Source organism: Pseudomonas sp. RA_35y_Pfl2_P32, from assembly GCF_963970735.1.
Lineage (GTDB): Bacteria > Pseudomonadota > Gammaproteobacteria > Pseudomonadales > Pseudomonadaceae > Aquipseudomonas.
In genome coordinates, this window is the sequence record NZ_CAXAQF010000034.1 from 1 (window position 1) to 41,403 (window position 41,403).

The 41,403-nt window shown below is 61.9% G+C and carries 41 protein-coding genes; 6 read left to right on the forward strand and 35 right to left on the reverse strand.

All coding sequences use genetic code 11. From position 1 onward, the window contains the following. Positions 1 to 160: 160 nt before the first annotated feature. The 32 genes from AACY45_RS25370 to AACY45_RS25525 form a co-directional block, all read right to left on the reverse strand. The gene (locus AACY45_RS25370; protein ID WP_339548123.1) at positions 161 to 1,429 is read right to left on the reverse strand and encodes a flagellar hook-length control protein FliK; all 1,269 of its coding nucleotides are present in this window, start codon (positions 1,427 to 1,429) and stop codon (positions 161 to 163) included. Between the two features lie 81 nt (positions 1,430 to 1,510). After that, the gene (locus tag AACY45_RS25375; protein ID WP_339548124.1) at positions 1,511 to 1,879 is read right to left on the reverse strand and encodes an Hpt domain-containing protein; all 369 of its coding nucleotides are present in this window, start codon (positions 1,877 to 1,879) and stop codon (positions 1,511 to 1,513) included. Between the two features lie 31 nt (positions 1,880 to 1,910). Beyond that, positions 1,911 to 3,617, reverse strand: coding sequence for an ATP-binding SpoIIE family protein phosphatase (locus tag AACY45_RS25380; RefSeq protein ID WP_339548173.1), 1,707 nt, complete (start codon positions 3,615 to 3,617; stop codon positions 1,911 to 1,913). Positions 3,618 to 3,622: 5 nt separating this feature from the next. After that, a complete protein-coding gene (locus tag AACY45_RS25385; protein WP_339548125.1) occupies positions 3,623 to 3,931 on the reverse strand; it encodes an STAS domain-containing protein in 309 nt (102 codons plus the stop codon). 87 nt (positions 3,932 to 4,018) lie between these two features. Further along, positions 4,019 to 4,471: a flagellar export protein FliJ gene (fliJ, locus tag AACY45_RS25390; protein ID WP_339548126.1), complete on the reverse strand. Its 453-nt coding sequence runs from the start codon at positions 4,469 to 4,471 to the stop codon at positions 4,019 to 4,021. Between the two features lie 6 nt (positions 4,472 to 4,477). Next, entirely contained in the window at positions 4,478 to 5,836 is a 1,359-nt protein-coding gene (gene fliI / locus AACY45_RS25395; RefSeq protein WP_339548128.1) for a flagellar protein export ATPase FliI, read from the reverse strand. Next, positions 5,826 to 6,608 carry a flagellar assembly protein FliH gene (fliH, locus tag AACY45_RS25400; protein ID WP_339548129.1) on the reverse strand — a complete coding sequence of 261 codons (783 nt, stop codon included), beginning with the start codon at positions 6,606 to 6,608 and terminating at the stop codon, positions 5,826 to 5,828. Before fliH ends, fliI begins: the two co-directional genes overlap by 11 nt. Before the next feature lie 4 nt (positions 6,609 to 6,612). Next, positions 6,613 to 7,632, reverse strand: a complete 1,020-nt coding sequence (gene fliG / locus AACY45_RS25405; protein ID WP_095169985.1) for a flagellar motor switch protein FliG — start codon at positions 7,630 to 7,632, stop codon at positions 6,613 to 6,615. Continuing rightward, positions 7,625 to 9,412, reverse strand: a complete 1,788-nt coding sequence (fliF, locus tag AACY45_RS25410; protein ID WP_339548130.1) for a flagellar basal-body MS-ring/collar protein FliF — start codon at positions 9,410 to 9,412, stop codon at positions 7,625 to 7,627. The genes fliG and fliF overlap by 8 nt, the downstream gene beginning before the upstream one ends. A gap of 14 nt (positions 9,413 to 9,426) precedes the next feature. Continuing rightward, positions 9,427 to 9,753, reverse strand: coding sequence for a flagellar hook-basal body complex protein FliE (gene fliE, locus AACY45_RS25415; RefSeq protein WP_095169987.1), 327 nt, complete (start codon positions 9,751 to 9,753; stop codon positions 9,427 to 9,429). A 256-nt stretch (positions 9,754 to 10,009) separates the two neighbouring features. Further along, entirely contained in the window at positions 10,010 to 11,410 is a 1,401-nt protein-coding gene (locus AACY45_RS25420; RefSeq protein WP_339548133.1) for a sigma-54-dependent transcriptional regulator, read from the reverse strand. Positions 11,411 to 11,415: 5 nt separating this feature from the next. Next, positions 11,416 to 12,615: a sensor histidine kinase gene (locus AACY45_RS25425; RefSeq protein ID WP_445261223.1), complete on the reverse strand. Its 1,200-nt coding sequence runs from the start codon at positions 12,613 to 12,615 to the stop codon at positions 11,416 to 11,418. A 110-nt stretch (positions 12,616 to 12,725) separates the two neighbouring features. After that, positions 12,726 to 14,201 (reverse strand): sigma-54 dependent transcriptional regulator, encoded by a 1,476-nt coding sequence (locus AACY45_RS25430; RefSeq protein WP_339548135.1) that lies wholly within the window; start codon positions 14,199 to 14,201, stop codon positions 12,726 to 12,728. Positions 14,202 to 14,378: 177 nt separating this feature from the next. After that, complete coding sequence (locus AACY45_RS25435; RefSeq protein WP_339548136.1) at positions 14,379 to 14,675, reverse strand: flagellar protein FliT; 297 nt, start codon at positions 14,673 to 14,675, stop codon at positions 14,379 to 14,381. Positions 14,676 to 14,699: 24 nt separating this feature from the next. Next, positions 14,700 to 15,101, reverse strand: coding sequence for a flagellar export chaperone FliS (gene fliS, locus AACY45_RS25440; protein ID WP_339548138.1), 402 nt, complete (start codon positions 15,099 to 15,101; stop codon positions 14,700 to 14,702). Between the two features lie 140 nt (positions 15,102 to 15,241). Continuing rightward, positions 15,242 to 16,606 carry a flagellar filament capping protein FliD gene (gene fliD, locus AACY45_RS25445; RefSeq protein ID WP_339548140.1) on the reverse strand — a complete coding sequence of 455 codons (1,365 nt, stop codon included), beginning with the start codon at positions 16,604 to 16,606 and terminating at the stop codon, positions 15,242 to 15,244. Positions 16,607 to 16,688: 82 nt separating this feature from the next. Then, on the reverse strand, positions 16,689 to 17,033 hold the full coding sequence (locus AACY45_RS25450) for a flagellar protein FlaG (protein ID WP_339548142.1): 345 nt from the start codon (positions 17,031 to 17,033) through the stop codon (positions 16,689 to 16,691). Between the two features lie 73 nt (positions 17,034 to 17,106). Continuing rightward, on the reverse strand, positions 17,107 to 18,825 hold the full coding sequence (locus AACY45_RS25455) for a flagellin N-terminal helical domain-containing protein (RefSeq protein ID WP_339548144.1): 1,719 nt from the start codon (positions 18,823 to 18,825) through the stop codon (positions 17,107 to 17,109). Positions 18,826 to 19,110: 285 nt separating this feature from the next. After that, positions 19,111 to 20,037 (reverse strand): ketoacyl-ACP synthase III, encoded by a 927-nt coding sequence (locus AACY45_RS25460; RefSeq protein ID WP_339548146.1) that lies wholly within the window; start codon positions 20,035 to 20,037, stop codon positions 19,111 to 19,113. Positions 20,038 to 20,401: 364 nt separating this feature from the next. Continuing rightward, positions 20,402 to 21,979: a flagellar hook-associated protein 3 gene (locus AACY45_RS25465; RefSeq protein ID WP_339548148.1), complete on the reverse strand. Its 1,578-nt coding sequence runs from the start codon at positions 21,977 to 21,979 to the stop codon at positions 20,402 to 20,404. A gap of 14 nt (positions 21,980 to 21,993) precedes the next feature. Next, positions 21,994 to 24,036, reverse strand: a complete 2,043-nt coding sequence (gene flgK / locus AACY45_RS25470) for a flagellar hook-associated protein FlgK (RefSeq protein ID WP_339548150.1) — start codon at positions 24,034 to 24,036, stop codon at positions 21,994 to 21,996. A gap of 10 nt (positions 24,037 to 24,046) precedes the next feature. Next, the gene (gene flgJ, locus AACY45_RS25475; protein WP_339548151.1) at positions 24,047 to 25,330 is read right to left on the reverse strand and encodes a flagellar assembly peptidoglycan hydrolase FlgJ; all 1,284 of its coding nucleotides are present in this window, start codon (positions 25,328 to 25,330) and stop codon (positions 24,047 to 24,049) included. Between the two features lie 10 nt (positions 25,331 to 25,340). After that, complete coding sequence (locus tag AACY45_RS25480) at positions 25,341 to 26,450, reverse strand: flagellar basal body P-ring protein FlgI (protein ID WP_339548153.1); 1,110 nt, start codon at positions 26,448 to 26,450, stop codon at positions 25,341 to 25,343. 15 nt (positions 26,451 to 26,465) lie between these two features. Further along, the gene (flgH, locus tag AACY45_RS25485) at positions 26,466 to 27,161 is read right to left on the reverse strand and encodes a flagellar basal body L-ring protein FlgH (RefSeq protein ID WP_339548154.1); all 696 of its coding nucleotides are present in this window, start codon (positions 27,159 to 27,161) and stop codon (positions 26,466 to 26,468) included. A 52-nt stretch (positions 27,162 to 27,213) separates the two neighbouring features. Next, a complete protein-coding gene (gene flgG / locus AACY45_RS25490; RefSeq protein ID WP_027620992.1) occupies positions 27,214 to 27,999 on the reverse strand; it encodes a flagellar basal-body rod protein FlgG in 786 nt (261 codons plus the stop codon). A 45-nt stretch (positions 28,000 to 28,044) separates the two neighbouring features. Further along, a complete protein-coding gene (locus AACY45_RS25495; RefSeq protein ID WP_095170002.1) occupies positions 28,045 to 28,785 on the reverse strand; it encodes a flagellar basal body rod protein FlgF in 741 nt (246 codons plus the stop codon). 204 nt (positions 28,786 to 28,989) lie between these two features. Then, positions 28,990 to 29,586, reverse strand: a complete 597-nt coding sequence (locus tag AACY45_RS25500; RefSeq protein WP_339548157.1) for a cytochrome c3 family protein — start codon at positions 29,584 to 29,586, stop codon at positions 28,990 to 28,992. Between the two features lie 9 nt (positions 29,587 to 29,595). Further along, the gene (locus AACY45_RS25505) at positions 29,596 to 30,087 is read right to left on the reverse strand and encodes a nitrate reductase cytochrome c-type subunit (RefSeq protein WP_339548158.1); all 492 of its coding nucleotides are present in this window, start codon (positions 30,085 to 30,087) and stop codon (positions 29,596 to 29,598) included. Positions 30,088 to 30,098: 11 nt separating this feature from the next. Next, a complete protein-coding gene (gene napA / locus AACY45_RS25510) occupies positions 30,099 to 32,603 on the reverse strand; it encodes a nitrate reductase catalytic subunit NapA (protein ID WP_339548159.1) in 2,505 nt (834 codons plus the stop codon). Beyond that, a complete protein-coding gene (locus AACY45_RS25515) occupies positions 32,594 to 32,860 on the reverse strand; it encodes a chaperone NapD (protein WP_159994364.1) in 267 nt (88 codons plus the stop codon). Before AACY45_RS25515 ends, napA begins: the two co-directional genes overlap by 10 nt. A 40-nt stretch (positions 32,861 to 32,900) precedes the next feature. Beyond that, positions 32,901 to 33,068: a periplasmic nitrate reductase, NapE protein gene (locus tag AACY45_RS25520; RefSeq protein ID WP_339548162.1), complete on the reverse strand. Its 168-nt coding sequence runs from the start codon at positions 33,066 to 33,068 to the stop codon at positions 32,901 to 32,903. A 168-nt stretch (positions 33,069 to 33,236) separates the two neighbouring features. Further along, positions 33,237 to 34,796, reverse strand: coding sequence for a sigma-54-dependent transcriptional regulator (locus AACY45_RS25525; protein ID WP_095170008.1), 1,560 nt, complete (start codon positions 34,794 to 34,796; stop codon positions 33,237 to 33,239). Positions 34,797 to 35,075: 279 nt separating this feature from the next. Between AACY45_RS25525 and phhA the strand changes: the two genes are divergently transcribed. The 6 genes from phhA (at position 35,076) to AACY45_RS25555 (ending at position 39,449) form a co-directional block, all read left to right on the forward strand. After that, a complete protein-coding gene (gene phhA, locus AACY45_RS25530) occupies positions 35,076 to 35,867 on the forward strand; it encodes a phenylalanine 4-monooxygenase (RefSeq protein WP_166590515.1) in 792 nt (263 codons plus the stop codon). A gap of 69 nt (positions 35,868 to 35,936) precedes the next feature. Further along, positions 35,937 to 36,293: a 4a-hydroxytetrahydrobiopterin dehydratase gene (locus AACY45_RS25535; protein WP_339548163.1), complete on the forward strand. Its 357-nt coding sequence runs from the start codon at positions 35,937 to 35,939 to the stop codon at positions 36,291 to 36,293. Beyond that, complete coding sequence (locus tag AACY45_RS25540; RefSeq protein WP_339548164.1) at positions 36,293 to 37,489, forward strand: amino acid aminotransferase; 1,197 nt, start codon at positions 36,293 to 36,295, stop codon at positions 37,487 to 37,489. Before AACY45_RS25535 ends, AACY45_RS25540 begins: the two co-directional genes overlap by 1 nt. 280 nt (positions 37,490 to 37,769) lie before the next feature. Continuing rightward, on the forward strand, positions 37,770 to 37,901 hold the full coding sequence (locus tag AACY45_RS25545) for a hypothetical protein (protein ID WP_339548166.1): 132 nt from the start codon (positions 37,770 to 37,772) through the stop codon (positions 37,899 to 37,901). Between the two features lie 73 nt (positions 37,902 to 37,974). Continuing rightward, entirely contained in the window at positions 37,975 to 38,157 is a 183-nt protein-coding gene (locus AACY45_RS25550) for a hypothetical protein (protein ID WP_339548167.1), read from the forward strand. Between the two features lie 101 nt (positions 38,158 to 38,258). Next, complete coding sequence (locus AACY45_RS25555) at positions 38,259 to 39,449, forward strand: MFS transporter (protein WP_339548169.1); 1,191 nt, start codon at positions 38,259 to 38,261, stop codon at positions 39,447 to 39,449. On the opposite strand, the gene arfB is transcribed toward AACY45_RS25555, so the two are convergent. The 3 genes from arfB to AACY45_RS25570 all read right to left on the reverse strand — a co-directional run. Beyond that, entirely contained in the window at positions 39,446 to 39,859 is a 414-nt protein-coding gene (gene arfB / locus AACY45_RS25560) for an alternative ribosome rescue aminoacyl-tRNA hydrolase ArfB (RefSeq protein WP_095170013.1), read from the reverse strand. The genes AACY45_RS25555 and arfB overlap by 4 nt on opposite strands. Positions 39,860 to 40,295: 436 nt before the next feature. Next, on the reverse strand, positions 40,296 to 40,883 hold the full coding sequence (locus AACY45_RS25565; RefSeq protein ID WP_339548170.1) for a DUF4225 domain-containing protein: 588 nt from the start codon (positions 40,881 to 40,883) through the stop codon (positions 40,296 to 40,298). Between the two features lie 86 nt (positions 40,884 to 40,969). Next, positions 40,970 to 41,403: Hcp family type VI secretion system effector (locus tag AACY45_RS25570; RefSeq protein ID WP_339548171.1), on the reverse strand; the 434-nt coding region annotated here is incomplete at its 5' end.

The following is a 41,403-nucleotide window of genomic DNA, read 5'->3' on the forward strand; positions in this document are numbered from 1 at the left end:
AAAGGAGTTTTTACCCAGGTCGATGGCGGCGATAGCTACGTTGTTCATGAGAATGGTCTCCGATGGGCCCCTTGCGAAAGCTTAGTGAGCTATCGCAAGGGGCGGTGGGGGTAACCATTTCATTAGGGAGCAGCCTGCATCCTGCTCCCACAAGCGCCCATCAGGCGTAATAGTCGACCACGCTGGAGCCCACTACGCGGGTGGCGCTGGCGGCCACTTCGACACTGGCGGCCGGCGACTCATCGATCATCGGCTCCAGTCGGCCGCCAGTGGCCACGGTGCGGGCCCCCTGCCCCTGCTGCTGCGCCTGTTCCTGGGAGCCACGGGACTGGTCGGAGACATTGACGTCGACCTGACCCATGCCCTGTTGCGCGAACATCTCGCGCAGGCGGTGCATCTGCCCGTCCAGCGCTTCACGCACGCCGACATGGGCACTCATGAAGGTGACCTGGGTCTGCTGGTCGGGAATCATGTTGACGCGGATGTCCAGGCGCCCCAGCTCAGCGGGCTGCAACTGAATGTCCGCCGCCTTGAGGTTGACGCTCGACAGGTACATGACCCGGTTGACCACCTCTTCGGTCCAGCCACTCTGGTGCATGGCGATCGGCTGGTTGACCGGCAGCGCATTGGCGGTTTTCGCCGTGGCGGCCTGGGTCAGCGCGGCCAGGCGATCGGCAAACCCTTCCACGCGGGTGTCACTGCTGGCGGCCTTGAGGTCCTTGAGGCCTTCGTCGATCAAGCCACTGAAGGCTCTTTCGCCACCCTCGCCGGCACCGTCCTGGTCCGTTTGCAGGCCGAGCATGCTGGCCATGCCTGCGGCGAAGGTCTGCGCCGCAGTCGGTTCGCCGTCAGCCGGGGCGACAGCAGGTGGTGCCTTGGCTTGAGCCTGGCTGGAAGCGGACAGATGGCCGCTTTGCTCCATCGCCAGGCGCACCGCCGGCAAGCTATCCAGCGGATCGGCCTCGGGGTCGAACGCCGGATCGCTGACTGCCTGGGTGGTGGCCCGCATCGCCGCCTCGATAGCCGGGTCCACAGCCGCTGGGGTCTCGACCACCGGTACCGGCGCCGGCTGGGTGGCGGCCTGAGCCTGCACCGGATCGACCGCGCTGCCTTCAGGCACTGCGCCAGGCTCGCTGTCGGCGGCCTCCTCGGACGCCACTTTTTCGGCAGGCAAGGTTTTGCCGCTAGCGGCAACCGCTGGGGCCGGGACGGCAGGTTTGTCCGCACGGACGGGGTGGTCCGGGGTCTTGTCACGCAGCGGTTTTACCCCCGTATCGGCCGCCGCCAAGGACTTGCCCGCGCCATGGCCGGCAAATACCCGGGCAAAGCCGGACGCCTTGTCCACAGGGGCCGCCGGGGCATTGGCCGGTCCGGACGGCGTCTTGGCCTGCGTGCCAGCCTGCAGCAGGGTGTTGGGGGAAAGGGGCATAGCGGTCTCCGCTGCACTGGAATCGTCGATACAGTTGAGCAAGAAGACTGCAAGGGTCGAGCCAGATCGCCCGGGGGAATGCTAACAGCAGCGATTGGACGAATCAGACGCCAGCGAGCGCTGCCGTTCGGCTTCATACAGGGGCCGCACCAAGGCAAACTCGCCGTCGATTTCACCCACCAGCTTGGCCAGGCCCTTCGGGGCTTTTTCCTTGGCGCGCTGTTCCAGCTCATGGCACAGCCTGGCCAGGCGCAACGCGCCCATGTTGCTGCTGCTGCCCTTGAAACTATGGGCCGCACTGATCAACTGCGCCGCATCGTGCGCCTCGCGCAGGACTTGCAGACGCTCTTCGGAATCCGCCAGGAAGGTGTCCAGCAACACTGGGTAGTCCCCTTCCATGACTTCCTGCAACGCACTGAGTACGTTGCGATCCAGATGTGTATCACTCACTTGCTCGCTCCTTGATCAAGAATGCGCGCGATTATGCCAGAGCCTCCCAGGAAAACTCCACGCGCGCCCGCCGGCCGTCGTCGGACCAACTGGCATTACGGCTCAATTGACGGATCAGGCTGACGCCTCGACCCGATAAACGACCGATGTCCAGCGGCCTGTCCATCACATGCTGCACATCAAACCCCTCACCACTGTCTTCCACCTCTATCACCAGGCAACCGCCCGAGCCTTGCGGGGCAACCTGCACATGCACCCGCAGATAGCCCGCCTCCAGTTGCTCCAGGCGGGCATTGCGCAACTGATAGTAGCGCGCAAAGCCCTGGACATCGCGCTTGAGGCTCGAATCCAGGCCCAGCACGCCATGCTCCAGGGCATTGGAGTACAGCTCGGCCAGCACACTATGCAGCGCCGCACTTTGCGCCCGCAGGCCATGCACCTCCAGCAGCAACTGCAGCAGGTAGGGCAGCGGATCGAAGCGCTTGAGGGACTCGGCGCGAAACTCGAAACTCAACGACCAGTCCAGCGGGCTGGACTGGCCACTGTCGGAATAGACCAGGGCTGGCGGAGTGAGCTGGGCCGGCTCCACCAGGCTGATTTCCAGCAGGCTCACGTCATCCCGGGCCTGGCCGCCAAAATCGCGCAGCGCTTGCTCGATCTCCTCGAACAACTGCCCGGGCTCCAGGTTGTCGGCGAACACCTGCAATAGTCGCTCGACACCAAACAGCTGCTCGGCGCTGTCACAGGTATCGATCACCCCATCTGTCAACAGCAACACCCGATCGCCCAGGGCCATCGGGAACACTTCCGTGCGGTCGTCGAACGCCTGGGCGCTCAACACGCCCAGCGGCAAGTGCCGTGACTTCAGTGGCCGGCGCTCGCCACTGGCGACGTCATGCAGGTAACCGTCAGGCATCCCACCGTTCCAGACCTCGGCTGAACGGCGCTGGAAACTCAGGGACAGCAGGGTGGCGCAGCAGAACATGTCCACCGGCAGGATGCGCTTGAGCTTGGCATTCATCTCACGCAGGATGTGCGCCAAGCCAAACCCCTTGGCCGTCATCCCGTAAAACACTTCGGCCAGGGGCATGGCCCCCACGGCCGCCGGCAACCCGTGGCCGGTGAAGTCACCGAGCAGCACATGCATGTCCCCAGCCGGGGTGAACGCCGCCAGCAGCAGATCCCCATTGAACAGCGCATAGGGCGATTGTCGGTAGCGGATGTTTGGTGCGCTCAGGCAGCCCGAGTGGGCGACCTTGTCGAACACCGCCTTGGCCACGCGCTGCTCGTTGAGCAAGTGGTGATGGTGGCGGACGATCTGGTCACGCTGCTCCAGCACCGTCGCCTGCAAACGCCGCAAGCGATCCATGGCCTTGATCTTGGCCGCCAGCACCACCTGGTTATAGGGTTTGGCCAGGAAGTCGTCACCGCCCGCCTCCAGGCAGCGAGCCAGTCCTTCGTTCTCGCTCAGGGAGGTGAGGAAGATGATCGGCACCAGGGTTTCCCCGGCCAGTTGCTTGATCTGGCGCGCCGCATCGAAGCCGTCCATCACCGGCATCAGGGCGTCCATCAACACCAGGTGCGGACGCGCCTGGCGGTACAGTTCAACTGCCTCGGCGCCGTTCGCCGCCATCAGCACCGCGTGGCCCTGACGACGGACGATGCCCGACAGTAGCAGGCGATCGGCCGCGCTGTCTTCGGCGATCAGGACCGTCAGGGGCTCGAGCGGCGGCGTCAGGTCGCTCAACTGATGTCGAACAACTTGTCGAAATTGGAGATGGCGAGGATTTTTCGCACGTCGGAACTGCTGTTGACCAGCCGCACATCGGAATCGTCGCCGCCCGCATGATCGCGTAGCAACAGCAGCATGCCCAACGCCGAACTGTCGAGGTAGGTGGCCTCCTTGAGGTCGACCACCACCGAGTTGGGCCGCTGATTGTCGAGCTGCTCGTAGGACTCACGGAATGCCTGATGCTTGGCAAAATCGAACCGGCCCTTGATCGAGATCGTCAGCTTTTGCCCATCCGCTGAGACTTGCGTATTGACTGACATGCGAGAGCTTCCTTGTCTTTGGCAATCGTGTACAAGGTTTAGCACCTGTACAGGTCGTGAGCAAGGCAGCCCATCGACCCGCGTCACTCAAGGATACGGACTCTGCCGCGGCAAGCGCTGGGACAGCTCGTCGAGCAGCTTCTGCTCGCGCTTGTCTTCCAGTTGCCGGGCCTCGTCGATGTAGCGCTGCACCAGCTTGCGCAAGCCTTCGACCCGGGCGTAGGCCTGTTGCCAGCCGTCGCGGGCCTTGTCCAGGTTGTTCTGGTGCCAGGCCAGGCTTTGCCGCTGCTGGTCGATGGCGGTGCCCAGTTGTGCGAGGAAGCCCTGGTAACCCAGCAGCCATTGCCCGGACACCCCTTCGCGGCCGCGCTCAACCCAGCGTTCCAGGTATTCGAGGCGAAATCCGTCGAGGTCGGCCAACTTGTTTTCGGCGAGCCGCACCTGGCCCTGGAAGTAGCCCAGGCGCTGGGCGGCGGTCTTCTCGGCCTTTTCCGCCATGTCGACCACTGGCGCCAGGCGCGCTGCTCGGCTCTGGGCCATGGCCGCTTAGCCTCCGGCTGCCGGAGCGAAAAGGGTTTCCAGGTGGGCGTGGCTTTCGCCCAGGCTGATGTTGTCGTTGAGGCCCTGGCGCAGGTAGCTGACCATGGTCGGCTGCAGGGCAATGGCGGTGTCGGTTTCGCGATCGCCGCCGGCCACGTAGGCGCCGACGCTGATCAGGTCGCGGCTCTGTTGATAACGGGACCAGAGCTGCTTGAAATATTGGGCGCGGCGCATGTGCTCGGGCGAAACCACCGAGGGCATGACCCGGCTGATGGACGCTTCGATGTCGATGGCCGGGTAGTGCCCCTCCTCAGCCAGGCGCCGGGACAACACGATGTGGCCGTCGAGCACGCCCCGCGCCGAGTCGGCGATCGGATCCTGCTGGTCATCGCCCTCCGACAGCACGGTGTAGAAGGCCGTGATCGACCCGCCGCCCGCCTCGGCATTGCCCGCGCGCTCCACCAGTTTCGGCAACTTGGCGAACACCGAAGGCGGATAGCCCTTGGTCGCGGGCGGCTCGCCGATGGCCAGGGCAATTTCCCGCTGGGCCTGGGCAAAACGGGTCAGCGAGTCCATCAGCAACAGGACATTCTTGCCCTTGTCGCGAAAATACTCGGCGATGCGCGTGCAGTACATCGCCGCGCGCATGCGCATCAGCGGCGCATCGTCGGCCGGCGAAGCCACCACCACCGAGCGCTTGAGGCCCTCTTCACCGAGGATGTGTTCGATGAACTCCTTCACTTCCCGGCCCCGCTCACCGATCAGCCCCACCACGATGATGTCGGCTTCGGTGAAGCGGGTCATCATGCCCAGCAGCACACTCTTGCCCACCCCGGTACCGGCGAACAGGCCCAGGCGCTGGCCGCGGCCGACCGTGAGCAAGCCATTGATCGAGCGAATGCCGACGTCCAGCGGCACGCTGATGGGATCACGGTTGAGCGGGTTGATGGTCGGGCCGTCCATCGGCACCCAGTCTTCGGCCTTCATACCGCCCTTGCCGTCCAGCGCCCGACCGGCACCGTCGAGCACCCGTCCGAGCATGCTCATGCCCATTGGCAGGCGGCCGTTGTCCGCCAGCGGTACGACCCGCGCGCCCGGGGCGATCCCGGCCACGCTACCCACCGGCATCAGGAATACTTTGTTGCCGGAAAAGCCCATGACCTCGGCCTCGACTTCGACCGGGTGATAGCTGTCGTCGTTGATCACCCGGCAGCGGCTGCCCATGGCTGCGCGCAAGCCTTCGGCCTCCAGCGTCAGGCCGACCATGCGCAACAGGCGCCCTTCGAGGACCGGCTGGCCCGGCAACTGCACCGCGGCGGCGTAGCTGCCCAGGCGCTTGGCAAAACTGGTGCGATCAAGGCGCATCGGGGCTGACCGGCGGGGCAACGGCATTCAGGTCGAGCTGCAAATCCGCGGGCGCCGGGTGCAGCGCCTGCTCGTGCAACTGGTCGAGCAACTGCGCCGTGGCCTGGGCAATGCGGGTTTCCACCGTCGCGTCGATCCGGCTGTGCTCGGTCTCGACCCGGCAACCACCGGGCAACAGCGTCTCGTCCTCGACGATGCGCCAGCTTTCCTCGTGGCGTTCGCGCAGGGCTTTGACCTGGGCAAAATCCTGGGGATTGATGTACAGGCGCACGTTCTCCACCCCCAGCGGCAGCAGCTTGAGGGCTTCGCGCATGACGTGTTCCAGCTGGCTCGAGTCGATGGCCAACTCGCGCTGGATCACCTGCCGGGTCACGTGCTGAACCAGCGCCACCAGGCCCTTTTCAATCTGTGTGTCCTGCTCGGCGATGGGCTCGAACAGATTGACCATCAGCCGTTCCAGGCTGGCCAACTTCGCGTTCAGGGCCACGTCGGCTTCCTGGCGAACCTTGAGGGTGGTGCTGTGAAAGCCTTCTTTCTCGCCGGTGGCAAACCCTTCGTTCCAGGCTTCCTGGCGAATGCTCTCGAGTTCTTCCAGGGTCAGTGGCTGGACTTCCTCCAGCGGCACTTCTTCCATCTGCGGCGGTTCCGGCTCGGGCTCAGGTTCGGGTTCCGGGACGTACGGATCAAAACTGGGCAGCGCCCAGATGTCGAGCCCGCTGACATCACGCGCACGAATCAGGTCGCTGGGCGACTCATCACTCTTGGCAGCCATAGGGTCAGATCATTTCTTCGCCGCCCTTCCCGCCGAGAACGATTTCTCCGGCTTCGGCCATACGGCGGGCAATGGTGAGGATTTCCTTTTGTGCCGTCTCGACGTCGCTGACGCGCACCGGGCCCTTGGCCTCGAGGTCGTCGCGCAGCAGTTCGGCGGCGCGCTTGGACATGTTCTTGAAGATCTTCTCCTTGACCCCTTCGTCCGAGCCCTTGAGGGCCAGCACCAGCACATCGGAGGACACTTCGCGCAGCAACGCCTGGATCCCGCGGTCGTCGACATCGGCCAGGTTGTTGAACACGAACATCAGGTCTTCGATCTGACCGGACAGGTCTTCGTCGACTTCGCGGATCGAATCCATGAGCTGGCCTTCGATCGAACTGTCGAGGAAGTTCATGATGTCGGCGGCACGCTTGATCCCGCCCAGGGTGGTGCGCGAGGCGTTGGAATTGCCGGAGAACTGCTTCTCGAGAATCTGGTTGAGTTCCTTGAGCGCCGCCGGCTGCACGGTGTTGAGCGACGACACGCGCAGGATGATGTCCAGGCGCACCTTGTGGTCGAAGTTGCCCAGCACTTCACCGGCCTGGTCGGGGTCCAGGTAAGCCACGACAATGGCCTGGATCTGCGGGTGCTCGTAGCGGATCACGTCCGCCACCGCGCGCGGCTCCATCCACTTGAGGCTGTCCAGGCCGCTGGTGTTGCCGCCCAGCAGGATGCGGTCGATCAGGCCATTGGCCTTGTCTTCGCCCAGGGCCTGGGTGAGCATTTTGCGGATGTAGCCGTCGGAGCCCACGCCCAGGCTGGTCTGGTCGCCGACGATGTCGACGAACTCGCTCATCACCTGCTCGACCTGCTCGCGGTGTACGTTGCCCATCTGCGCCATGGCCACGCCGACGCGCTGGACCTCTTTCGGGCCCATGTGGCGCAGCACTTGCGCGGCGTCGGTTTCGCCCAGGGACAGCAGCAGGATCGCGGCTTTGTCGACCCGGCTGAGTTTGGCGATCGAGGCTCGGTTATCACTCATCTGCGTTAATCCACTCTTTCACGACCTGAGCCACACGGCCCGGGTCTTCGGCCACCAGGCTCTTGATTGCGTTCAACTGGGCGTCATAGCCTTCGCTCGGGCTTGGCAGCAGGATGCTTTGCGGGCCGCCGAGGCTGACCCGGTCATTGCCCAGCTCACCCTCCAGCCCGCCCATGCCGCCGAGCTCGGCATCGCTGCCGATCCCTGCCAGTTGCCGGCCCTTGCCGCCACCGGTGATGTTGTTGAGCACCGGACGCAGCACGCCGAATACCAGCACCAGGATGAACAGCACGCCGACCACTTGCTTGACCACATCCCAGAACCAGGGCTGGGAGTAGAACGGGATCTCGGCAATCACTTCGCCGCGTTCGGTCGAGAATGGCACGTTGATCACGCTGACGCTGTCGCCACGGCTGGCGTCGAAGCCGACCGCGTCCTGCACCAGGCGGGTGAAGCGCGCCAATTCATCGGCGGTCCACGGTGCGCGGGAGGTTTCGCCGTTGGCGGGATTGACCTTGACCTGGTCATCGACCACCACCGCCACCGACAACCGGTTCAAGCGGCCTTGCTGCTGCTTGGTGTGGCTGATGGAGCGGTCGAGTTCGAAGTTCTTGGTCGATTGCTGACGCTTGTCCGCCGGGTATGGGGCGAGCATCGGCTGGCCGGTGGCCGGGTCCATGATCTGCTGGCCGTTGGCATCGAGCAGCGGCTGGCCGGGCTGCACCATGCCGCCTGCGGCGGCAGCGCCACCGGTGGCTTGCGGTGCCGAAGCCGGTGCCGGCGGCTGGTTGCTCAGGGCACCCGGTACGCCTTGCGGGCCATTGCTGGCGGTACGCTGTTCGGAGGTCGACTGCTCGCTGCGCAGGGCCGGTTGATCGGGGTTGAACTGCTCGGAGGTCGACTCGACCGCACTGAAGTCGACGTCGGCGGACACTTCGGCCTTGTAGCGGTCATTGCCCAGCACCGGCTGCAGGATGTTGTGCACGCGCTGGGTGAGCATGCTTTCCATGCGGCGGCTGTAGTCGAACTGCTTGCCGGCCATGGTCAGCGCGGAGTTCTCCGCCTGATCGGAGAGCAGGGTGCCCTTCTGGTCGACCACGGTAATTTGCGACTTGCTCAGTTCCGGGACGCTGGTTGCCACCAGATTGACGATGGCCACCACCTGGCTCGGCTCCAGCGAGCGGCCGGCGTACAGCTCCACCAGCACCGAGGCGCTGGGCTTGCGCTCGTCGCGCACGAACACCGAGCTTTTCGGAATGGCCAGGTGCACGCGGGCACCCTTGACGTTGTTCAGGCTGGCAATGGTCCGTGCCAGTTCACCTTCGAGGCCGCGACGGTAACGGGTCGCTTCCATGAACTGACTGGTGCCCAGGCCCTGGTCCTTGTCGAGGATTTCAAAACCGATGTTGCCGTCGGTGGGGGTCACCCCAGCGGCGGCCAGCTTGAGCCGCGCACGCGGCAAGTCATCGGCCTTGACCAGCAAGGCACCGGAGTTGGGTTCGACGGTGTAGGGAATGTCGGCGGTGGCCAGGGTCTCCATCACCTGTTTGGCGTCCATCCCGGCCAGGCTGCCGTACAACGGCCGGTAGTCCGGTTGCTGCGACCAGAGGACCACGGCAAAACCAATCGCCACACTCGCAGCCAGGCCCACCAGTAGGCCCACCTGCCGCAGCATGGTCATCTCGGAGAGGTTTTCCAGGAAGGACAGGCCGAACAGCGGCGATTTGCCCTCTGCCGCGGCGGCCTTGGCCGGAACGTTATTGGCGACTGCTTCTGCCATGACTCAATGTGTCCTTAAACCGGCATCTGCATGATGTCTTGGTACGCCTGAACCAGCTTGTTGCGGACCTGGGTCAGCGCCTGGAAGGAGACGCCGGCTTTTTCCTTGGCGATCATCACGTCGGTCAAGTCGACACCGCTTTTGCCGATTTCGAACGCGGTGGACAACTGGGTCGACGCCTGCTGGGTGTCGTTGACCTTGTTCACGGCCTGGCCCAGCATGTCGGCAAAGCTGCTGCCGGCTTCTTGGGGCGCGGCAACGGCCTTGGGTGCGGCCATGGCGTCCATTTGCATGGCGCGCATGTCCAGCATCAACCGGTTAAATTCAATTCCTTGGCTCATGACTGCTCTCTCTGACGACCCGCAATTTTTTGACGCTCACTCGGCGGATAGACTGGTGTTAGCAACAAGGGTGCCAGCTCCGCCGGGGCCCACGGATAAAAGCCCTTGTAGCCGCTGCCGAGCCCGCAAGGCTGCGTTCGGCCGCGAAGCGGTCGTAATTCGGTGTCAGCCTACAGATCTGGCGAGGACTGCGTCCTCGAACGCAGCCTCGCGGGCTCGACAGCGGTTACGGGGTTACGGGAATCGTCGGCTTGGCTCAGGTGGCGAACAGGTGCCCTTCCACGTCCATTCCGGCGTCGCGCATTTGCGCCAGTTTGTAACGCAGGGTGCGAGGGCTGATGCCCAGGCGTTCGGCGGCTTCCTTGCGGCGACCGCGTTCGGCGCGCAGGGTGTCGATGATCATCTGGAATTCCCGGCGACGCAGGTCGTCACCCAGGGCTCCGGCCGACTCGCCGGGCGCCGCCTCGACCTCCAGCGCGCGTGCAGACACCGCCCTTGGCGCCAGGCTCGGCAGCGGCGCGCAGGCCACCGGCCCTGACAGGCAGAAGTCCTGCGGCTCGATCACCCCGCCCTGCTGCAGGATCAGCGCACGCTGGATCGCATTGTCCAGCTCGCGCACATTGCCCGGCCACGGATACCCGACCAGACAGGCCTGGGCCTGTGGCGACAATCGCGCCGCCGCGTGGTGCATTTTATTGACGTGCTTGGCCAGCAGGCGCTCGGCCAGCGGCAGAATATCGGCAGTGCGTTCGCGCAGCGGACGCCACGCCAGGGGAAACACCGACAGGCGATAGTACAGGTCTTCGCGAAACCGCCCCGCCGCCACTTCCCCCGCTAGGTCGCGGTTGGTGGTGGCCACCACCCGGATATCCAGCACGATCGGCTTACGCGCGCCGACCCGCTCGACTTCACGCTCCTGTAGCACCCGCAGCAGCTTGGCCTGCAGCCCCAGGGGCATCTCGGAAATCTCGTCGAGCAGGATCGTGCCGCCATCCGCCTGCTCGAACTTGCCCGCCTGGGCGGCAATCGCTCCGGTGAACGCGCCCTTCTCATGGCCGAACAGCGTGGCCTCGAGCATGTTGTCCGGAATCGCCGCGCAATTGATCGCAATGAACGGCTGGTTGGCGCGCCGCGAGTGCTGATGGATGTAGCGCGCCAGCACTTCCTTGCCGGTGCCCGACTCGCCGGAAATCAGCACCGTCGAATCACTGCGGGCCACCCGTGCCGCCAACGCCAGCAACTGGGCACTGGCCGGTTCGAACGCCACTGGCCCTTCGCCTTCGCCACCGCCCAGGCACCCCAGGGCATGGCGCGCCACCAGATCCAGCAGGGCCTTGGGCTCGAACGGCTTGACCAGATAGTCGGCCGCGCCCTGGCGCATCGCATCCACCGCGCGCTCCACTGCCCCATGGGCCGTCATCAGCAACACCGGCAACTGGGGATGGCGCACCCGCAACAGACTCAACAACTGATGACCGTCCATGCCGGGCATGTTGACGTCGCTGACCACCAGGTTGAAGGGCTCGCGCGCCGCCGCCTCCAGCGCCTCTTCGGCGCTAGCGACGGCGCGGTAGTCGTGGCCGGCCAGCAGCAGCGTATCGGCCAGCGCTTCGCGCAGGGCACGGTCGTCTTCGACCAGCAGAACCTTGATTTGCATTGACCTCACTCCGTTTCCTGCGCGCTGCCAAACAACGGCAGGTCGAGCACCGCACAGGTGCCACGGCCTGGCCGCGAGCGCAGTTGCAAGTGTCCCTGATGGGCCCGTGCCACCGCCTTGACCACGGTCAGGCCCAGGCCAGTGCCGTTGGTCTTGGTGGTGAAAAAAGGTTCGCCCAGGCGCGCCAGCACCGCGGCCTCGATCCCGGCACCGCTGTCACTGACGCACAGGCGCAAGGTGTTCTGCCGGGCATACAGGTGCACTTTCAAGCGCACCGCGCCGGCACTGGCCTGGATCGCGTTTTCAATCAGGTTCAGCAGCGCCCCCACCAGAGTGTCGCGGTTGCACAGCAACTCTCCGGCGTGGGCGTCGCACTGCCAGCGGATCGGCACGTCCTGGACATGGGTCTGCGCCGCCGCTTGCAACGACTGCAGCAGCAGCTTGGGGCTGACCCGATCGGTCAGCGGCAACTCGCCACGGGCGAACACCAGCATGTCGCGCACCTGATGCTCAAGCTCGTGCAGGCGCTCCTTCAGGCGCCCGGCAAACCGCTGCTGGGTTTGCACCGGCAACGCCTGCTCCGTCAGGTGACTGGCGTAGAGCAAGGCCGCGGACAAGGGGGTGCGGATCTGATGGGCCAAGGACGCGACCATCCGCCCCAGGGACGACAGGCGTTCGTGGCGCGCCAGTTGATCCTGCAGGTGACGGGTTTCGGTCAGGTCGTTGAGCAGCACCAACTGCCCCGGCTCGGCGTCCAGCGAACGGGTGGCAATCGACAGGCGCCGACCATCCTTCAGGGAAATCTCATGACCGTCGTCTTCACGGGGCGCAAAGCAGCGACCGATGACCTGGCGCCACAGCTCACCTTGCAGTGGCAGCCCCAGCAGTTCGCACGCCGCTGGGTTGGCTTCGCTGACGATGCCCTGGGCGTCGATGACGATGACGCCGCCCGGCAACAGGTCGAGCAGGTTCTGCAGGCGATTGGCCAAGCGTTCTTTTTCTGCCAGTTCTTGCAGGCGCTGGGCACTGACCACTTCCAACTCACCCTTGAGCTCCGAGACCCGGGCTTCGAGTCGGCTATAGGAGTCAGTAAGTTGGCTCGACATCTGATTGAACAGGGCGAACGCCTGTTCAAGGCCAGGCCGGTTTGCCGGCTCTACGCCGGGCGCATCGGGGGCTGGAGACATCTGGGCGGCGTGGGGCATCGTGCACTCTCGCTTGGCTGACCGTCAGTGAAACGGAACGTTGCGAGGGATGTAGCAATACCCGTGCCTAAAAAAAACCGCCCCTTATTCAAGGGCTTGGAAAACAGGCGTCAATCGTCCGCCTGTTCGTCCCCTTCACGTCGGCTCATGCCGTACTTGCGCATCTTCTCCACCAGGGTGGTACGGCGGATGCGCAGGCGCTCAGCCGCACGGGCGACGATGCCGTTGGCATCATCCAGGGCCTGCTGGATCAAGCCCTGCTCCAGGCCACCGAGGTAGTCCTTGAGGTCCAGGCCTTCGGGCGGCAGCAAGGCATTGGCGGTGAAGTCCGGGGCATGGCCATTGATGGCCACCCGCTCTTCGAGGTCGCTGCGCAGGCTGTCGACCAGTTGCTCGTCTTCGTCGTCGACGTAGCGGAATTTCTTCGGCAACTCGACCACGCCGATCACCCCATACGGGTGCATGATCGCCATGCGCTCCACCAGGTTGGCCAGTTCACGGACGTTGCCCGGCCAGCCGTGGCGACACAGCGACATGATCGCTGCCGAGTTGAAGCGGATCGAGCCGCGCTTTTCGTGCTCCATGCGCGAAATCAGCTCGTTCATCAGCAACGGGATGTCTTCGACCCGCTCACGCAGCGGCGCCATTTCGATCGGGAAGACGTTCAAGCGGTAGTACAGGTCTTCGCGGAAGCTGCCGACCTCGATCATGCTTTCGAGGTTCTTGTGGGTCGCGGCAATGATCCGCACGTCGACGCTCTGGGTCTTGTTGCTGCCCACGCGCTCGAAGGTGCGCTCCTGCAATACCCGCAGCAGCTTGACCTGCATCGGCAGCGGCATGTCGCCGATCTCGTCGAGGAACAGGGTGCCGCCGTTGGCCAGTTCAAAACGCCCGGCACGGCTGGTGATCGCCCCGGTGAAGGCGCCCTTCTCGTGGCCGAACAGTTCGCTTTCCAGCAACTCGGCCGGGATCGCGCCACAGTTGACCGGCACGAACGGCGCGTCACGGCGCTTGGAGTGATAGTGCAGGTTGCGCGCAACCACTTCCTTGCCGGTGCCCGATTCGCCAAGGATCAGCACACTGGCGTCGGTGTCGGCCACTTGCTGCATCATCTGACGCACGTGCTGGATCGCCCGGCTGGTGCCGACGAGGCTACGGAACAGGTTGGGTTCACGATGACGACCGCGCTCGCGGGCCTGGTCGTACATCTCGCGATAGACCTGGGCACGGTGCAGCGAATCGAGCAATTTGCTGTAGCTGGGGGGCATTTCCAGGGTCGACAACACCCGGCGACGCTGGTCGTCGGGCAGATCCTGAGCACAATTATCGCCCATCAGCAAAACGGGAAGGAACTCATCCCAGGTTGCGAGTGTCTTTAACAGAGCTGACAACGAACCAGGTGCATTGACCGTCCCGATCAGGACACAGATGACTTCACGACTAGACGACAAAGAGCCGACAGCCTGCTGCCAGTCATAGCTTGCGCAGGGTAAGTTTTCTTCACCGAGAAAATTTAAAATCACCGCCAGGTCGCGGCGGCGGACGCTATCGTCATCAATTAGCAGAATTTTGGTTTCACGCCACATGCAATAGCAACTTCCCTAGTCAACTCAATGCCCGAAATAAGAAGGCAAGCTAGACGCCTGCAGGCACGTTAAGCCTAATAGACGTCTGAAATCTGCAAACAGCCACTAGTTAAGTCAAAAAACCGAGCATAGTCAAATTTATGGCGCATATGACCGGACAACTGATTAACCAAAGCGTTAACCGAACAGATGGTAAACCTTTGCCGCGCCCTTCGCTTGTCTGATCTGAGACATCTCGTCGACTATCGCCTGCCGCTCGTCCATCGCCACGTCCAGCAGCCGCTTGTAGACCACCAGCAGGCTCTGCAGGTTCTCGCGCAGCGCCTGCTCATCCACCGGCACCTCGCTGAGCACATCGTCGACACAGGTGCGGCAGGCGACGTCCAGCTCACCGATGGCCTGCCAGTTGCGCTCAGCCAGCGCCTCGACCAGGGCCTCGCGGGTTTGCTCGATGCGTTGCAGGGCTTGGCTCATGACATCATCCTCAGGCCCACAGGCCTATTGCGCTATCTCGTGTGCCGCGATCCCGTCCCAGCCGCTTTTCAGGGTGATCAGCAAGCGGGCGACTTCGTCGATGATTTGCGGGTCATTGCTGATGTTGGCCTGCAGCAGCTGGGTATTCATGTAGTCGTAGAGGCTGGCCAACTGCTGGATTGACGCCGGGTCCTCGGCCTTCTCTTCATCCAGGCCCTGGCGCAGGCCAGTAATGATGTCGATGGCCTTGGTGAGCATCAGGCACTTCTGCGGGGTATCACCACGCTCCAGAGCGCCCTTGGCCTGGGCCAGGCGATCGAGGCCACCTTCGTACAACATCTGGATCAGACGATGCGGACTGGCTTCGGAGATCTGCGCGTGGGAATTGACCTTCTGGTACGCACGCAGGGCTTTCATAGGGTTCATGTTGCTACCTCGGTACAGGCCACAGGCGAATAGGTTTTAGCTAACCAGTTTCTCGACTGCCACCAGGAAAACTTTAATCGGGCCCGCAGGCCCGGGGCATCGCGACCACCGTCACCGGGCGCTTGCGCGCCCCTGGGCTATCAGTCCGACTTCGGATTGTTCAGCGAGTTGAGGGTGGTCATGATGCTGGAGCTGCTGGCGTTGATCTGGGCGATCATGGTGTCCATGGCCGTGTACTTGGCACTGAGGGTTTTCTGCAAACTCTCCATGCGCCGATCCAGGTCCGCCTGCTGGGTGGTGAGGTCGGTCAACTTGGTGTTGAGATCGGTCACCCGGCTCGCCAGCGTCCCGGTGCTGCCCACGTAGGACTCGGTGGCCTTGGTCATGCGCGCCACCAGGCCGGTATCGCCGGTAAACATCTTGGCGATGTCCCCCGCGCCCTTGACCACGGCCTTGTCCCAGACCTTGTCATCCAGGCTCAGCAAACCGGTTTTCTGGTCAGTGGTGATGCCCATCTGCGCCAGGCTGCTCATGGAGCCCGAGCCGGAACTGTTGACCAGTTCGTTGCGCAGATTGTTGACCAGTTGCCGCATCGAGGCGTCGCCGGTCAGCGCGCCTGCGGTGGTGGTCGCCGAATCGCCGGTGGAGGTGACCTTGGTCTGGGTATTGATGCTGGTCATCAGCGCGTTGTAGGCAGTGACGAAGGACTGCACCGAGGTTTTCAGGGTGTCGGTGTTGCTCGCCACATTGACGGTGACTGGCTTGTCCTTGTCCTTGGCCAGCAGCTCCAGGGTCACACCACTGATGGCGGAAGTCACCTTGTTGCTGGTGGACTCCATCGCGATACCGTCGATGCTGTACTTGGCATTCTGCGCCGGCTGGCCCTTGTCATAGCCCTGGACCAGGTCCGAGTCGCCGCTGAGGGTGATATCGGTGTCGACGCCCGTGGTGTTCGAGCCGATCACCAGGCGCCCGCCACTGGCATCGGTCAAGACGTTGGCACTGATGCCCTGGGCCGAGAGCTGGGTGTTGATCGATTCACGCACTTCCTGCAAGGTCGCGCCGCCCGGCACCAAGACGTCGTAGCTCTTGTCACCCTGGTTGATGGTCAGGGTCTGGACTTCGTCGGTGGCGTTGGCCTTGCCTGACGCCCCGCCCTCGAACACCTTGCTGGTGACTTTCGAGGCGGTTGCCAATTGGTCGACCACCACCAGGTACTTGCCGCTGGAGGCGCCATCACCGAGGGTGACCTTGATGTTCTTGTCTTCGGACGAGGTAGCAGCGAGGCCGTTGAACGCGGCCACGTTATTCAACTTGGCGATGGCCGCCCGATAGGACTCCAGCGAGCTCTTCACCGTGCCGACCGCCGACAATTTGATGGTCGTGTCTTTTTGCTGATCGGTGATCTGGGCTTGCTTGGGCGCCTTCTCGGCCCCCACCAACGCCTTGACGATGGCCTGGGTGTCGTAGCCCGAACCCGGGCCGGAAATCGTTGAACTCGCCATTGCTATTCTCCTTGTCCTGTGGCTGCCGCTTTATTGGCGCAGATACCCCTAAGCAGCAGTCAGAAACACATTTCGTGCCAGCTCACACCTGGGTCTGGAACAGCAGGCTGCCGGCATCGCTCAAATTCTGCGCCAGCTTCAGCGCGGTTTCCGATGGAATCTGTCGAATCACCTCACCACTGTCGGTGGCGATCACCTTGACCACTACCTGGCCGGTAGAGTCGTCGATGGAAAAATTCAGGTTACGTTGGGTTGCCTGTACAAACTCGCGGATATCCGTGACGGCCTTTTCCAGCGCCACGCGCTGCGGTTCCTCGCTGGGCTCCGGGCTAGCCGCTAGCGCAGGTGCGGCCTGCTGGGCAGGCACTCCGCCGGCCTGGGCGAGGCCATTGGGATAAGACGTGTTCAGCTTGATGCTCATGTCCATGTCATCACCTCAAAACTGAAAAAACGGAAGGGCACGTGGACGCGCCCTTCCGTTGATCAACCGCTAGCCGAAATTACTGAAGCAGCTTCAGTACAGCGGATGGCAGCTGGTTGGCCTGGGACAGGATCGCAGTGGAAGCCTGTTGCAGGGTTTGTTGCTTGGTCAGCTCGGCGGCTTCGGAAGCGAAGTCAGCGTCTTCTACACGGCCTTTGGAGGCAGTGGAGTTCTGCGAAATGCTTTGCAGGTTGGCCACGGTGCTGGCGAAACGGTTTTGCACCGCACCCAGCTGCGAACGCTGGCTGTCGATCTGCTGCAAGGCACCGTCCAGGGCCTGAACGGCTTGCTGCGAGGTTGCTGCGGACAGGATGGTCAGGTCGGAAACGGTGGTTTCCATGGTCACTGCAGCCTTGGTACCAGCAGCGGAAATAGCGGTCAGGCCCAGTGCGGCCAGACCAGTACCCGCGCTGCCGTCCTTGACAGTGATGTCTTTGTCAGCGAACAGATTCAGGGTGCCGTCAGCGTTTTTGCTGGCGTTTACACCGGTGCTGGCGCTGTTGATCGAGGCAACGATCGCGTCGCTGGTGTCGCCTTTCTTGAACTTGACTTCTACACCGTTCAGGTCGATGGAAGTATCAGCAGTCAGCTTGGCCTGGGAAGTGCCAGCCGACAGACCCAGCTGGGACAGCGAGCCGCTAGCAGTGTTGGCCAGCTTGATGTCTTCACCGTCACCCGAGGTCACTTTCACACGGCCATCAACGATAGCGGCTGTAGCGCCTGTGCCTGCCTGCGCAGCAATAGCGGTCAGGACAGTACCCAGTGTATCGGTTGCGGCCCACGATACTGCCGCGCCATTTACCGTGACACCGCCAACTGCATCCATGGTGGTTGCGTTTGTTTTAGTTGCCGCAACTACCGGACCCGCTGTCAAGCCCAGGCTGACCAAACCATCAGTGGCTGCACCGTTAGAAGAAGCACCGATAGTGAAGTCCGACTTCGAACTCAAAGTCAGTATGCCTGTGGTGGCATCAGCAGTCGCCGAAACGCCGGTAAGGGCTGTTTGGGCATTGATTGCGGCAGCACCATCAGCACCCGCAGGCGCACCAATAGCCGCACCACCAGTCAGATTGATCTCCACACCATTGATACTGAATGCGTCGCCAGCAGTAGTAGCCGTGTTCGCGGCACCCGTTACGGTAGCTTTTTTATCCAGAACCGAACCAGTTGCGGTAGCGCTCAAACCAGCCAAAGCAGTGCTGTTAACGCTCGCTTCGCTGTAGGTACCTTTCAGGCCAGTCGCGCTGATGTCGGTCATGCCGAACGAAATGGTTTCGTTAGCGTTGGCACCGATCTGGAAACCAACGTTGTTGAACGAACCGTCCAGCAGATTACGACCACCGAAGGTGGTGGTGTTGGAAATACGGGTCAGCTCACCCACCTTGGCGGTGAATTCCTGCTGCAGGGAAACACGGTCAGCGTCGCTTTTATCACCGTTCGCAGACTGCAGGGCCAGCTCACGCAGACGTTGCAGCAGGTTGGTGGATTCCTGCATCGCGCCTTCAGCGGTCTGCGCGATCGAAACACCGTTGTTGGCGTTGGCGATGGCTACGTTCAAGCCTTTGACCTGGTTGCCCAGACGGTTGGCGATCTGCATGCCAGCGGCGTCGTCTTTGGCGCTATTGATTTTCAGGCCGGAAGACAGACGGTTCATCGAGTTGCTCAGGGCATCGGAAGCCTTGTTCAGGTTTTTCTGAACGCCCAGGGAGGTGATGTTGGTATTAACAGATAAAGCCATGACGAATTCCTCGTTGGTTGGGTGCTGCGGCTTCCGGCCCTGGCAACCGCCGGGTGTGGCCTAGAGAACCTTCGTAATAGTTATCGTCGTCAATGCAGGTTGCTTGAGGGCTTTTTTCAAGTTTTTTACTAGCAACGTGCCACCCCCTAATGTTTCAAGGCCTTGGGCCGTCTGGCGCGCGTCGTACCTGGCCCTGATTTGGGCCTCGACAGCGGCAAATCCCAGGCAATAAAAAACGCCCATGACCTCGCGGCCATGGGCGTTTTTTTAGCGAATGCTAGCGGGTCACGGGCGGTGGATGATCGCCGAGCCCCAGGACAGGCCTACGCCAAAACCACTGATTGCCACACGCTTCCAGGTGGAGTAGAGCATGTGCTTTTCCAGCAGCAGCGGGATGCTCGAAGACACGGTGTTGCCGGTCTCGACCATGTCCTTGATGAACTTCTCCGGCTCGCCTTCGAAACGCCGCGCCACGGCATCGACAATCGCCGCACTGCCCTGGTGAATGCAGAAGGCGTCGATGTCTTCGGACTTGAGGCCCGAGTCATCCAGCAGTTCGTGCAAGTGCGCCGGGACCTTGAGCAAGGCGAAGTTGAACACCTGGCGACCGTTCATGTAGAACACGCCGTCGCTGACTTTCAGGTGCGGCGCGCCGGAACCGTCGGTACCGAACTTGGCCTTGCCCAGTTGCCAGGCAGCGTCTTCGCCCATCCAGGTGGCGGTGGCCGCATCACCGAACAGCATGGTGGTGTTGCGGTCTTCCGGGTCGACGATCTTCGAATAGGGATCGGCGGTGATCAACAGGCCGTTCTTCAAGCCCGCCGCTTCCATGAAACCCTTGATGGCATACAGGCCATACACGTAGCCGGAGCAGCCCAGGGAGACGTCGAACGCGGCAACCCGGGTCGACAGGCCCAGCTTGTCCTGGACGATGGCTGAGGTGTGGGGCAAGCCTTCTTCGTCGCCGTTCTGCGTGACCACAATCAACACGTCGATGGCTTGACGGTCCAGTTGCGGGTTGTTGGCGAACAACGCATTGGCAGCCTCCACGCACAGATCGGAGGTTTCCTGGCCGGCATCCATGCGCGGCAGAAAGGCCGAGCCAATCTTGCCCAAAATGAACTCTTCATCCTTGGCGAATTTCGCGCCCTGAGCGTAGTTATCAAGCCCGTTCACTGGCACGTAACTGGCGATGCTTTTTATGCCAATCATTGTGGCTTCCCAAAACAGAATAACTGGAGATCACCGCTCGCAGGATCGAGAGGCACTGATAACAAAGGGGGTTGGCCCACAAAACTGCGCCAGACACGGGTGCCAAAATCATGAAAATCAACCCAGCGAACAGCGGGCACCCATCCCACCCTTTTCACACGATACAGTGAAGATGCGCTTTATGACTCATAGGTCACTCTATTTTGTGTGCATTGGCCAAAACAATCCGCCACGTAAAAACCGCGCGCAGGGCTTTAGCCAGGCGAACGCCGGCAAATCGGTGGTGATAAGGCGGGAAAAGCGCGCATATGAAGCAGCACCGGCCCACCCGCGAGATCAGGGTGGACCGGCATTCAGGCGAGGGTCAAAGTTTGTTAAACAGGCTCAACTGGGAGATTTTCACAAAGGCCAGTTGGGAGGCTTCGAGCATGGCTTTCTGGAAGCTCAGCTCAATCGAGGCACTGGCCATGTCGGTGTTGCCAATGGCAGCCATGGTCGAGTCGTTGGCCAGGCCCATGCTGACGTTTTCCCCGGCCTGGATGTCGATCGCCTTCAGGCTCGCGCCGATGGAACCGCGGGCGTTGTCGATCCCGGCACTGGCGTTCTGCAGGTTGCCAATGGCCGAGTTGATCGCATTCTTCTGCTTCTGCTGGGCAACCAGGTCGCCATCGCTCGGCGTTGCCAGGGCCTGGCGTAACTGACTGATGGTGTCCAGCGCGCTCTGGGTCTGATGGTTGTTGGCGCCGACCACGAACTGATCGCCGGACTTCACCGCACCACCGAGGTCGAACTTGACCCCCACCGCCGTCAGCGAGTCGCCAGCGGCGTTCAGGCTGCCTGTGCCGATGGACTTGCTGTTGGCACTCAGCGGCTGGGCATAGACCTCATACTCGGTGTCGCTGGTGAACTTGATCACCGCGCCATTGCTCGGAAAACTGTCGCCGTAGACCTTGGCATCGGTCACGGTGGCGCCGGTGACCTGGGCCGTCGACGGGTTGCCGGGGCTGCGGGAGGCATTGAAGCTGTCCGGCTTGGCTTCCAGGGTGAATACGTGGCCCTCGACTGCCGCATCCAGGTCGGCTGCGGGCACGTCCGCCAGGTTCAGGTTGATGTCGAACTTCACCCCGCGCAGGTTGACGCTGTGGGCGCCCTCCTTCGTCGAGTCGAACTGGCCATTGCCCGGCACTTCTGCGGTGACATCCTTGCCGGTGGCGTCCTTGAGGATGTACTGGGTGCTGCTGGTGAACTCCAGCGTGTACGGCTGGCCTTCGGCAAAGCTTTTGTTGAAGGTCTGGTTGGAGCTGATCAGGCCATCGGAGACCGCGACCTTACCGTCGTTGACCGACGGCGGCTGCAGAACCGCCTGGGTGCGACCGGTATTGAGCGAGCCTTCCATGATGCTCTTGGCGGTGTTGCTGGCCGCCAGGCTCAGAGTGTCCGAGACCTGCAGGTTGAGCTGGGTATCGTCCCCCTGATAGGTGTAGGTGCCGTCGTTGTTGCGCACATAAGGCGGGACGTCGGTCTTGGAGCCGGAAAACAGGTAGTTGCCCGACTCGTTCTTGCTGTTGAGCAGGCTGAACACTTGTTCTTCGATGTTGCCCAACTCGTCAGCGATCGACTTGCGGTCCGCGTCACTGATCACCCCGCCACCCGATTGCAACGCCAGCTCGCTGACCTTCTGCAAAGCGATGTTGATGCTGTCGAGCACGCTTTCCTGGTTAGTCAGCGCAGATTTGATGCTGTTCATGTTGCCGGCGTACTGCAGCAACATGTCTTTTTGCTGCTGCAATTGCAGCAAGCGGCCAGCCCCAACGGGATCATCCGCGGCGGTCTGGATGCGCACGCCGGAGTCGATCTGCTCCTGGGTCTTGACCACCGAAGAGAAGTTGTTCTGGTACTTGGACGTGCTGGTCTCAAAGAATTGAGCGGTAGAAATACGCATCGCCAAGGACTCCCTTAAAGGCTGTTGATCAGTGTCGAGAACGTGTCCTGCGCGACCTTGATGATCTGCGACGACGCGGTGTAGTACTGCTGGAACTTGACCAGGTCGCTGGCTTCTTCATCCAGATTGACCTGCGAGACCGAACTGCGGCTGGACTTGGCGTAAGCCAGCGCGGCGTTGTTGGCCGTGCCGTCGACGCTGGCCTGGCTGGCCTTGCCCCCGACCGTGGACACCAACTGGCTGTAGGCCTGCCCCATGCTGACGCCGGCATTGGCGCCCCCGACACCGACGGTGGCCTTGGTCTGCAGGGCGAGCATTTCGTTGGCGTTGCGGTTGTCCGCCTTGCCGTCCTTGTTGAACTTGATATCAAAGCTGTCGCCCTTGCCCGGCGAGCCGCTGACCGTGGTATCGAAGCCAATGGTCTTGGCCGTGCCATCGGCGTTCTTCACCGGATTGCCGGCCGCATCGAGCACCGGCACGTTGATCGTCAGCTTGTTGTCCTGGCCGGGCACAATGCTGCCCTTGCCGATTTCGGCACCCGCCTCGTTCAGCACGCGATAGGTCTGGGTCCCGTCCTTGGCTGCGTCGAAGGCGATCCGCACCGGCATCGCCCCTTCGATCTGGCTCTGCAACTGGCCCAGGTCGGCGCCGCCGTAGATATCCAGCATCGATGACAGGTTCGGGCTGCTCAAGGCGCCCGTGCCGGAGTTGGAGCTGCCTTTGTCCGCCAGCAACGGCCCGGCGAACGCCAGTTTGTTGGGGTCTTTCAACTGCACGCTGAGGTCGCTGGCGCCCGTGCGGGTCGGGCTGACCTTGAAGCTGTCGCCGGCACTCAACCCACCCCCATTGAGCGTGAGGGTGAAGCCATCAATCATGTCCGGCGGCGTCTTGGTGACGTCGAATGGCCCCAGGGTGGTGCCGTCGGAACGCTTGACGCTGTAGTTCTTGTCGCTGGTGAACGTCACTTGATAGTCATAGGCGGTCAACGCGCTGCTGTCGCCGATGGTCACGTCCAGGTTGCCGGAGCCGGCGCTGTTACCGCTGGTGGCCAGGCTGCGCTGGCTGATGGCCTGCGGGCTGTTGATGTTATTGAACAACGACGAGCCGAACTCGCCATTGGCATCCAGGCCCTGGCCCAGTTGCTTGTTGAACGCATCGGAGACCACCAGCGCGGTGCGCCCCAGGTCATTGATGGCCGGGGCCAGCACATCATTACGGTAGCGGATCAGACCGCCCATCTTGCCGCCCGTGACGACCGAGGTCACCTCGATGCTCGACTGCGGGTAGTCGATCTGCAGGCTGTACTGGCTTTTGTCGGTCTTGCCCGGGACGGCCGACAAGGTGTTAGAGGTATTGCCCGTGACCAGCGTCTGGCCGGTGCCCATCGAGATGTCGTAGACCCCGTCATGCTCTTGCACCTTGACCCCCACCAGCTCATTCAGCGAGCGAACCGCTTCGTTGCGCGCATCCAGCAGGTTGTTCGGGGTGCTGCCGGAGGTGCTGGCCTGGGTGATCTGCTGGTTGAGTGAGGCGATGGTTGCGGTGTGCTGGTTGACCATCGAGGCCAGGGTGGTCAACTGGCTGTTGATGCCGTCATTCTGTTGCGTGAGCTGGCTGGAGATCGCATTGAAGCGGTTGCTCAGGGTCTGCGCATTGGTCAGCAGCAATTGCCGCGCCGACATGTCGCCGGGGGCGCCGGCCGCGGTCTGCAGCGAGGCGAAGAAGCTGCCGAGGGCGGCAGACACCCCGGTGTTTTTATCCGACAGCAACTTGTCGACCGCGCCGATCTGATCGAGATAGGCCTGGGCATCACCATTGAGCGAGGTGGTGGTCTGCAACTGCGCGTCGACATAGGCGTTGTACACCCGGCGCACATCAGCCAGGGTGGTGCCGGTCCCGATGAACACGCCACCGACCTGTTGCGAGCCTGCACTATTCTGGATGATTTGTTGACGCGAGTAGCCCGCGGCATTGGCGTTGGCAATGTTATTGCCGACCGTGGCCAACGCCGCCTGGCTCGCATTCAGACCCGACATCCCGATATTGATCAAGCTCATGGTTCAAACCTTATAAATTCGTGGAAGAGCCCGCCGAGGCGTAGTGCTCATAGCTCTTCATTTGTTTGGCAATCTGCGAAATCTTGCTGGCGTAGTTCGGGTCGGTGGCGTACCCGGCCTTTTGCAGCTCACGCACAAACTGTTCGGGGTTATCGGCCGACTTGAGCACTTCTTGATAACGATTGTTGCTCTGCAGCAAGGTCACCAGGTCATGGAAACTGTCCTGGTAGGAGGCGTAGGAACGGAACTCGGCCGTCTCCTTGACCATCTCGCCATTGCGGAATTCGCTGGTGATGGCCCGGGCCTGCGCACCCTTCCAGGTGCTGCCAGTCTTGATCCCGAACAGGTTGTGGCTGCTGCTGCCATCGGCGGTGCGCATCACCGATTTGCCGTAGCCGGTTTCCAGGGCGGCCTGGGCCACCAGGTAACGCGGATCGACGCCGATGCGATCGGCCGCCTGCTGCGCCATCGGCAACATGGTGGTGATGAACTGGTCCGGCGAGCTGAAGGCTTTCGGCGCCGGAGCCAAGGGCGGCTGCGCCATTGCGCGACCATAGACCTGCAGGCGCCCGCGCTCGGCGGAATAGCTCTGCGCCGGCTGCCAGTCACCCTTGACCAGCGCATTGCCGTCACGGGTCGCACGGTTGGGCAAGGTGGTGGTGGCGTTAGTGGCCGCCGCCGCGCTGGCCGAAGGCACCAGCCCCGCCAGCAGGCGGTCCGCCAGTTTCGGCGGCAGCGCCAGGCGCCGCTGATTGATCAGCGCCATGTCATTGCCGTGCACGCCCTGCTCCGCCGCCTGCGGTGGATTAATCGAGCGCGAGGCCCACAACGGGCGCTGGCCATTGAGGCGCGACAGCGGCCCGGCGGTGGCCACCGTGCCGGCGGCGATCGGTGTCTGCACCGCCGCTTTCGCGGCTTCCTGCTTGGCCGCCGACAACGCGGCCGCCTCGCCGGGGGCCAGTGGCTTGTTCTTCGACATCTGGCGCATCAGCACATCGGCCAGGCCAATGCCACCGCCCTCGCGGGACATGGAAACCGCCAGTTGCTGGTCGTACATTTCCTGGTACTGCTTGGCCGCCGCGGTGTTCAGCGGATTGTCCTGGCCCAGCGCGTCGGTGGCCGAGCGCATCGACTTGAGCATTTCATTGAGGAACAGCGATTCGAACTCCTGCGCCACCTTGCGCATGTTGCCGTCGCTGTTCTTGTCGCCGACCTTGAGCTGGTTCAGCCGATTGAGGTCGGAGTAGGCCGCCGAGTCGCTGCTGCTGACCAGGCCGCTCTTGCGCATGTCCATGTTCGTCACCTTAGATCACGATCAGGTCGGCTTGCAGGGCGCCGGCCTGTTTCAAGGCTTCGAGGATGGCCATCAGGTCACCCGGTGCCGCGCCGACCTGGTTCACCGCACGCACGATTTCGTCGAGGGTGGTGCCCGGGCCGAACTTGAACATCGGCTTGGCTTCCTGCTGCGCGTTGACATTGGAGCGTGGCACTACCGCCGTCTGGCCGTTGGAGAACGCCCCCGGCTGGCTGACGATCGGGTCTTCGGTGATGGTCACGGTCAGGCTGCCGTGGGTCACCGCCGCCGGCGACACCTTGACGTTCTGGCCGATCACGATAGTGCCGGTGCGCGAGTTGATGATGACCTTGGCCACCGCCTGGCCGGGGTCGACTTCGAGGTTTTCCAGGATCGACAGGTAGTCGACCCGCTGGCTCGGATCCAGCGGCGCGCTGACGCGAATCGAACCGCCATCGATGGCCTGGGCGACGCCTGGGCCGAGCAGGCTGTTGATCTTGTCGACGATGCGCTTGGCCGTGGTGAAGTCCGAACGGTTGAGGTTGAGGGTCAGGCTGTTGCCCTGGTTGAACCCGCTCGGCACCGCGCGCTCCACCGAGGCGCCGCCTGGGATGCGGCCGGCCGACGGCACGTTGACGGTGATCTTCGAGCCGTCGCGACCTTCGGCGTCAAAGCCCCCCACCACCAGGTTGCCCTGGGCCACCGCATAGACGTTGCCGTCGATCCCCTTGAGCGGGGTCAGCAGCAAGGTGCCACCACGCAGGCTCTTGGAGTTGCCGATGGAGGACACGGTGATGTCGACCTGCTGCCCCGGCTTGGCGAACGCCGGCAAGTCGGCACTGATCGACACCGCGGCGACGTTTTTCAACTGCACGTTGCCCGAGCCCGGCGGCACCTTGATGCCGAACTGCGAGAGCATGTTGTTGAAGGTCTGCAGGGTGAACGGGGTCTGGGTGGTCTGGTCACCCGTGCCATTGAGGCCGACGACCAGGCCATAGCCGATCAACTGGTTGGAGCGCACGCCGGAAATACTGGCAATGTCCTTCAACCGCTCGGCCTGCACGCCCAGGGAGGTGCCCAGCAACAAGGCGGCGGCCAGCAGGTGCTTGAAGTTCAGCATGGAGAGAGTCATCACCTAGAAAGGGAACAGCGGGCTTAGGAAAAAACGGTCGAACCAGCCAGGCTGACTCGCATCGGCAAACGAGCCGGTACCCGAGTAGGTAATGCGCGCATCGGCAATCCGGGTCGAGGACACGGTGTTGTCGGTGGAGATATCGTCGGCGCGCACCAGGCCGGCAATGCGCACCAGTTCGTCGCCCGTGTTGAGGGTCATCCACTTCTCGCCGCGCACGGCGATGATGCCGTTGGGTAACACGTCGGCCACCGTCACCGTGATCGAACCGGTCAGGCTGTTGCCCTGCCCGGCCTTGCTGTCGCCCTTGGTCGCGCGGTCGCCGCTGTAGCCGGCGTCCAGGCTCAGGTCGCCACTGCCGAACGGGTTGTTGGTGTTGGGCACCGAGCCAAACAACGAGGTCAGGCCGATGTTGGCCTTGCTGGTCTTGCCCACTTGCGAGTTGGCGTTCTTGCTGGCCTGGGTTTTTTCGTTGAGGGTGATGGTGATGATGTCACCGACCCGGAACGCCTTGCGGTCGCTGTACAGGTTCTGCTCGAAGCCGGCCTGGTAGATCGAGCCATTGTTGGCCGCCGCCGGCAAGGGCGTACGCGGCAACACCGGGGCGTAGAAAGGGTCATTGGGTTTCGGCGTCGGCCCGACGCAGCCCGCGAGCACGGCGATCCCACTCAATGCGAGAACAGATACAAAGCGATTCATGACCCTAACCTCACGGTGTTGCAGGCGGCCTCAAGCCGCCCCATAGACTTGATTACAGATTCTGCGTGACGAACGAGAGCATCTGGTCGGCGGTGGAGATGACTTTGGAGTTCATCTCGTAGGCGCGTTGCGTGGTGATCATGTTGACCATCTCTTCCACGGTGCTGACGTTGGAGGTTTCCAGGGTGCTTTGCAGGGTGGTACCAAAACCGTTCAGGCCTGGGGTGCCGATCTGCGGCGCACCGCTGGCGGCCGTTTCCAGGAACAGGTTGTTGCCGGTGGCCTGCAGGCCGGCCGGGTTGATGAAGTCGGCGGTTTGCAGGTTGCCGATCACCTGGGCGGCCGGGTTGCCGGCGATGGTGATCGACACGGTGCCGTCACGGCCCACGGTGAAGGTCTGGGCTTCGGCGGGGATGACAATGGCCGGCTCCAGGGCATAGCCGCTGGCGGTCACGATCTGGCCGTTGGAGTCCAGGTGAAAGGTCCCGTCACGGGTGTAGGAAGTAGTCCCGTCCGGCTGCAGGACCTGGAAAAATCCACGACCGTCGATGGCCATGTCCAGTGGCTGCTCGGTGGTTTGCAGGCTGCCGGCGGTGAAGTTTTTCTGGGTGCCGACGATGCGCACACCGGTACCCAGTTGCAGGCCCGACGGCAGTTCGCTGTCCTGGGTCGACTGAGCACCGGGCTGGCGCTTGATCTGGTACAGCAGGTCCTGGAACTCGGCACGGTCACGCTTGAAACCCGTGGTCGAAACGTTGGCCAGGTTGTTGGAAATGGTGGTCAGGTTGGTGTCCTGGGCGGACAGGCCTGTTTTGGCAACCCATAGAGCCGGAAGCATTCGATTCTCCTCGTGCGCCTGTTTTACGGCGCGACGTTCTGATAATTAGCTGATCTGCAAGACCCGAGCCATGGCCTGGTCGTCTTCTTTGGCGGTGTTCATCATCTTGACGTGCAGCTCGAACTGCTTGGCCAGGGCCAGCACCGAGGTCATTTCTTCCACCGCGTTGACGTTGCTCGACTCCAGGAAACCCGACACCAGTTGCACGTTGGCATCGGCCGGCGCGGGCTGGCCGTCCTTGGTGTGGATCGAACCGTCGAGGCCCTTGGTCATGTTCTTCAGGTCCGGGTTGACCAGCTTGATGCGGTCGACTTCGGCCATCACGCGCGGGCCTTCACCCATGGCACGGATACTGATGGTGCCGTCCTGGCCGACTTCGATCTTCTGCTCGGGCGGCACCGCAATCGGCCCGCCATTGCCCATCACCGGCATGCCATTGCCGGCACGCAGCACACCCAGGGCATCGACATTCAGGCTGCCGGTGCGCACATAACTTTCCTTGCCGTCGGGGTTCTGCACGGCAATCCAGCCGTTGCCGCTGACCGCCACGTCGAGGTCACGCCCGGTTTCCACCAGCGAACCCGGACTGAAGTCAGTGGCCGGACGCTCGGACAGGGCAAAGGCCCGCGCCGGAAAGCTGTCGCCAAACACCGGCATCGACCGCGCCTGCTCCAGGTCTTTCTGGAAACCGTTGGTGGAGATGTTGGCCAGGTTGTTGGCATGAGCCTTTTGCGCCAGCGCGTTCTGGCTGGCGCCGGTCATGGCCACATAAAGGTACTTGTCCACAGTCTTTCCTCTGCATGCCGGACGTTTGCCGCCCACTGCTGTACTGGTCAAGGCTTTAGCAATTTGCAGACCAACTTGCGCGCAGAGGCCCCAGGTCCTTTAAACACAGGACTTGGGCCAATCCAGAGGAGAAAGATGGAGGACGGCAGAGACGAAAAACCGGCGCGCTTATGCCGCTTTACGGCAATCCGCCGGACAGCACGGCTACCAGCCCTTGACGCCGCTCATGTCGGGCAGCTTGTGGGCGATGCCTTTGTGGCAGTCGATGCAGGTCGCCTCGCCGTTGGCCAGGGAAGTCGAGTGCATGTTGGCGGCGCGTTTGCCCTGGCGGGTGAAGTCCATGAACTCGAAGTTGTGACAATTGCGGCACTCGCGAGAGTCGTTGGCCTTGAGACGGGCCCACTCGTGCTCCGCCAGTTCGCGACGCATGCCGAGAAACTTTTCGCGGGTGTTGATGGTGCCGAACACCTTGCCCCAGACCTCTTTTGACGCCTGCATCTTGCGCGCGATCTTGTGGGTCCACTCGTGCGGCACGTGGCAGTCGGGGCAGGTTGCGCGCACCCCTGAGCGGTTGGTGTAGTGAATGGTTTCCTGCAGCTCGACAAACACGTTGTCACGCATTTCATGGCAAGAGATGCAGAACTTCTCGGTGTTGGTCGCTTCCAGCGCAGTATTGAATCCGCCCCAGAAAATCACCCCGGCAATAAACCCGCCAAGCGTCAGGAAACCCAGGCTGTAGTGGACACTGGGGCGACGCAAGATCTGCCAGTAATCCTTGAACAGCGTCCACAATGACTTCATGACCACTCCTCAGGGTTTCTGCTTGCGGTTGATTTCGTCTTGCAGCACCTGGTCAATGTTCTTGAAGCTGTTGTTGACCAACGGCTTCACGTCTCGCTGCGGCACGTGGCACTGATTGCAGAAGTAGCGCCGTGGCGATACGGCGGCCAGCGCCTGGCCGTCGCGATCCATGTAGTGGGTGATGCTGATCATCGGCGCCTGGGTCAGCGCGCTGTTGGCCCGACTGTGGCAGGACAGGCATTTGTTGCTGTTCTTGTCGATGTGATAACCGCGAATGCTGTGGGGAATAGTCGGCGGCTGTTCGGGGTAATTGCGCTCACGCTTGAGGTCCTTGTTCTCCTCCTCGGCGATGGGCGGTGCCGGCAGTTCCTGGGTCAGGGTGCCGCCGGCGCGGCGCCCATCGGGGGCTGGCGCATCCAGCGGATACCCAGGCTCCGCGGCAAAGACCGCGGGCACGCCCAGCAGCAGTGCAACCAGCAAGGACAGCGTACGAGCAGTCATCAAAGCTCTCCTCAGGCAGTCTTGATCAGCTCGATCCTGACCGCGCACTTTTTATAGTCCGTCTGCTTGGAGATCGGGTCCGTCGCATCGAGGGTGACCTTGTTGATCAAACGGTTGGCGTCAAAGAACGGCACGAACACCAGCCCCTGGGGTGGCTTGTTGCGCCCACGGGTTTCGATGCGCGCACGCATTTCCCCGCGTCGGCTGATCACCTTGACCTCACTGCCTCGCCTGGCATTGAGCGCCTTGGCATCGGCCGGGTGCATGTACACCAGGGCATCGGGCACCGCCTTGTAGAGCTCTTCGACGCGCTGGGTCATGGTTCCGGTGTGCCAGTGCTCGAGCACCCGTCCGGTGCTCAGCCAGAACGGGAACTCCTGGTCAGGGGATTCCGCCGGCGGCTCGTAGGGCAGCGCGAAGATGATCGCCTTCTTGTCGGGGTAGCCATAGAACTGCACGCCACTGCCCTTCTCCACGTAGGGATCATGGCCCTCGCGGAAGCGCCAGCGGGTTTCCTTGCCGTCCACCACCGGCCAGCGCAGGCCGCGTTCGGTGTGATAACGATCGAACGGCGCCAGGTCATGACCGTGGCCCCGGCCGAACTGGGCGTACTCTTCGAACAGACCTTTTTGCAGGTAGAACCCGAAGTCCTTGGCTTCGTCGTTTTGAAAGGCCGAGTCCATCTGCTCGATCGGGAACTGGTCGACGTTGCCGTTCTTGAACAGCACCTCGTACAGGGTCTTGCCTTTGTACTCTGGAGCACTGTCCAGCAACTGCGCGGACCAGACCTCATCGGTGGTGAAGCGCTTGGAAAATTCCACCAATTGCCAGAGATCGGACTTGGCCTCCCCCGGGGCGGATACCAGTTGATGCCAGAACTGGGTACGCCGCTCGGCATTGCCGTAGGCCCCCTCCTTTTCCACCCACATGGCGGTGGGCAGGATCAGGTCGGCGGCCTGCGCGGAGACCGTGGGGTACACGTCGGAAACGATCACGAAGTTCTGCGGGTTACGCCAGCCCGGCAAGACTTCCTGCATGATGTTGGGCCCGGCCTGCATGTTGTTGCTGGCCATGGTCCAGTACACATTGACCACGCTGTCCTTGAGCATGCGGCTCTGTTGCACTGCGTGGAAACCCACCTTGGGATTGATGGTACCGGCCGGCAGTTTCCAGATTTTCTCGGCGGTGGTGCGGTGTGCCGAGTTGGTGACCAGCATGTCTGCCGGCAGGCGGTGGGAAAAGGTCCCCACTTCCCGCGCCGTGCCACAGGCCGAAGGCTGGCCGGTCAGGGAGAATGGGCTGTTGCCCGGCTCGCTGATCTTGCCGGTCAGCAAATGGATGTTGTAGATCAGGTTGTTGGCCCACACCCCGCGTGTGTGCTGGTTGAAGCCCATGGTCCAGAAGGACACCACCTTGCGTTTCGGGTCGGCATACAACTGCGCCAGCGCCTTGAGCCGCTCGGCCGGAACCCCGGTCTCCTTGGCCGTGCGTTCCAGGGTGTAGGGTTTGACAAAGGCGGCAAACTGCTCAAAGTCGATGTCGGTCCAGGTGTTCGCCTTGTCGGCGTTTTTGGCCTGTTGTTCCAGCGGATGATCGCTGCGCAGGCCGTAGCCGATGTCATCGACCCCCTTGGCGAAGCGGGTGTGCCGGCTGACAAACTCCTTGTTCACCGAGCCGCTTTCAATGATGTAGTTGGCGATGTAGTTGAGGATCAACAAGTCCGTCTGCGGTTTGAAGACCATGGGAATATCGGCCAACTCGAAGCTGCGGTGCTCGAAGGTCGACAGCACCACCACCTTGACCTCGGGCTGGCTCAAGCGCCGGTCCGTGACCCGGCTCCAGAGAATCGGGTGCATCTCCGCCATGTTCGAGCCCCACAACACAAACGCGTCAGTGACCTCGATGTCGTCATAGCAGCCCATGGGCTCATCGATACCGAAGGTGCGCATGAACCCCATGACCGCCGAGGCCATGCAATGCCGGGCATTGGGGTCGAGGTTGTTGCTGCGAAATCCGGCCTTCATCAACTTGTTGGCGGCGTAGCCTTCCCACACGGTCCATTGTCCGGAGCCGAACATGGCGATCGACTCTGCGCCTTTGTTTTTCAGCGCCTCCTTGAACTTCAACTCCATGACATCAAACGCCTGTTCCCAGGACACCGGCTGGAACTCACCCTGCTTGTCGTATTGCCCGTTGGTCATGCGCAACAGCGGCTGGGTCAGGCGGTCCACGCCGTACATGATCTTGGACAGAAAGTAGCCCTTGACGCAGTTCAGGCCACGATTGACCTCGGCTTTGACATCGCCGTGGGTCGCCACCACCCGGTTGTCCTTCGTCGCCACCATCACGCTGCAACCGGTACCGCAAAAGCGGCAAGGCGCCTTGTTCCAGGTCAGGGCGACCATGTCCTGCTCGGTGATCAGGTTACTCGCCGAGGTGAACACCGGCAGCCCGGCCGCCGCTGCTGCAATACCGGCGGCCTGGGCCTTGACGAATTCACGACGGGTCATGGGCATGGGTGTTCTCCGCTTGGATCGAGGATCTCGTGGTAAACCAGGGAGGCGTTGAGCACGCCGGGCAGGCGGCCAATTTGTTCGATGCGTTGGAGGATCTGCGGTTCGCCGTGCATTTCCAGAACCACCACCAGTTTGCCCTCGGGGCTTTCCTGGTGTAGCTCAACGCCCTGGAGCAAGCGCAGATTGGCTTTCACCGCGGCAAACATCTCGACTCGGGCCTGCACGATCAAACTGGCGATATGTAGTTTTTGTTCCATGGCCAACACTCCCTGCCTGTTAACTCACGTGGACAAGCAATCAGTGCGGTGCCCCGGGAGGACCGAGGAGCATCTGCAGGAACCAGATGAAAAAGCCGTAGCCGCCCACTATCACCACCGACAGCAGGGGAAAAAGAAACACAACCAGGAACAGCAACAGCCGCCTTTCCTTGCGCGCACGTAGAGCGGACTCATCAACCGTCGTCATGGTCAGGGCTCCTGCCAGAAAGTGCACTGAGCCTAGATGGCCGCCCTGCTAATTTCCATGATTCAGATCAGCGGAAGTTCAAACAGGATTAACCCTCACTCAATAATGTTTAGCATTGATCGCGCGACACCTCACCCACTAAGGCCCGCGCATGCAAGGGCGACTTAGTTAGCGTTCAAGTTTGCCAATTTCATATTCGCGCAACTTGTTGGCAATGGTGGTGTGGGAAACCCCCAGGCGTTTACCGAGCAATCGACTGCTGGAATGTTCGGAATACAAACGCTCCAGCACGGCCTTTTCAAACCGCCCGACAATTTCATCCAACCCGCCGTCCAGGGAAAAATCCCCCAGTGGCTGGCGCACACCGTAGTCCGGCAGGCGAATGTGCTCGGCCTTGACCGTGCCGCCTTCGCACAGGGACACGGCCTGGAACAGCACGTTCTCCAGTTGCCGGACGTTGCCCGGCCAGTGGTAGTGACTGAGCCGGTCCATGGCCGCGGGCGCCAGTTTCGGCAAGGGGCAGCCGATCTGCCGGCTGGCCTGATCGAGGAAGTGCTCCACCAGCGGCGTCAGGCCATCGAGGCACTCGCGCAACGGTGGGATGTGCAACGACAGCACATTCAAGCGGTGGTACAGGTCCTGGCGGAACTCACCGCTGGCGCACAGTTCGGACAGGTCGACCTGGGTCGCACAGATGACCCGCACATCCAGGTAGACCTCTTCATCGCTGCCCACACGGCGGAAGCAACCGTCTTGCAGGAACCGCAGCAATTTCACCTGCAAGCGCGGGCTCATTTCGCCGACGCCATCGAGAAACAGCGTACCGCCTGCCGTCAACTCCAGCAGCCCGAGCTTGCCTTCGGCCCGTGCGCCTTCGAACGCGCCGGGGCCGTAGCCGAACAGTTCGGTCTCGGCCATCGACTCGGGCAACCCGGCACAGTTCAGCGCCATCAACGGCGACTGGCCACGCGGGCTGGCCAGGTGGCAGGCACGCGCCAGCAGTTCCTTACCGGTGCCGGTCTCGCCCTCGATCAACAGCGGCGCATCCAGGGGCGCCATGCGTCGCGCCTCCCGAACCACTGCCGCCATCACCTTGGAGCTTTGGAAAATACTGTCAAAGCCGCGTAATTCCTGCTTGCGCACGTTGTAGATGCGCTCGCCGACCCGGTCCGCCCGGTGCAGGGTCAGCACCGCGCCGGCCATGGCCTCGCTGTCATCGTGCTCCGACTGCAGGGGGGCGATATCGGCCAGGAACACGTCGCCCTTGACCTTGACCCGCAGGCCGTTGATCCGCGACTTGTTGGCGCGCACCAGTTCCGGCAGGTCGAAATCCTCGGCGTAGCGTGACAGCGGAATCCCCGGCACTTCGTCGACCCGCACCCCGAGCAATTGCGCCGCCGCACGGTTGGCCGCGACGATCGAGCCGCCCATGTCGATCGACAGGACCGGGAACTCCAGCGCCCCGAGCAGGGCATTGAGCTCCATATGGCGGCGTTCGCTGGGCATCAGCCCTACCCGCTTGACCCCGAACACCCCGGCAATCGCTTCGAATTTCGCCCGCAACGCCTGGAACTGAATGTTGATCAGGTTCGGGCAATGCAGGTAGATCGCGTTGCCGTGCTCCCCGCCGACCTCCCCGCGAGCGACGTTGATCCCGTACTCCACCAGCAGGTTGAGGATGTCGCGCAGGATGCCGATGCGGTTCTGGCAATGGACTTTGATACGCATAAAAAGGCCCGGACAAGGAGATGGACAGCGGGTGGCGAGGATTTTTCTGCCGCCACCCAAAGTTAGTCGTCAAGATTATGTGACAGCTTCAGGGCTTTTCAAACCGGGAAATCGCAATAGGCGCGCCACAGACGGTCTTGCGTAACGAAAACTTTACGAAAAGCAGCGATTTTTCCTACCCGCTCGTCCAGGACCCTACTGCACAGGCGCACGCTTCGGGGTATTTCTAGGTCCATAGTCAAGACATAACAAGAACGTATCCCTTTGCAGGAGAGCAGCATGAAGCAGACGCAATACGTGGCCCGCGAGCCCGATGCGCAAGGGTTTATCCACTACACCGCTGAAGAACACGCGGTGTGGAATACGCTGATCACTCGCCAGCTGAAAGTACTCGAGGGCCGTGCGTGCCCGGAGTACATGGAAGGTATCGACAAGCTCGGCCTGCCCCATGACCGCATTCCCCAGCTCGACGAAATCAACAAAGTCCTGGGTGAAACCACCGGCTGGCAAGTGGCCCGGGTTCCAGCACTGATTCCGTTCCAGACCTTTTTCGAATTGCTGGCCAGCAAGCAGTTTCCTGTCGCGACCTTTATTCGTACCCGCGAAGAACTGGATTACCTGCAAGAGCCGGACATTTTCCACGAGATCTTCGGCCACTGCCCGCTGCTGACCAACCCCTGGTTCGCCGAGTTCACCCACACCTACGGCAAGCTGGGCCTGCAGGCAACCAAGGAAGAACGGGTGTACCTGGCGCGCCTGTACTGGATGACCATCGAGTTCGGCCTGGTCGACACCCCTGAAGGCCAGCGCATCTACGGCGGCGGCATTCTCTCCTCGCCGAAAGAAACCGTGTACAGCCTGTCCGGCGAGCCCGAGCACCAGGCCTTCGATCCGCTGGAAGCGATGCGCACGCCGTACCGCATCGACATCCTGCAACCGCTGTACTTTGTCCTGCCCAACCTCAAGCGCCTGTTCGACCTGGCCCACGAAGACATCATGGGCATGGTCCACCAGGGCATGCAGTTGGGTCTGCACGCGCCGAAGTTTCCGCCAAAACCCAAGGCGGCCTGAGGACGCCGCAGTCGCGGCGCCCCACAAAAAATAGTAACGTCTAACAAGAATCGAAATCAGGAACCCCCCATGACCGCTCTCAACCAAGCCCATTGCGAAGCCTGCCGCGCCGATGCCCCACAAGTCAGCGACGAAGAACTGCCGGTATTGATCAAGCAGATCCCTGACTGGAACATCGAAGTTCGCGACGGCGTCATGCAGCTGGAAAAAGTTTTCCTGTTCAAGAATTTCAAGTTCGCCCTGGCGTTCACCAACACCATGGGTGACATCTCCGAGGCCGAAGGTCACCACCCAGGCCTGCTCACCGAGTGGGGCAAAGTCACCGTGACCTGGTGGAGCCACTCGATCAAGGGCCTGCACCGCAACGACTTCATCATGGCCGCGCGCACTGACGAAGTGGCCAAGGATGCCGAGGGCCGCAAGTAATGTTTTTCGACGCCATCGGCCGGGTGCCCGGCGACCCGATCCTCGGCCTGATGGAGGCCTATGCGCAGGACGCCAATCCGCGCAAATTCGACCTCGGCGTGGGTGTCTATAAAGACGCCCAGGGCCTGACGCCGATCCCGCAGTCGGTGAAGCTCGCCGAACAGCGCCTGGTGGATGGCCAGAACACCAAGACCTACATCGGTGGTCATGGCGACCCGGCGTTCGGCAAGGTGATCAACGCGTTGGTGCTGGGCGCCGACTCGGCGCTGATCGCCGAGCAGCGCGCCGGCGCTACCCAGACCCCGGGTGGCACCGGGGCCTTGCGTCTGAGTGCCGATTTCATTGCGCACTGCCTGCCGGGCCGTGGCATCTGGCTGAGCAACCCGACCTGGCCGATCCACGAAACCATCTACGCCACCGCCGGCCTAAAGGTCAGCCACTACCCCTACGTGGGCAGTGACAACCGCCTGGATGTCGAGGCCATGCTGGCCACCCTGAACCTGGTCCCCAAGGGCGATGTGGTGCTGCTGCACGCCTGCTGCCATAACCCGACCGGTTTCGACCTGTCCAAGGATGACTGGCGTCGGGTGCTGGACGTGGTGCGCAGCCGCGAACTGTTGCCGCTGATCGACTTCGCCTACCAGGGCTTTGGCGATGGCCTGGAGCAGGATGCCTGGGCCGTGCGCTTGTTCGCCGAGGAACTGCCTGAGCTGTTGATCACCAGTTCCTGCTCGAAGAACTTCGGCCTGTACCGCGATCGCACCGGGGCGCTGATTGTCTGCGCCAAGGATGCCGAAAAGCTGACTGATGTACGCAGTCAACTGGCCCACATCGCCCGTAACCTGTGGTCGACGCCACCGGATCACGGCGCGGCCGTGGTGGCGACCATCCTCGGCGACCCGCAGCTGAAACAGCGCTGGGCCGACGAAGTGGAAGCCATGCGCCAGCGTATCGCCCAACTGCGTTCGGGCCTGGTGGAAGCACTGGAACCCCACGGTCTGCGCGAGCGTTTCGCCCATATCGGTGTACAGCGCGGGATGTTTTCCTACACGGGCTTGACCCCAGAGCAGGTGAAAAACCTGCGCGAGCAACACAGCGTGTACATGGTCAGCTCGGGGCGCGCCAACGTGGCCGGGATCGACGCCACGCGCCTGGACCTGCTGGCCCAGGCGATCGCCGACGTCTGCCGTGACTAAACGTAGCCGCCCGTAGCAGCTGTCGAGCTTGCGAGGCTGCGTTCGGCTGCGCAGCAGACGCCTGGCAATCACACCGCCCCGGCGAGGACTGCGCCCTCGAACGCAGCCTCGCGGGCCCGGCAGTTGCTACAGGGGTCGTGCTGCCTTGGTGCGGCCATCTGTCGCAGAAATCCGAGATAAAAGTCTGTTTGTCATTTCTCCTGCTGTATCCTGCCAAGGCTTTTTGAAAGCGCGGTTCTACACAGCGATTTACAAACAGACTTTGCGAGGAGCAAGCAACATGCATGAGATCCCGAATCTCCCCTTCCCAAGCCTGCACGAAACTGAGCAGACAACCCCGCAACAAGCCGGTGCCCAACAGCCCGAGCCGAAGGAAGCCACTGGTAGCCGCAAGGCCGACAGCGAAGCCTAAACGCACTACCCAGACCGTGTGGAAAGCGCTGACTGATGCGCTTTCCACACAGCCTGAAACCCGAGCCCCCGCCATGACCGACACCTTCGACGAATCACAGGCCAGCGTACTGATCGATACCGCGCAACAGATGATCGACGTCTGGAACCGCCTGACACCCGAGAAACAAGCCCTGCTCCTGGAGCGTTTCGGCAGCCAGGAAAACGCCCTCGCCGCCCTGGTCACCACCCAACTGGTCGCACCCAGCCAGGCCTGATCGAATCCAGCCGGCCAACCCGGCAAATTCTCCCCCTTCGCGCCGCCAACCACCGGTATCATAAGCAGCCTATCTATCCTGCTGTCCCGTGGACTCTCCCCATGCCAGATCCCCAGCGCCCCATGGCGGTCACGCTGCAAGTCGTTTCCATCGTCCTGTTTACCTTCATCGGCTACCTGAACATCGGCATCCCCCTGGCTGTCTTGCCGGGTTATGTGCACAGCGACCTGGGGTTTGGCGCGGTGATCGCGGGCCTGGTGATCAGCGTGCAATACCTCGCCACCCTGCTCAGCCGCCCCTATGCCGGACGCATCATCGACAACAAGGGCAGCAAACTGGCGGTGATGTATGGCCTGGCCGGCTGCGGCCTGAGCGGGGTATTCATGCTGCTCTCGGCCTGGACCCAGAGCCTGCCGATGGTGAGCCTGATCAGCCTGTTGATCGGCCGCCTGGTCCTCGGCAGTGCGGAAAGCCTGGTGGGGTCGGGTTCGATCGGCTGGGGCATCGGCCGGGTGGGCGCGCCGAACACCGCCAAGGTGATTTCCTGGAACGGCATTGCCAGCTACGGCGCGCTGGCGGTGGGTGCACCGCTGGGGGTACTGCTGGTGCGCCAGTACGGGCTGTGGAGCATGGGCCTGAGCATTATGTTGCTGGCGCTGGTCGGCCTGTTGCTGGCCTGGCCAAAAACCGCAGCCCCCATCGTCAGCGGCGAACGCCTGCCCTTCCTGCATGTGCTGGGTCGGGTGCTGCCCCATGGCTGCGGGCTGGCGTTGGGCTCCATTGGGTTTGGCACCATCGCCACCTTCATCACCCTGTATTACGCCACCCGACAGTGGGATAACGCCGTGCTGTGCCTGAGCCTGTTCGGCGCCTGCTTCATCGGCGCGCGCCTGCTGTTCGGTAACCTGATCAATCGTCTAGGTGGCTTCCGGGTGGCGATTGCCTGCCTGTCGGTAGAAACCCTCGGCCTGCTGCTGTTGTGGCTGGCCCCCGACGCAAACTGGGCGTTGGCCGGGGCGGCGTTGAGCGGATTCGGTTTTTCGCTGGTGTTCCCGGCCCTGGGCGTGGAAGCGGTCAACTTGGTGCCCGCTTCCAGCCGTGGCGCGGCCGTCGGCGCCTATTCGCTGTTCATCGACTTGTCCCTGGGCATTACCGGCCCCTTGGCCGGCGCAATCGCCGCAGGCTTCGGCTTCGCCTCGATCTTCCTGTTCGCCGCCCTCGCAGCCCTCAGCGGCCTGGCACTGAGCATCTATCTGTACCGCCAGGCACCGCGGTTGCGGGAAAACCGCTAGAAATCCACCTTGCCGCGCCCGGCCTTGATCGACCCCCGCTTGGTCTTGGACTCCAGTCGCCGCTTCTTCGAGCCCAGGGTCGGCTTGGTCGGGCGGCGCTTCTTTTCCACTTTGGTGGCGGCCAGGATCAACTCGGTCAATCGCTCCAGGGCATCCGCCCGATTCTGTTCCTGGGTACGGTATTGCTGGGCCTTGATGATGATCACGCCATCGCTGGTGATCCGGCTGTCGCGCAGCGCGAGCAGGCGCTCCTTGTAGAACTCGGGCAAGGACGAGGCCGGAATGTCGAAACGCAGGTGCACGGCACTGGAGACCTTGTTGACGTTCTGCCCACCGGCACCTTGCGCGCGAATGGCCGTCAACTCGATCTCGGCATCCGGCAGATGCACGTTGTTGGAAATCACCAGCATGGAAAGCGGTCCGGGTTCAGGGCGCTCAGGATACCGCGAATGCCGTTCGTAATAGCGGATCATCTTGGCGAGCAGGTGACGCCGGGCATGAGCGCCGGTCAAATTTATTTACAAACGCTGTCCTGCGCCTACTGAAGAAGAGTTGATTTGTTTTGAATGGTCGTACTAATCTCGGGGCTCATATCAACGGGACATGAAGGCTAATGAATCTTGAAAATATTCGATACCACATTTCAGTCACACTATTAGTTTTAGGCTGCTCCGGACTCCCTTCCGGCCTCATTGCACGCGGAATCGTTATGGCTTTCAATATAGAAGAAAAATTCTGGCCTATCTTTTTTACAACATACACAGTCATGACAATTTGCGGCTTGCGATTTTACACTCCAAGAATGCGTGGCATTATATGAACAGAATCCACCACCCACAAAATCATCTATTTTTCGCCTCCCTCTGAAATAATCGCATCTATCGCCAACAAATCAACTAACACCTCAAAAGACAAAGACAACCTTCCAGCTTGTCGATAAGCCATCTCATAATTAATCGGATCACGCCTGAACAGCTCAACCGAACCAGGCTTTGACACTGACCTTAGGACTCCGTATGCAGAAACAAGTAAATCAATAGAATAATAAGCCACATCCTCCTTGTCATTACCGAACGCAGTTCTATAGACATACCTAACTGGCCCAACCGCACCTGGCGCATCCGGCCCACGATAGATATTCGCCATACCTTCATAGATGTTATTAACGCCATGCCCAACCATGAGTGCCCCAGGAGCTGCGCCGAGCCCTCTCGAGCCTCCGATAATCGCCCCCCCTGTCTGCACCTGCATCACCCCCGCCGCAACCCCAATACCATTCTGAAGATAGAACCGCGCCTTTGATGATAAATCTTCGTACTCGGCTCTTATATCCTGTAGCGCTTGCCACGCACTACCCCCCCTCATCAACCGCCTGAATAACTTCATCCACATAGGAGGAGACAATCGCGCTAAATCGAAGTCGCGCAAAGCCATCAGGAATATGCGCCATGCCTATGCTGCAACCAACTGCAACCAGATCGGAAGCCGATCTGGTGACATCGTGAATATCACAAGAAGCCTCATTCACCTTCATTCCCCCAAGCACTGTAAGCACTTGTGGCACCGGGAACGTGCGCCCAGGCAATATTCCTATAACGAATGGAGAGTAACTCTTGGGGCTCTGCGTCATTCATACGAATGGCATGGGGAACTTGCAAGCTGATACGAGCGATACGTGCACCGGTCAGGTGTATTGAATAGTACCGCTCTTGGCCGCCAGCCGCAGAGGTGCGGTAAAAGTTTATTTTGCACTCCACTTCTTCAGCCTCATGCAGGGCACTTGCCAACAGCGGTGATGACTTGTCGATACCCTTGGTAATCATGATCGGCATGTGCTTGCCACGCCCACCTGCCACGCTACCGTCATTGCCCGTGAGCATGTCGTGTGAATAAGCCAGCACCATGATTTCATCCTGGTGGCCGATCTGACATTTGTTACCGATGGAGTCGGAGC

Bases quoted from the DNA above. Each gene is read 5' to 3' on its own strand.
- napA (WP_339548159.1), bottom strand. From the start codon at position 32,603: ATGCCCATGACCCGTCGTGAATTCGTCAAGGCCCAGGCCGCCGGTATT.
- AACY45_RS25550 (WP_339548167.1), top strand. From the start codon at position 37,975: ATGACCGACACCTTCGACGAATCACAGGCCAGCGTACTGATCGATACC.
- flgG (WP_027620992.1), bottom strand. From the start codon at position 27,999: ATGCTTCCGGCTCTATGGGTTGCCAAAACAGGCCTGTCCGCCCAGGAC.
- AACY45_RS25370 (WP_339548123.1), bottom strand. From the start codon at position 1,429: ATGCCCCTTTCCCCCAACACCCTGCTGCAGGCTGGCACGCAGGCCAAG.
- AACY45_RS25505 (WP_339548158.1), bottom strand. From the start codon at position 30,087: ATGACTGCTCGTACGCTGTCCTTGCTGGTTGCACTGCTGCTGGGCGTG.
- AACY45_RS25465 (WP_339548148.1), bottom strand. From the start codon at position 21,979: ATGCGTATTTCTACCGCTCAATTCTTTGAGACCAGCACGTCCAAGTAC.
- fliG (WP_095169985.1), bottom strand. From the start codon at position 7,632: ATGAGTGATAACCGAGCCTCGATCGCCAAACTCAGCCGGGTCGACAAA.
- AACY45_RS25460 (WP_339548146.1), bottom strand. From the start codon at position 20,037: ATGATTGGCATAAAAAGCATCGCCAGTTACGTGCCAGTGAACGGGCTT.
- AACY45_RS25500 (WP_339548157.1), bottom strand. From the start codon at position 29,586: ATGAAGTCATTGTGGACGCTGTTCAAGGATTACTGGCAGATCTTGCGT.
- AACY45_RS25455 (WP_339548144.1), bottom strand. From the start codon at position 18,825: ATGGCTTTATCTGTTAATACCAACATCACCTCCCTGGGCGTTCAGAAA.
- fliI (WP_339548128.1), bottom strand. From the start codon at position 5,836: ATGCGCCTTGATCGCACCAGTTTTGCCAAGCGCCTGGGCAGCTACGCC.
- fliS (WP_339548138.1), bottom strand. From the start codon at position 15,101: ATGAACCCTATGAAAGCCCTGCGTGCGTACCAGAAGGTCAATTCCCAC.
- AACY45_RS25420 (WP_339548133.1), bottom strand. From the start codon at position 11,410: ATGCAAATCAAGGTTCTGCTGGTCGAAGACGACCGTGCCCTGCGCGAA.
- AACY45_RS25450 (WP_339548142.1), bottom strand. From the start codon at position 17,033: ATGGACATGAGCATCAAGCTGAACACGTCTTATCCCAATGGCCTCGCC.
- AACY45_RS25545 (WP_339548166.1), top strand. From the start codon at position 37,770: ATGCATGAGATCCCGAATCTCCCCTTCCCAAGCCTGCACGAAACTGAG.
- AACY45_RS25565 (WP_339548170.1), bottom strand. From the start codon at position 40,883: ATGGCTTTGCGCGACTTCGATTTAGCGCGATTGTCTCCTCCTATGTGG.
- AACY45_RS25540 (WP_339548164.1), top strand. From the start codon at position 36,293: ATGTTTTTCGACGCCATCGGCCGGGTGCCCGGCGACCCGATCCTCGGC.
- flgJ (WP_339548151.1), bottom strand. From the start codon at position 25,330: ATGGACATGCGCAAGAGCGGCCTGGTCAGCAGCAGCGACTCGGCGGCC.
- fliD (WP_339548140.1), bottom strand. From the start codon at position 16,606: ATGGCGAGTTCAACGATTTCCGGCCCGGGTTCGGGCTACGACACCCAG.
- flgK (WP_339548150.1), bottom strand. From the start codon at position 24,036: ATGAGCTTGATCAATATCGGGATGTCGGGTCTGAATGCGAGCCAGGCG.
- fliJ (WP_339548126.1), bottom strand. From the start codon at position 4,471: ATGGCCCAGAGCCGAGCAGCGCGCCTGGCGCCAGTGGTCGACATGGCG.
- AACY45_RS25520 (WP_339548162.1), bottom strand. From the start codon at position 33,068: ATGACGACGGTTGATGAGTCCGCTCTACGTGCGCGCAAGGAAAGGCGG.
- AACY45_RS25525 (WP_095170008.1), bottom strand. From the start codon at position 34,796: ATGCGTATCAAAGTCCATTGCCAGAACCGCATCGGCATCCTGCGCGAC.
- fliE (WP_095169987.1), bottom strand. From the start codon at position 9,753: ATGAGCCAAGGAATTGAATTTAACCGGTTGATGCTGGACATGCGCGCC.
- fliF (WP_339548130.1), bottom strand. From the start codon at position 9,412: ATGGCAGAAGCAGTCGCCAATAACGTTCCGGCCAAGGCCGCCGCGGCA.
- AACY45_RS25535 (WP_339548163.1), top strand. From the start codon at position 35,937: ATGACCGCTCTCAACCAAGCCCATTGCGAAGCCTGCCGCGCCGATGCC.
- arfB (WP_095170013.1), bottom strand. From the start codon at position 39,859: ATGCTGGTGATTTCCAACAACGTGCATCTGCCGGATGCCGAGATCGAG.
- AACY45_RS25385 (WP_339548125.1), bottom strand. From the start codon at position 3,931: ATGTCAGTCAATACGCAAGTCTCAGCGGATGGGCAAAAGCTGACGATC.
- AACY45_RS25425 (WP_445261223.1), bottom strand. From the start codon at position 12,615: ATGCCCCACGCCGCCCAGATGTCTCCAGCCCCCGATGCGCCCGGCGTA.
- AACY45_RS25480 (WP_339548153.1), bottom strand. From the start codon at position 26,450: ATGCTGAACTTCAAGCACCTGCTGGCCGCCGCCTTGTTGCTGGGCACC.
- AACY45_RS25555 (WP_339548169.1), top strand. From the start codon at position 38,259: ATGCCAGATCCCCAGCGCCCCATGGCGGTCACGCTGCAAGTCGTTTCC.
- flgH (WP_339548154.1), bottom strand. From the start codon at position 27,161: ATGAATCGCTTTGTATCTGTTCTCGCATTGAGTGGGATCGCCGTGCTC.
- AACY45_RS25515 (WP_159994364.1), bottom strand. From the start codon at position 32,860: ATGGAACAAAAACTACATATCGCCAGTTTGATCGTGCAGGCCCGAGTC.
- phhA (WP_166590515.1), top strand. From the start codon at position 35,076: ATGAAGCAGACGCAATACGTGGCCCGCGAGCCCGATGCGCAAGGGTTT.
- fliH (WP_339548129.1), bottom strand. From the start codon at position 6,608: ATGGCTGCCAAGAGTGATGAGTCGCCCAGCGACCTGATTCGTGCGCGT.
- AACY45_RS25430 (WP_339548135.1), bottom strand. From the start codon at position 14,201: ATGTGGCGTGAAACCAAAATTCTGCTAATTGATGACGATAGCGTCCGC.
- AACY45_RS25435 (WP_339548136.1), bottom strand. From the start codon at position 14,675: ATGAGCCAAGCCCTGCAACGCATCGAGCAAACCCGCGAGGCCCTGGTC.